At 62.8% G+C, this 55146-nt stretch carries 63 protein-coding genes (1 of these 63 only partly in view); 32 read left to right on the top strand and 31 right to left on the bottom strand.

The window, feature by feature from the left end; genetic code table 11:
* Positions 1-235: the end of an SGNH/GDSL hydrolase family protein gene (locus X738_RS47365; protein ID WP_023797064.1), read on the top strand. It extends 497 nt beyond the left edge of the window; 235 of the gene's 732 nt are visible here — the last part of the coding sequence; its start codon lies beyond the left edge, outside the window; its stop codon occupies positions 233-235.
* 41 nt (positions 236-276) lie between these two features.
* Here the strand turns inward: X738_RS47365 and X738_RS82090 are convergent, their stop codons facing one another.
* Complete coding sequence (locus X738_RS82090) at positions 277-438, bottom strand: hypothetical protein (protein WP_023797063.1); 162 nt, start codon at positions 436-438, stop codon at positions 277-279.
* A gap of 75 nt (positions 439-513) precedes the next feature.
* Positions 514-1485 carry a ring-cleaving dioxygenase gene (locus X738_RS47360; protein WP_023797062.1) on the bottom strand — a complete coding sequence of 324 codons (972 nt, stop codon included), beginning with the start codon at positions 1483-1485 and terminating at the stop codon, positions 514-516.
* A 257-nt stretch (positions 1486-1742) separates the two neighbouring features.
* Here X738_RS47360 and X738_RS82085 point away from each other — a divergent pair, with 257 nt between their 5' ends.
* The 4 genes from X738_RS82085 (at position 1743) to X738_RS47345 (ending at position 3899) form a co-directional block, all read left to right on the top strand.
* Positions 1743-1910, top strand: coding sequence for a hypothetical protein (locus X738_RS82085; RefSeq protein WP_023797061.1), 168 nt, complete (start codon positions 1743-1745; stop codon positions 1908-1910).
* A gap of 84 nt (positions 1911-1994) precedes the next feature.
* Complete coding sequence (locus X738_RS47355) at positions 1995-2597, top strand: DJ-1/PfpI family protein (protein ID WP_023797060.1); 603 nt, start codon at positions 1995-1997, stop codon at positions 2595-2597.
* 101 nt (positions 2598-2698) lie between these two features.
* Positions 2699-3109, top strand: coding sequence for a hypothetical protein (locus tag X738_RS47350; RefSeq protein ID WP_023797059.1), 411 nt, complete (start codon positions 2699-2701; stop codon positions 3107-3109).
* Between the two features lie 70 nt (positions 3110-3179).
* On the top strand, positions 3180-3899 hold the full coding sequence (locus tag X738_RS47345) for a helix-turn-helix transcriptional regulator (RefSeq protein WP_023797058.1): 720 nt from the start codon (positions 3180-3182) through the stop codon (positions 3897-3899).
* Between the two features lie 204 nt (positions 3900-4103).
* On the opposite strand, the gene X738_RS47340 is transcribed toward X738_RS47345, so the two are convergent.
* A complete protein-coding gene (locus X738_RS47340) occupies positions 4104-4802 on the bottom strand; it encodes a DUF1013 domain-containing protein (RefSeq protein ID WP_023797057.1) in 699 nt (232 codons plus the stop codon).
* 345 nt (positions 4803-5147) lie between these two features.
* Between X738_RS47340 and X738_RS47335 the strand changes: the two genes are divergently transcribed.
* The gene (locus X738_RS47335; protein WP_023797056.1) at positions 5148-5765 is read left to right on the top strand and encodes a LysE family transporter; all 618 of its coding nucleotides are present in this window, start codon (positions 5148-5150) and stop codon (positions 5763-5765) included.
* 39 nt (positions 5766-5804) lie between these two features.
* Here the strand turns inward: X738_RS47335 and X738_RS47330 are convergent, their stop codons facing one another.
* The 3 genes from X738_RS47330 to X738_RS47325 all read right to left on the bottom strand — a co-directional run bounded on the left by X738_RS47330 (position 5805) and on the right by X738_RS47325 (position 8463).
* Entirely contained in the window at positions 5805-6908 is a 1104-nt protein-coding gene (locus tag X738_RS47330; protein ID WP_023797055.1) for a helix-turn-helix transcriptional regulator, read from the bottom strand.
* 268 nt (positions 6909-7176) lie between these two features.
* Entirely contained in the window at positions 7177-7317 is a 141-nt protein-coding gene (locus X738_RS81980) for a DUF1127 domain-containing protein (RefSeq protein WP_023797054.1), read from the bottom strand.
* A gap of 132 nt (positions 7318-7449) precedes the next feature.
* Complete coding sequence (locus X738_RS47325; RefSeq protein ID WP_031254085.1) at positions 7450-8463, bottom strand: NAD(P)H-quinone oxidoreductase; 1014 nt, start codon at positions 8461-8463, stop codon at positions 7450-7452.
* A 194-nt stretch (positions 8464-8657) separates the two neighbouring features.
* On the opposite strand from X738_RS47325, the gene X738_RS47320 reads away from it, so the two are divergent.
* From X738_RS47320 to X738_RS47310, 3 genes are all read left to right on the top strand, one after another.
* Positions 8658-8852 carry a DUF1192 domain-containing protein gene (locus X738_RS47320; protein ID WP_023797052.1) on the top strand — a complete coding sequence of 65 codons (195 nt, stop codon included), beginning with the start codon at positions 8658-8660 and terminating at the stop codon, positions 8850-8852.
* An 84-nt stretch (positions 8853-8936) separates the two neighbouring features.
* The gene (locus tag X738_RS47315) at positions 8937-10184 is read left to right on the top strand and encodes an MFS transporter (protein ID WP_023797051.1); all 1248 of its coding nucleotides are present in this window, start codon (positions 8937-8939) and stop codon (positions 10182-10184) included.
* 31 nt (positions 10185-10215) lie between these two features.
* The gene (locus tag X738_RS47310; protein ID WP_023797050.1) at positions 10216-10503 is read left to right on the top strand and encodes an ArsR/SmtB family transcription factor; all 288 of its coding nucleotides are present in this window, start codon (positions 10216-10218) and stop codon (positions 10501-10503) included.
* Between the two features lie 106 nt (positions 10504-10609).
* Here the strand turns inward: X738_RS47310 and X738_RS47305 are convergent, their stop codons facing one another.
* The 4 genes from X738_RS47305 to X738_RS47290 form a co-directional block, all read right to left on the bottom strand.
* Positions 10610-11218, bottom strand: a complete 609-nt coding sequence (locus X738_RS47305) for a glutathione S-transferase family protein (RefSeq protein ID WP_023797049.1) — start codon at positions 11216-11218, stop codon at positions 10610-10612.
* Positions 11218-11718 (bottom strand): SRPBCC family protein, encoded by a 501-nt coding sequence (locus tag X738_RS47300; RefSeq protein WP_023797048.1) that lies wholly within the window; start codon positions 11716-11718, stop codon positions 11218-11220. Before X738_RS47300 ends, X738_RS47305 begins: the two co-directional genes overlap by 1 nt.
* A gap of 10 nt (positions 11719-11728) precedes the next feature.
* Positions 11729-12073 carry an ArsR/SmtB family transcription factor gene (locus X738_RS47295; protein WP_023797047.1) on the bottom strand — a complete coding sequence of 115 codons (345 nt, stop codon included), beginning with the start codon at positions 12071-12073 and terminating at the stop codon, positions 11729-11731.
* A gap of 314 nt (positions 12074-12387) precedes the next feature.
* Positions 12388-13254 (bottom strand): alpha/beta fold hydrolase, encoded by an 867-nt coding sequence (locus X738_RS47290; RefSeq protein ID WP_023797046.1) that lies wholly within the window; start codon positions 13252-13254, stop codon positions 12388-12390.
* 100 nt (positions 13255-13354) lie between these two features.
* Between X738_RS47290 and X738_RS47285 the strand changes: the two genes are divergently transcribed.
* The gene (locus X738_RS47285) at positions 13355-13882 is read left to right on the top strand and encodes a winged helix-turn-helix transcriptional regulator (protein WP_023797045.1); all 528 of its coding nucleotides are present in this window, start codon (positions 13355-13357) and stop codon (positions 13880-13882) included.
* 79 nt (positions 13883-13961) lie between these two features.
* Positions 13962-14195: a hypothetical protein gene (locus X738_RS47280; RefSeq protein WP_023797044.1), complete on the top strand. Its 234-nt coding sequence runs from the start codon at positions 13962-13964 to the stop codon at positions 14193-14195.
* A gap of 145 nt (positions 14196-14340) precedes the next feature.
* Here X738_RS47280 and X738_RS47275 read toward each other — a convergent pair whose 3' ends face one another.
* From X738_RS47275 to X738_RS47265, 3 genes are all read right to left on the bottom strand, one after another.
* Positions 14341-14742: a hypothetical protein gene (locus tag X738_RS47275; RefSeq protein WP_023797043.1), complete on the bottom strand. Its 402-nt coding sequence runs from the start codon at positions 14740-14742 to the stop codon at positions 14341-14343.
* 229 nt (positions 14743-14971) lie between these two features.
* On the bottom strand, positions 14972-15154 hold the full coding sequence (gene rpmF, locus X738_RS47270) for a 50S ribosomal protein L32 (protein ID WP_006203806.1): 183 nt from the start codon (positions 15152-15154) through the stop codon (positions 14972-14974).
* Positions 15155-15291: 137 nt separating this feature from the next.
* The gene (locus X738_RS47265; RefSeq protein ID WP_031254079.1) at positions 15292-16062 is read right to left on the bottom strand and encodes a biosynthetic peptidoglycan transglycosylase; all 771 of its coding nucleotides are present in this window, start codon (positions 16060-16062) and stop codon (positions 15292-15294) included.
* A 79-nt stretch (positions 16063-16141) separates the two neighbouring features.
* Here X738_RS47265 and X738_RS47260 point away from each other — a divergent pair, with 79 nt between their 5' ends.
* Positions 16142-17059, top strand: a complete 918-nt coding sequence (locus X738_RS47260) for a polyprenyl synthetase family protein (RefSeq protein WP_023797041.1) — start codon at positions 16142-16144, stop codon at positions 17057-17059.
* A gap of 25 nt (positions 17060-17084) precedes the next feature.
* On the opposite strand, the gene X738_RS47255 is transcribed toward X738_RS47260, so the two are convergent.
* The 5 genes from X738_RS47255 to X738_RS47235 form a co-directional block, all read right to left on the bottom strand.
* Positions 17085-17975, bottom strand: coding sequence for a LysR family transcriptional regulator (locus X738_RS47255; RefSeq protein ID WP_063830521.1), 891 nt, complete (start codon positions 17973-17975; stop codon positions 17085-17087).
* Between the two features lie 293 nt (positions 17976-18268).
* The gene (locus X738_RS47250) at positions 18269-18430 is read right to left on the bottom strand and encodes a hypothetical protein (RefSeq protein ID WP_023797039.1); all 162 of its coding nucleotides are present in this window, start codon (positions 18428-18430) and stop codon (positions 18269-18271) included.
* A gap of 242 nt (positions 18431-18672) precedes the next feature.
* Positions 18673-19545, bottom strand: coding sequence for a lytic transglycosylase domain-containing protein (locus tag X738_RS47245; protein ID WP_023797038.1), 873 nt, complete (start codon positions 19543-19545; stop codon positions 18673-18675).
* Between the two features lie 4 nt (positions 19546-19549).
* Positions 19550-20803 (bottom strand): flavodoxin-dependent (E)-4-hydroxy-3-methylbut-2-enyl-diphosphate synthase, encoded by a 1254-nt coding sequence (gene ispG / locus X738_RS47240; RefSeq protein ID WP_023797037.1) that lies wholly within the window; start codon positions 20801-20803, stop codon positions 19550-19552.
* Between the two features lie 359 nt (positions 20804-21162).
* The gene (locus tag X738_RS47235) at positions 21163-21348 is read right to left on the bottom strand and encodes a YdcH family protein (protein WP_023797036.1); all 186 of its coding nucleotides are present in this window, start codon (positions 21346-21348) and stop codon (positions 21163-21165) included.
* A gap of 240 nt (positions 21349-21588) precedes the next feature.
* On the opposite strand from X738_RS47235, the gene X738_RS47230 reads away from it, so the two are divergent.
* Positions 21589-21792, top strand: coding sequence for a YdcH family protein (locus X738_RS47230; RefSeq protein ID WP_023797035.1), 204 nt, complete (start codon positions 21589-21591; stop codon positions 21790-21792).
* A gap of 33 nt (positions 21793-21825) precedes the next feature.
* On the opposite strand, the gene X738_RS47225 is transcribed toward X738_RS47230, so the two are convergent.
* Entirely contained in the window at positions 21826-22629 is an 804-nt protein-coding gene (locus tag X738_RS47225; RefSeq protein WP_023797034.1) for an IclR family transcriptional regulator, read from the bottom strand.
* A gap of 123 nt (positions 22630-22752) precedes the next feature.
* On the opposite strand from X738_RS47225, the gene X738_RS47220 reads away from it, so the two are divergent.
* From X738_RS47220 to X738_RS47170, 11 genes are all read left to right on the top strand, one after another.
* Complete coding sequence (locus tag X738_RS47220; RefSeq protein ID WP_031254072.1) at positions 22753-23628, top strand: transporter substrate-binding domain-containing protein; 876 nt, start codon at positions 22753-22755, stop codon at positions 23626-23628.
* 71 nt (positions 23629-23699) lie between these two features.
* Positions 23700-24365, top strand: coding sequence for an amino acid ABC transporter permease (locus X738_RS47215; protein WP_023797032.1), 666 nt, complete (start codon positions 23700-23702; stop codon positions 24363-24365).
* A 1-nt stretch (position 24366) separates the two neighbouring features.
* Entirely contained in the window at positions 24367-25017 is a 651-nt protein-coding gene (locus tag X738_RS47210; RefSeq protein ID WP_023797031.1) for an amino acid ABC transporter permease, read from the top strand.
* Positions 25018-25021: 4 nt separating this feature from the next.
* Complete coding sequence (locus X738_RS47205) at positions 25022-25816, top strand: amino acid ABC transporter ATP-binding protein (protein ID WP_031254069.1); 795 nt, start codon at positions 25022-25024, stop codon at positions 25814-25816.
* A 36-nt stretch (positions 25817-25852) separates the two neighbouring features.
* Positions 25853-26314 (top strand): RidA family protein, encoded by a 462-nt coding sequence (locus tag X738_RS47200; RefSeq protein ID WP_023797029.1) that lies wholly within the window; start codon positions 25853-25855, stop codon positions 26312-26314.
* A gap of 24 nt (positions 26315-26338) precedes the next feature.
* Positions 26339-27544 carry an aminotransferase class V-fold PLP-dependent enzyme gene (locus X738_RS47195; RefSeq protein WP_031254066.1) on the top strand — a complete coding sequence of 402 codons (1206 nt, stop codon included), beginning with the start codon at positions 26339-26341 and terminating at the stop codon, positions 27542-27544.
* 104 nt (positions 27545-27648) lie between these two features.
* On the top strand, positions 27649-28146 hold the full coding sequence (gene purE, locus X738_RS47190) for a 5-(carboxyamino)imidazole ribonucleotide mutase (RefSeq protein ID WP_023797027.1): 498 nt from the start codon (positions 27649-27651) through the stop codon (positions 28144-28146).
* Positions 28143-29219 (top strand): 5-(carboxyamino)imidazole ribonucleotide synthase, encoded by a 1077-nt coding sequence (locus tag X738_RS47185; RefSeq protein WP_023797026.1) that lies wholly within the window; start codon positions 28143-28145, stop codon positions 29217-29219. The genes purE and X738_RS47185 overlap by 4 nt, the downstream gene beginning before the upstream one ends.
* Before the next feature lie 178 nt (positions 29220-29397).
* Positions 29398-29523 carry a type B 50S ribosomal protein L36 gene (gene ykgO / locus X738_RS47180; protein WP_006327841.1) on the top strand — a complete coding sequence of 42 codons (126 nt, stop codon included), beginning with the start codon at positions 29398-29400 and terminating at the stop codon, positions 29521-29523.
* A 219-nt stretch (positions 29524-29742) separates the two neighbouring features.
* On the top strand, positions 29743-30327 hold the full coding sequence (locus X738_RS47175) for a tetratricopeptide repeat protein (protein WP_023797025.1): 585 nt from the start codon (positions 29743-29745) through the stop codon (positions 30325-30327).
* Between the two features lie 87 nt (positions 30328-30414).
* Complete coding sequence (locus tag X738_RS47170) at positions 30415-31482, top strand: alpha/beta fold hydrolase (protein WP_023797024.1); 1068 nt, start codon at positions 30415-30417, stop codon at positions 31480-31482.
* Positions 31483-31515: 33 nt separating this feature from the next.
* Here X738_RS47170 and pyk read toward each other — a convergent pair whose 3' ends face one another.
* Both pyk and X738_RS47160 read right to left on the bottom strand, forming a co-directional pair.
* A complete protein-coding gene (gene pyk / locus X738_RS47165) occupies positions 31516-32952 on the bottom strand; it encodes a pyruvate kinase (protein ID WP_023797023.1) in 1437 nt (478 codons plus the stop codon).
* Positions 32949-33437 carry a DUF1036 domain-containing protein gene (locus tag X738_RS47160; protein WP_023797022.1) on the bottom strand — a complete coding sequence of 163 codons (489 nt, stop codon included), beginning with the start codon at positions 33435-33437 and terminating at the stop codon, positions 32949-32951. Before X738_RS47160 ends, pyk begins: the two co-directional genes overlap by 4 nt.
* 245 nt (positions 33438-33682) lie before the next feature.
* Between X738_RS47160 and X738_RS47155 the strand changes: the two genes are divergently transcribed.
* From X738_RS47155 to X738_RS47145, 3 genes are all read left to right on the top strand, one after another.
* Positions 33683-34480 (top strand): N-formylglutamate amidohydrolase, encoded by a 798-nt coding sequence (locus X738_RS47155; RefSeq protein WP_023797021.1) that lies wholly within the window; start codon positions 33683-33685, stop codon positions 34478-34480.
* Positions 34481-34505: 25 nt separating this feature from the next.
* A complete protein-coding gene (locus tag X738_RS47150) occupies positions 34506-34814 on the top strand; it encodes a DUF1244 domain-containing protein (protein WP_023797020.1) in 309 nt (102 codons plus the stop codon).
* Positions 34815-35008: 194 nt separating this feature from the next.
* A complete protein-coding gene (locus X738_RS47145; RefSeq protein WP_023797019.1) occupies positions 35009-36205 on the top strand; it encodes an MFS transporter in 1197 nt (398 codons plus the stop codon).
* Between the two features lie 152 nt (positions 36206-36357).
* Here X738_RS47145 and X738_RS81975 read toward each other — a convergent pair whose 3' ends face one another.
* The 6 genes from X738_RS81975 to X738_RS47115 form a co-directional block, all read right to left on the bottom strand.
* Positions 36358-36516, bottom strand: a complete 159-nt coding sequence (locus X738_RS81975; protein ID WP_023797018.1) for a DUF3309 family protein — start codon at positions 36514-36516, stop codon at positions 36358-36360.
* Between the two features lie 107 nt (positions 36517-36623).
* Complete coding sequence (locus tag X738_RS47135) at positions 36624-39800, bottom strand: efflux RND transporter permease subunit (protein WP_023797017.1); 3177 nt, start codon at positions 39798-39800, stop codon at positions 36624-36626.
* A gap of 2 nt (positions 39801-39802) precedes the next feature.
* Entirely contained in the window at positions 39803-40981 is a 1179-nt protein-coding gene (locus X738_RS47130; protein WP_023797016.1) for an efflux RND transporter periplasmic adaptor subunit, read from the bottom strand.
* Positions 40982-41101: 120 nt separating this feature from the next.
* Positions 41102-41377, bottom strand: coding sequence for a hypothetical protein (locus X738_RS47125; protein WP_023797015.1), 276 nt, complete (start codon positions 41375-41377; stop codon positions 41102-41104).
* The gene (locus X738_RS47120) at positions 41374-43644 is read right to left on the bottom strand and encodes a xanthine dehydrogenase family protein molybdopterin-binding subunit (protein ID WP_023797014.1); all 2271 of its coding nucleotides are present in this window, start codon (positions 43642-43644) and stop codon (positions 41374-41376) included. Before X738_RS47120 ends, X738_RS47125 begins: the two co-directional genes overlap by 4 nt.
* Before the next feature lie 2 nt (positions 43645-43646).
* Entirely contained in the window at positions 43647-44108 is a 462-nt protein-coding gene (locus X738_RS47115; RefSeq protein WP_023797013.1) for a (2Fe-2S)-binding protein, read from the bottom strand.
* Between the two features lie 117 nt (positions 44109-44225).
* Between X738_RS47115 and X738_RS47110 the strand changes: the two genes are divergently transcribed.
* Positions 44226-44822 carry a TetR/AcrR family transcriptional regulator gene (locus X738_RS47110; RefSeq protein WP_023797012.1) on the top strand — a complete coding sequence of 199 codons (597 nt, stop codon included), beginning with the start codon at positions 44226-44228 and terminating at the stop codon, positions 44820-44822.
* Between the two features lie 13 nt (positions 44823-44835).
* On the opposite strand, the gene X738_RS47105 is transcribed toward X738_RS47110, so the two are convergent.
* The 3 genes from X738_RS47105 to X738_RS47095 form a co-directional block, all read right to left on the bottom strand.
* Positions 44836-45966: a patatin-like phospholipase family protein gene (locus tag X738_RS47105; RefSeq protein WP_023797011.1), complete on the bottom strand. Its 1131-nt coding sequence runs from the start codon at positions 45964-45966 to the stop codon at positions 44836-44838.
* A 35-nt stretch (positions 45967-46001) separates the two neighbouring features.
* Positions 46002-46799 carry a 3-hydroxybutyrate dehydrogenase gene (locus X738_RS47100; protein ID WP_031254060.1) on the bottom strand — a complete coding sequence of 266 codons (798 nt, stop codon included), beginning with the start codon at positions 46797-46799 and terminating at the stop codon, positions 46002-46004.
* Positions 46800-46973: 174 nt separating this feature from the next.
* On the bottom strand, positions 46974-47663 hold the full coding sequence (locus tag X738_RS47095) for a TetR/AcrR family transcriptional regulator (protein WP_023797009.1): 690 nt from the start codon (positions 47661-47663) through the stop codon (positions 46974-46976).
* A 100-nt stretch (positions 47664-47763) separates the two neighbouring features.
* Here X738_RS47095 and X738_RS47090 point away from each other — a divergent pair, with 100 nt between their 5' ends.
* Positions 47764-48210 carry a hypothetical protein gene (locus X738_RS47090; RefSeq protein WP_031254057.1) on the top strand — a complete coding sequence of 149 codons (447 nt, stop codon included), beginning with the start codon at positions 47764-47766 and terminating at the stop codon, positions 48208-48210.
* A gap of 93 nt (positions 48211-48303) precedes the next feature.
* Here X738_RS47090 and phaR read toward each other — a convergent pair whose 3' ends face one another.
* Positions 48304-48927 (bottom strand): polyhydroxyalkanoate synthesis repressor PhaR, encoded by a 624-nt coding sequence (gene phaR, locus X738_RS47085; RefSeq protein ID WP_023797007.1) that lies wholly within the window; start codon positions 48925-48927, stop codon positions 48304-48306.
* 312 nt (positions 48928-49239) lie between these two features.
* On the opposite strand from phaR, the gene X738_RS47080 reads away from it, so the two are divergent.
* The 3 genes from X738_RS47080 to X738_RS47070 form a co-directional block, all read left to right on the top strand.
* Entirely contained in the window at positions 49240-50418 is a 1179-nt protein-coding gene (locus tag X738_RS47080; protein WP_023797006.1) for an acetyl-CoA C-acetyltransferase, read from the top strand.
* A 123-nt stretch (positions 50419-50541) separates the two neighbouring features.
* A complete protein-coding gene (phbB, locus tag X738_RS47075) occupies positions 50542-51267 on the top strand; it encodes an acetoacetyl-CoA reductase (RefSeq protein WP_023797005.1) in 726 nt (241 codons plus the stop codon).
* 777 nt (positions 51268-52044) lie between these two features.
* A partial coding sequence (locus X738_RS47070; protein ID WP_023797004.1) for a helicase-related protein occupies positions 52045-55146 on the top strand: 3102 nt, incomplete at its 3' end.

The raw sequence follows: 55146 nt of genomic DNA, 5'->3' as shown, positions 1-55146 counted from the left end.
ACCGGCAATGCCGCCGCTGCTCGGAAAAATCCTGGAGATCCGCGCCGCCGAGATGAACCGGATGGGCGAGCGCCTTTGCCTCGAACGCGGCGCTGTGCCGGCGCCGCGCCTGCCGATCACCGATGCCGAAGCCGGTTTTGCCTCCGACGGATTTCATGCCTCGGAAGCCGGCTACCGGGCCTGGGCGGAACATCTGGTCGATTTGGTGCTGGCCAACGAACCACGCCTCGCGTAGCGGCCTGCCAGCGCTACGTCCCCAGCCCTACATCCCAATCCCTACGTCCAATGGCCCAGCGCCGCTGTTATCGAAATCGCCGCCATCGCCAATACCGCCAGCTTCCAAAAATCGCTGCGCCGCTTCAGCCCCGGCCAGCCGAGCGGCTTGATCAGCTGAATGACCATCATGGCGACGATAACGAGCGCAAGAAGTTTCGACATGCCGCTTTTGATCAGCGTTGCGGGCGGCTGTCAAAGTGCTCCGCTCGCACCAGAACGCCATAACGCTGAGAGGTTCTATGCCAGCGGCTTGAGGCCGGCCTCGATCGCAGCCCGTTTCGGTTCGAGGAACGGTGGCAAGGCCAGCCTTTCGCCCAGCGTTTCCAGCGGCTCGTCGGCCGTGAACCCTGGGCCGTCGGTGGCAATCTCGAACAAGATGCCGTTTGGTTCGCGGAAATAGAGCGAGCGGAAGTAGTATCGCTCGACCTCACCGCTTGACGACAGGCGGAACTCGGCCAGCCGCGCCGTCCATTGATGCAATATCTCCTGGTCCGGCGCCCTGAATGCCACGTGGTGGACCGCACCGGCGCCCTGCCGTGCCGGCGCAAGGCCCGGCTGCACGGCGACATGAAGCTCCGCCGCCGGGCCGCCTTCTCCCATCTCGAAGACGTGAACCTGGCCCTGGCCATCCGGCGAGGCATAGTTTCTCGCCTTGCGCATGTTCATCACCTTGGTCAGCAGGGTTTCAGTGTTGGTGATGTTGGGAACGCTGATGACGATAGGCCCGAGCCCGCGTATCTGGTGCTCGATGGGGACCGGGCTTTGATCCCAGGGGTGACTGTCGCCCTTGCCGCCATCGCTGACGAGACGCAGGCGCTGGCCTTCCGGGTCTTCGAAGTCCAGCGACGGGTAGCCGCCGATATCGCCGATCTCTCCCGTCGCGACGGTCTCTTCCGTCGCGAGGGGCTCGCCGGACAAGTGCTGCTTCCACCAGACAAGGCTTTCAGGGCTGGCGACCCTCAGGCTGGTCCGCACGATGCTGTTGGTGCCGCGCCGCTCGCGTCCGACCGGCCAATCGAAGAAGGTAAGATCGGTGCCAGGCGTCGCCTCGGCGTCGGCATAAAAAAGGTGATAGGCCGACGTGTCGTCCTGATTGACCGTCTTCTTGACCAGTCGCAGGCCCAGGGTCCTGGTGTAGAAACGAAGGTTTCCGGGTGCATTGGCCGTGATTGCGGTCAGATGGTGAATTCCTGTCAGTTGCAGGCTCATTGTCATCTCCCTGATCTCTGGAAAATTTTTCTCCTTCGATATCAGAACCCTGGCCCTGTCGCTGCTGCCGATTCCGATGGTCCGTCGTTGGCAGATGAAAGACTTGATCCCGGCGACCAGAAAGCCTGCTTCACTCGGGCAAACGGATCAGAACCGGCAAAACCTGGCACGCTCACCAAAGACCGCTCAGCCTCCTGACAGACTGCTGTCAGGAGGGCTGTGCGATAGTGTCTCCATCGAAAGAGAGGAGACCAGCCATGAACGGTTTTACCATTCTGCGTAGCGTTCAGCACTATGTCGGCAAGATTCGGACGATGCGCAACGAGATCCGCACCCGGCGTTTCATGAACGGGTTGCCGCAGAGCATCCGCAAGGACATCGGTTGGCCGGATAATTATGATTGCCGCCACCGCCGCGGCCATTGAGGCGATTTTTTCGCAGCAGCGGTTGCATGCGGACGCCACGCGCCCAGATAAACAGGTCCGGCGGACCGAAAGACGGAGCAGCAAATGTCCGAACAGAAAACTATCGGCGTTCTTTTCATCGATCGCTTCGCCGACTGGGAATACGGGCTGCTGGCGGCTTCGGCGGTCGAATGGTTCGGCGCACGCGCGGTTTCGCTGGCGCCGAACGGCAAACCGGTGACTTCGGCCAGCGGATTTATGCTGACGCCCGACCGCTCCACCGCGGTTGATGAAAACACCGATCTCGACGCCGTAGCGGTCATCGGCTCCGACCAGTGGGTCGATGCTCCGCCTGACGTCTCCGCACTGCTGACAGCGGTCGCAGCGCGCGGCGGTGTGGTCGGCGGCATCTGCGCGGGCACGCTGGCACTGGCGCGTGCCGGCCTGTTCGGCAACGCCAAACACACCAGCAATGGTCGTGACTGGATCAACGAAAAGGAACCGGGCTATCCGGGCGCTCAGAACTATCAGGACGTGCCCCATGCCGTCGCTGACGGTCGCATCGTGTCCGCGCCGGGTTCGGCTCCCGGCACCTTCGCTCTTGCCTATTTGAAGACGCTCTATCCCCAGAGAAGCAGCGATCTCGCTGAGATGCGCACGCTGTTCGCCAAGGAGTATGCAGAAGGGGAATATGCTGAAGCCTCCTGACAGTATGGTGTCAGGAGCGGCGTGCAATAATTCGAAAGTACCAGGAAGCAGACATGGCCTTCATCCCTGCAAAAGCTTCGGGCCCTTCGTCTAGGTGACGCATGGTAAAGAGCTGGAACGACAGGCTGAACACGCCGGGCATCAACGGTATCAAGCCGACGCCGCGGACTGTTGGCGACGTCGTCGAGGGCCAGCCGATGCTGGTGCCGACGGCTCGGCAGGTCGATGATTTCATTCGCTCCATTCCAGAGGGCGTGGCCATGGATATCCGCGCGTTGCGCGCCGCGCTCGCCATTGAGCATGGCGCCGAAGTGACATGTCCGGTCACCATCGGCTATCATCTGCGCACTGTCGCCGAGGCCGCGAACGAGGATTTGGAACGTGGCATGACGCTGAGCGACATCACACCGTTCTGGCGGGTGCTGGATGCAAAGACGCCGACAACAGGGAAGTTGTCTTTCGGCGCGGCATTCGTCGCCGCGCAGCGCAAGCGCGAAGGGCTTGAGCCATAATGCATCGCCCGAAAGTTGGAACCGGTTTGGGGACAACGACAGGCTAAAAACAACATCGAGGGACCGTACGATGCGCCGCGCCGACAGGCTCTTCCAGATCGTGCAGCATCTGCGCGGTGGCCGCCTGGTCACCGCCCAGAAGCTGGGCACGTGGCTCGAGGTTTCCGAGCGAACCATCTACCGCGACATCGCCGACCTGCAGTCGACGGGCGTGCCGATCGACGGCGAGGCCGGCGTCGGCTACATGATGAGGGAGGGTTTCGACCTTCCGCCGCTGATGTTCACGCGTGACGAGATCGTCGCTCTGGTCGCCGGCGCCCGCATGGTGCGCGCATTTGGCGGCGCTGCCATGGCGCGGGCCGCCGACGAGGCGCTGGTCAAGATCGGCGCCGTGCTGCCCGATGCCGAAAAGGACCGCATCGCCCGCACCGAGATCCACACGCCGATGTGGGTGGTGAGCGACGCCGCCCGCGAAGCCATCGACCTGATCGAGCGCGCGGTGGAGAAACGCCAGGTGCTGACCATCGACTACTCCGACGAAGCAGGCCGCAGCACCGTGCGCGACATCAGGCCATTGGGCCTGTGGTTCTGGGGCAAGGTGTGGACGCTGGTCGCCTGGTGCGAGATGCGCGACGACTTTCGCGCTTTCCGCATCGACCGCATTGCTTCAGTGGTGATAGCCGGCCGCGTCTTCAAGCCGGAGCGCGGCAAGCAGCTCGCCGATTTTTACCGTGCGGTGGAGCGCAGCGAGGACTACGGCATGGCGCCGGACCGGGCCGCGCGAACCTAGGCGCGGCGCCTCTTCCTTCTCCCCTTGTGGGAGAAGGTGGCCGCCCACGGGTCTTGCCTCCGGCAAGCCCGAGGACAGGCTCCGCGGCCGGATGAGGGGGTGTTCCAGGGAACGCCGACGCCTCATTTCTTCCAACACCCCTCTTCCGTCTCAGCGCTGCGCGCCGATCCACCTTCTCCCACAAGGGGAGAAGGAAGAGGCGCCTCAGCCCTCCTCGTCGTCCTTGTCCTCGTCCTTCGACTTCAGCGCCGAGAGCTTGGCGAAGACGGCGTTGGCGTCGAGTTCCGCATCCTCGTCCCTTGGCTTCTCCGGCGCCGGCACGAGGCGCTCGGTCAATGCCGCCGGCAGCAGCGTGTCGCCGGCCGGCTGTGCCTGTTCGCGGCCACGCGAGGCGCGGTTGACTTCCATGTCGAGGTCGATCTGCGAGGCGAGCCCCAGCGTCACCGGATCCATCGGCTGCAGGTTGGCTGAGTTCCAGTGCTTTCTGTCGCGGATCTGGTCGATCGTCGACTTGGTGGTGCCGACGAGGCGCGCGATCTGCGCGTCCTTCAACTCGGGATGGTTACGCACCAGCCAGAGGATGGCGTTGGGCCGGTCCTGGCGCTTCGACAGCGGCGTGTAGCGCGGACCCTTGCGCTTGGATTCCGGCACCCGCACCTTGGGGTCTGACAGCTTCAGCCGATGGTTCGGATCCTTCTCGGCGCGTGCGATCTCGTCGCGGCTCAGCTGGCCGGTCATGATCGGGTCCATGCCCTTGATGCCTTGCGCCGATTCGCCGTCGGCGATCGCCTTCACCTCGAGCGGATGCAGTCCGCAGAACTGCGCGATCTGCTCGAAGGACAGCGCGGTGTTGTCGACCAGCCAGACGGCGGTCGCCTTGGGCATCAGCAGCGTATTGGCCATTGCAAATATCCTTCTCGTTCGCCCGCGTTCCCGCGCGGGCGGTGGTTTTAGAGCCACCAAAATGGGAAAATCGCGGTTTATATAGCCGCTCCGTTGCCGTTCCGCAACGTTTTTGGAAGGTAGTCGCGAGATGGGGGGAGATATCGAACCTGTCAAGGCAGCCTTATCGGCGTCAGCATCGCGCCTTCGGTGAGCCGCTCAGCGGCCGCGGCCGCTAGCCCGGCAACAAAACGTCCTTCTGTCGGCATTTGCCGACTGTTAGTGGGAACATGTTTCATCCACATTTCGCTTCGGTAGCGGCGAGCTGCTTTGGGAGGGCAAGCCGCCGCCGATGTGGGCTAATCGATGTTGGAAACCGGGCACGCTGTCGCGGCGGGGTTGTTTCCGTTCGCCATTTCCTATGCGCTTCTGGCAATGCTGCCGGGCGCCAATTTTGCTGTCGTCGCGCAGGCCGGGCTAACTGCTTCGCGTGCCACAGCACTTTCGGCCGCCGCCGGCATTGCCCTAGGCGCGAGTTCGCTGGCGATGGTCGTCGCGACGGGCGCTGCAGCGTTGCCGCCGGGGGGCATTGCGCACCAGATAGCCGCCAGCCTTTACGGCGCAATGCTGGTCTTCATCGGCTGGAATTCGATGCGGCGGGCGCTGTCGATCACGATCGGCGCCGACGAGCCGAAGCCGCTTCCCATCGTTCGGTACTTCCGGCTGGGGTTCGTCACGGCGGCGGCAAATCCGGCCACCGCATTGTTTTTTGCATCCTCTGCGCTGAGCTTGAATACGCGCGGGCCAATCCAGATATCCGTGATAGCGCTGGTTTTTGCCATTGCAATCGCCTGGTTTGGCCTTGTCGGCCTGGCTATTTCCCAGCCAGCCATGCGCGAATTCTACAACCGTTTCCGCAAGCACGTGGACATCGTGCTGGGAGGCGCCTTGATAGCGATTGGTTTTGCCGCGCTTGGCCATTGAAGCAACAAATAGGCGGTCTTCCACCGATTTGGCCGATCGTCATCTGCGATTGAGCGGTTCTGTGCTCTTGAGCAAGGCGACGAGTTGGCTTTGCTGACTTGTCCCGGTCTTGGCGAAAATCCGTTCGAGATAGGTCCGGCCGGTCTTCACGGTGATCTTCAAGTCGGATGCCGCATCTTTCAAGGGTCGTCCCTGCGAAAGCGCGGCGGCCAGACGAGCCTCGGAGGGCGTCAGGTCGAACAGGCCCGCGAGGAGGGTTGGTGAAGGCACGACGGAACTGGCACTTACCGCCGTCGCCGCAACCAGGATGTCCGCGCCGGAGAAAATATCATGTGCGGCGCGGCGCAGCGGCAAAAGATGGATGACCAGAGCCGGCCGGCTTTCGTTCGCAGCAACAGGAATGGATCGGATCGCGAAATCGTTGCGGTTCTCGAGAATGGCCCGCTGGAAAAGCGCATTGGCGGAGGCATTGGCGATCGCCATGCCGCCATAGGCGGTTGGCAGAAACATCTCGGTCATTTCTTCCAGCAGGCTGTTGGCCGTCAGCACGCGTCCCGATGCAGCCATGACCGCGGCCGGCAGCCCGATGGTCTCGAGTGCCGAGACGGTCGCCCTGGCCTGTTCCAACCCCAATCGCGCCGAGACCATGCCGGCCCGCGCGAAATGCGGGCGAAGCTGGTCCAGCCGATCGACCGACGCCCGATCGTAGGTGCCATCCTTCATCCACCGTTGAAAGACGAAAGTGACGAGCTCGCCACTCGGCATGGCGACTGCCGAACAAACATGTGCGCCGATACCGGCCGCTCTCAGCTGTATCCGTACCGGATCACGTTCGACCTCTTCGGCTGTCAGGAAATCTTCGACCTGAACGAAGCTCGCCGGCTGCATGCTGCACATACGCTGTACCGCGTCAGAGAATTTCCAGCCGTCGCTGGCGACAAATTCATCAAACACGGATCGCAGCGAGTTGCCGTGAACCGGAGAAACGTCACTCAATCTGCCGCGAACCGGAGATTCGGCACTGAACAGGAAGATGGCGCCGGTGGCCGAACCTGAAAGACTGCCGGCAGCTTCGAGCGCATCCCCCCAAAGTTCCGGCACGAAAGCCGCCTCGTAGATCTTGTCCGTCAGATCGTCGAACATGGGCGCAAGCCTGTTTCAGAGTCAGCACGCTACTGGCCCGGATCAGCGCCCGCTGCCGCTGACCTAGTCCCGCGCGATCAAAATGCCAACGCTGAAACCGGAGTCAACCGCAGATTGCGGTCGAGTTGTATTCGGTTCTCGATAGTGGCCATCATAGCAGCCGCCGCTGTAGCCTCGGACTTAAAAACGACAAAACCCGCCAGACTGGGTCCAGCGGGCTCGGAACCGGCGGCGGGAAACCCGCCTGCCTCGGCTCTTGCTTGGCGGATCAAAGCGTCTTGCGGGCGATCCTCTCGATGTCACCACGGTTGATGCCGAGGTCGTTTAGCTCGCGGGCGTTCAGGCGGTTCAGTTCGCGCACGGTTTCATTGTACATGCGCCAGTTACGGAAAGCACGGATCGGGTTCATGGTAGTCCTCCATCGTTTCGATGCCGCTCAAATAGGCACCGTTGATGAAAAGTTGAACAGACGCTTTTGCATGGCGGCAATGCGTTTGTTGCATTGCGCAATTAAGGTTTTGTTCAGCTTGCTTGCCGACCGTCAGCCGACATCGAGCACGATCTTGCCGATGTGGTCGCCGTCCTCCATCCGCTCATGCGCCCGCCACGCTTCCCTGAGCGGAAAGATCATGTCCATGACCGGTGCTACCTTGCGGGTGCCGAGCAGCGGCCACACCTGCGCCTCCAGCGCTGCGGCGATCGCCGCCTTGAATTTGACGGTGCGCGGCCGCAGCATCGAGCCGGTGTGGGTGAGCCGCTTGGCCATCATCTTCGAGAAGTCGGTGCTTGCCACCGCCCCGCTCTGCGTGGCGATCTGGACGATGCGGCCTTCCACCGCCGCGGCCTCGTAGTTTCGCACCACATAGTCGCCGCCGACCATGTCGAGGATGACGTTGGCGCCCTTGCCGCCGGTCGCGTCCTTGACCGCCGCGACGAAGTCCTCCTCGCGGTAGTTGATCGCCCGGTCGGCGCCGAGCTTCAGACAGACGTCACACTTCTCCTGGCTGCCGGCAGTGGTAATGACATGAGCGCCGAAGGCCGAGGCGAGCTGGATCGCCGTGGTGCCGATCCCGGACGAGCCGCCATGCACGAGCAGCGTCTCGCCGCTCTTTAGAGCGCCGCGTTCGAAGACATTATGCCAGACGGTGAAGTAGTTTTCCGGTACCGCCGCCGCTTCGGTGTGGGTAAAGCCGGCCGGCAGCGGCAGCACGCTGCCGGCATGGACCTTGACGTATTCGGCATAGCCGCCGCCGGGCGTCAGCGCGCAGACCCGGTCGCCGACGCGCCAGCGCGATATCTCGTCGCCAAGAGCGGCAACTTCGCCTGACGCTTCGAGGCCCGGCAGGTCCGACGCACCAGGCGGCGGCGGGTAGACGCCCTTGCGTTGCTGCACATCCGGCCGGTTGATACCGGCGGCGCGCACCCGGATCAGGATTTCGCCAGGTCCGGGCACGGGCACGTCGCGCGTTTCCGGTTTCAGAACCCGCGGTCCGCCGGGTTCTGAGATCGCGATGGCCGTCATCTTCGCCGGAATCTTGTCCTGTCCACTCGCCATGAATTTTTCCCGTCTCGCTTCGCCAGCTTCTTGCCGACTTGCCGGTTTTATTGCCGACTGTTTGCATCCATGCCCTTGCCCTATGTATGCTGATTGCCAAATCAGGCAAATGGCCACTGCAGCGCCGGGCGTGCGATTGGACGCGCCAAGGACGCTGTAGCCGTTTAATTTTGACGCATGAGCGAGGAGCGACGATGGCGATCTTCGACGACGAACCCAAAAAGAAAGCGCGCCCGCATGAGATCGGGCAGGATCTGTCGCTGCTTTCCGTCGATGAACTGTCCGAGCGGATCGGCATCTTGCGCGACGAGATCGCCCGGCTCGAAGCCGAACTCAAGACTAAGAGCACCACCAAATCAGCGGCCGAGGCGCTGTTTCGCCGCGGATAGTTTCCAGAGCCGAAGCGCCCGCCGCCGAAAAGCTCGAATGCGACTGTCTTCAGACCCTCCCCAAATTCCAGCCGGATCAGCTAAATGTTTGCAAGCTACCGACCGATCCTTTCGCTGCTTCGCGGCACCGCTTTCCTGCTTGCGGCAACCGGACTGCACGGGCTGTTGTTGCCGCTGCGCGGCCAGTTGGAGGGTTTCTCGACCGCATCGCTCGGCCTGATGGGCACGGCCTGGGCCGGCGGCTTCGTCACCGGCTGCTTCTTTGCGCCGCGCCTGGTGCGCCGCGCCGGTCACGTACGCGCTTTTGGCGCCTTTGCGGCATCGGGAGCCATCGTCGCACTGCTCACCGGCCTGATCATCGACGAATATATCTGGATCCTGCTGCGCGCCTTCACCGGCTTCACCATGGCCGGCGCCTTCATGATCATCGAAAGCTGGCTCAACGAGAAGTCCACCAACGAGAACCGCGGCGCCGTCTTCGGCCTTTACATGATGGTCACCTATGCCTCGATCATGGGCGGCCAGATGATCGTTGCCGGCGGTGATGTGAAGTCGGCCTCGCTGTTCATGATCACCGGTATCCTGTTCTGCCTGTCGCTCATTCCGACCGCAGTGTCGACGGCTTCGCATCCCAAGCCGCTGCAGGACGTCTCGCTCGACGTCAAGGGGCTCTATGTCAATTCGCCGGTGTCGGCGATCGCCTGCGTTCTGATCGGCGTCGCCAACGGCGCCTGGGGCACGCTTGGCGCCGTCTATGGCGCCCGCATCGGCATTTCCACGGCGGAGATCGCGCTGATGATGAGCCTGGTGGTCGTCGCCGGCGCCGCCATGCAACTTCCGGCCGGGCGTCTCTCCGACAAGACTGACCGCCGCTTTGTGCTGGCGGGCCTGGCATTCGGCGCGGCGCTGTTCGCCATCGCGCTGTTCCTGTTCGAGCCGCGCTCCGGCGTCTTCGTCATCGTCTGCACCGCTGCCTACGGGGCCTTTGCCTACACGCTTTATTCGATCGCCGTGGCCCATGCCAACGACCACGCCCGGGCGGAGGATTTTGTCAAAGTGTCCGGCGGCTTGCTGCTGCTCTATGGTTTCGGCACGATGATCGGGCCGCTGCTGGCCGCCGGCCTGATGGGCTGGATGCGTCCGGAAAGCCTGTTCCTTGCAACGGCACTCGCGCATCTTTGCCTGGCAGGCTATACGCTGCTGCGCATCAGCCGGCGCGCACCGGTGCCAATCGAAGACCGCGACGCCTTCAAGACGCAACCGGCCGAGCGCTCGATCACGCCGGAAGCCTTGCGGCTCGATCCGCGCAGAAAGCCTGAAACCAACGGTTGAGATTTGGAAAACTTTGCCTCACAAATAAGCCATGATGTTTTCCGACGCCTTCATGGCGATTGCCGATCCCAACCGGCGCTATCTCTTGGAAGAGCTTCGGCGCGGCCCGAAGACCGTCAACGAACTGGCCGCCGGGTTGCCGGTCTCGCGCCCAGCGGTTTCGCAGCATCTGAAAGTGCTGCTCGACGCCGGGCTGGTCAACGCCAAGCCGGAAGGGACAAGGCGCGTCTATACGGTCAGCAGTGCCGGCTTCCTGAAGCTCAACATCTGGCTCGACCAGTTCTGGGAAGCCGAGCAGCTTAGCTCGCCCGGAAGCTGAGCTGCGCCGTCGCATCTTTGCCAGTAGACAGGCATGGCGAAGCTCCTCTGGATCCAGGTGCTGGCGCTGAGCCTCACATCTCATTGAAACAATGTCAGACACCGGCCTAAGCGTTCCAGCTTGGACGTTTCTGAACGCGGTCGAGCCAATGATGGACATTGACGAGCGAGTCCGGGATGTCGGCTCCGAAGAAGGCGCCAAGCCACGCTGCGACGCCGGCGGTGATGTCGGCGACGGAGTACTGGTCGCCCGCGATGAACGGGCGGCCATCGGCGATCTCGCGGTCAAGCCACGCCCACTTTGCCGGAACGGCTTCGCGCTGGGTTTCGGCGAAAGCCGGGAACTGCACAAGCCGCTCCGCAAACATGGGATCGGAATGCAGCGCAATGCTGCCGATCGCTCCGAAGATCTCGATCTCGGCGCGGCGGTTCCACATCTCGACCTTGCCTTGGCTGACCGCGTCCGAGCCGAACAGTGCCGGCGTTGGATGAAGCGCCTCCAGATAGCGGCAGATGGCGATGCTTTCGGTGATCACCGTCCCGTCATCGAGCACGAGCACGGGAATCTGGCCGAGTGAGTTGAGCTCAAGGAATTGCGGGGTTTTGTGCTCGCCTTTTGTCAGATCGACATCAACCCGAGGAACGTCGATGCCTTTCTCAGCCATGAAGATGCGGACGCGGTAGGAATTCGGACCGATGCCGCAGTAGAGTTTCATCATATCCTCCCGATTCTGCTGGTCTTTGGCTCAGGCTGGGGCACTCGCGCGCATTCCACCCGCAGGTTGTCGAGCATCTGGCTCCAGCCAGCCTGATGGTTTTTGGGCTGATCATGGCCGTCAAGAAAGGCGCCTTGCTCGGTCATCAGCAGCCGGCAGCCTGTGCCTTCTGGACTGAATTCAACCGTCAGCAGGCCGACAAACAATCGCTGGCCGCTGCTGATCATGCCTCCAGCCGAGACGATGCGCTGGTCGCGCACGATGTCGAGGTAGCGCGTCTCGTTCACATAACTCTCGCCATCCTTGGGTCCGAAACGGCTGAGCGCAATGCCGCCCACTTGGAACTCGAAGCATTCAATGCTGCTTTCCCAACCCTCGCCGGGCGAGCCCCAGCGCTGCAATGCGGCGGGATCGGACCAAGCGGCGAACACCCTCGCCGGCGAAGCGTCGTAGCTGCGTTCGAGCACTATGGTCGAATGGATGACGGAGCGTTCGCTCATGTTGGCCTCCTCAATTTCCTTCGGTTTCGTCTTTGGTTTCTGCAAGAAAGCCGCCGAGCCGGTCGAGCCGCTGTTCCCAACCCAGGCGCCGTTCGTTGATCCAGTGTTCGGCGGTCCTCAGCGCCCTCGGCTCGAGCTGGCAGGTGCGCACCCGGCCGAGCTTTTCGGTGCGGACGAGACCGCTCGCCTCGAGCACGTTCAGGTGCTGGACGACCGCCGACAGCGACATCGCCAGCGGCTCGGCCAACTGGCTGACCGATGCGGGGCCGCACGACAGCCGCTCCACCATGTGCCGCCGCGCCGGGTCGGCGAGCGCCTGGAACATCAGGTCGAGCTGGGCGGTATCGTGCAGCATCGGGCTTAACCGTTGTTGTAGGGAAAGTTTCAAATAGGGCTGCGCTTCCTCGATCACTCGGGCGACAGACGGCCGCAGCAGCAGCCGGTCGTGGTAGCGCGCGACTGTTCATTGCCGACAGATGTGAACGGCGTTCCGTTTTCATAGTGCGATCAGCGGCTTCCAGCAGAAGGAGGCGAGCGGATGGAGATGCTTCGTCAAGGACACTGCTTTGCTCGTTCCCTTGCTGGTTCGCCGCTGCATGGTTTACGGAGCTAAACACTGAAGCGATTACTTAACTATTGCCAATAGTGTGTCAAGGTCCAGCTCCGCGCTTACCTGGCTTGGCTATGGGCGACGATGGCATCAACGATCGCGGCCCAATCGTCGGGATGGAGTTCGTGGCCGCCGCCTTCAATGCGGACAAGCCTCGCGCCGGCAACTGCTTCGGCCAGAGCGGCGCCATGCTCGACCGGAAAGATCGGATCCGCGGTGCCGTGGATGACGACGAGCGGAACCTTCAAGTCGTGCAGGCGACCCTTGCAATCCTCGCTGCCCCGATCCTCGCCGCCCCGATCTTCACCGCTCTCAAGCATGAAATGATTGGTCGCGCTTAGAAAACCGCCGGACCGGTCGTAGTCCTGTTCGACGAAGGCCCTCGTCCGCTTCCCGTCGAATGGATGCGCGGTGCCGGCGATCGCGTGCGCGTCCTTGACGATGTAGTCGACCACCTGGGCTCGGTCCGACCAGTCGACCTTCGCGCCTTCGGCCGAATGCTCCATATAGGCTTCGCTCGTCCCTGGCAGGTGCGAGGTGTCGATCCCGATTGGCGAAGTGCTGATCGCCGTTAGCGAGATGATCCGCGACGGATATTTCAACGCCACGAGTTGCGCGATCATGCCGCCCATCGACATGCCGACGACATGCGCTTTCGCGATGCCATGATTGTCGAGGACGCGAATGGCGTCGTCCACCATGTCGTCGAAAGTGTAAGGCGGTTCGCCCGGCGCATATTTGGTGGAACGGCCGGTATCGCGATTGTCATAGCGGATCACGAACAGGCCCTTGCCGGCCAGTTTCCGGCAGAACGCCTCAGGCCACCAAAGCATCGAAGCCATCGCGCCCATAATCAGCAGCATCGGCGGATGCGCGGGATCGCCAAACGTCTGCGACACGATTTCGGGTTCCGCTGCCTTGGTCATGGTCGCCGGCTCCTCTCTGCAAAACCGATTGCATTTCGCAATCAGTTGCACGATAATAAAACTGATATGATAATGCAACCAGTTTCTGTCGGAGATTCGCATGAGCATCGATCATCGTTCTGGGTGCCCGATCAACCTGTCGCTTGAGGTGTTCGGCGACCGGTGGAGCCTGATCATCCTCCGCGACATGATTTTCGGCGGCAAACGCCACTTTCGCGACTTGCTCAACGGGTCATTGGAACGCATCGCTTCCAACATCCTCGCCGATCGGCTGAAGCGACTGATGGAACTCGGCATGCTGACCAGGGCTGACGATCCCACCCACAAGCAGAAGGCGATCTACAGCCTGACCGAAATGGCGATAACGCTGGTGCCGATCCTGGGGCATCTCGGCGCCTGGGGTCGCGTCTGGCTGCCGGTCAGCGAGGAGCTCTCGATCCGCGCCGAGCTTCTGGAAAAGGGCGGCCCGCCGATGTGGGAAAAGTTCATGGACGAACTGCGCCACGAACATCTGGGCACGCCTTCCGACACGCCGCCGGATGCCACCGTGCGTGCGACGTTGCAGGCCGGATACGAGGCGGTTGTCGCCCGAAAGGCGGCGGGCGCCGGGTGCGATGCCGGCGCCTGACCAACTTATTTCCCCCATCGCAGGGCGGCTCTGCTATTAAAGCCGTTGAAAGCTATAATTTACGGGATTGGAAAAGCCCTTGGTTGAGAACTCTAAGGATACTGCCCGCGCGCGGGCCGATTTGCGTTTCAAGAAGCAGGAAGAGGCAGCCACGGTTCGTCAGAAGGCGATGGCGGAATATGTCGCCGAGAGCGATGCCCGCCAGATAAAGACCAACAAGCTGAGGGCGCTCCGCCTTGCCAAGGAAGCGGAAGACCTCGCCAATGCGCCGGCTGCTCCGGTGAAGAAGCCGACACGCGCCAAGAAAAAATAGCGGTCCGGCGTGTCGGGCGGGCCTGTCCTGCCGTCGGCAGGTGATGACAACGAGGCGGCTGCTTCACCGCCTTTTATGCATGTCGTTACAGCAAAACCGCTGCGCACCCTCGTTCAAGCCCGAGGCATGCTTTGCGCGACATGCATTAGCTCATGGTTATGTCGCGGCTGGCTGCTCGCATCGATACTGAGAAGCCGGCCAGGACATCGACCAGTGCGATGACCATCAAAATGAAGAAAACCGAGTGCGCCGCGCCCTTCACCAGCAGGAACTCGACCAGGAACGCCACGAAGACGAAGGTCGACAACAGGTGGTCCATGATCGAGGCGCTCGTCGTGCGCGTCGATTTCAAGATTTCGACGAAGAAGAGAAGCAGCCCGATCAGCACGATCAGATCGCCGAGCGTCATCGAGAACACTCCGCCCGACATCATGCGGATCGATAACATTTGGATTGCCCAAGGATCGTCGCCGCCGCCGAATATTCCCAGAAGCCCAAGATTATAGAGGACGAAGGGTACAATCAGCAGCGGGATGGCACCGAACATCAGAAGGCTCCGGTTGGACAGCCTTCTCTAGTAGGCGCTCGGCGTTCGCCGTCAAGAATTTTCGCACGCGACCGCGAACACGGACAAAGACCGTGCGTAATAACAGTACCAGCCGGTACGGCTGCTGGCATGTCTGAAATGATCCGGTGGGCGATCATCCGCGCCATACGCAAAAAGACCGGCGCGGTGGCCGGTCCTTCGGGATTCGCAAAAACCGTCGAAAGCGTTCTCAGCTTTCCTTCGGCTCCAGAACCTGGCGACCGCGATACATGCCGGTCTTCAGGTCAATATGGTGCGGGCGGCGCATCTCGCCGGAATTCTTGTCCTCGACATAGGTCGGGGCCTTCAGCGCATCGGCCGAGCGGCGCATGCCGCGCTTCGACGGGGAGGTTTTTCGTTTCGGTACGGCCATGGATATGCTCCACTACATGGTCAAAATGCCCCGGCTGCCCTCGTGAAAGGGCCGCGTCAGGGCCGGAATCTGAGAAAGTCGGGTGCCTATACACGCCCTGCGCCGTTTTGGCCAGCGCCGTCGCGAATTTTTTTAAGCTATCGCAGACAGCCGACATAGGCGCCGGACCGACCGGCGCGCCGCTCGATCAGAGAGGCCAGCCGTCTCAGCCCCGGCCCGGGCTTCGCCGGGTTGCGGGCGATCGGGTTCGGCAGGGTGACGGCAAGCAGCGCCGCCTGGCGACGCGACAATCGTTTTGCCGAAACCCCGAAATGATGCTGGGCGGCGGCCTCGATGCCATAGATGCCCGGCCCCCATTCGGCGATATTGAGATAGATTTCCATGATGCGCCGTTTCGACATCACCATGTCGACATAGACAGCCAGCGGCAGCTCGACGACTTTCCGGACCGAGCCCAGCGGCCGCGACCACAGATAGAGGTTCTTGACGCTCTGCATGGTGATGGTCGAGGCGCCGCGCGTCATCTCGCCGGCCAGCGCGTCGTCGACGACGCCCCTCAACTCGCCAAGGTCGATGCCGCGATGGAAACAGAACTGCCCGTCCTCCGACATGATGACCGAATGCGCCAACGCCGGCGCCACATCGTCGATCGAGACCCAGCGCCGGTCATAGCCGGAAAACGTCGCCAGATCCTTCAGCATCAGTGTCGATACCGGATGCACGAACGGCGGCAGGTACAGAAAGGTCAACACCAGCGGCATCAGCGCCAGCACCACGGCGATGGTGATACCGCGCCGGACCCAGTGCCGAGGCCAGCGTTTGAGACCGATGCGATTGCCGCGTTTCGGCCTCACCATGTCCAGCCCTTCGGTTTCGTGATCGACGATCGGTTCCGCCAAGCCGCTCAATCCATGCTGCTCCCTGCCCCCGGCATAATGGCGCTTGGCTTCTTGCGCAACGTCTGAGTGTCGGCTACCCGTCCCCGGCATGGCGAAAGACGATCAAATACCGTTCGAGGCAGCGCTTCTCGCACGCACAGGGCCGATCGAGGCGCTGCTCAGGCGGTTGCTCGATGACCGCCCGCTTTCAGGCGAGATCGCGCGGCCGCAGCGTCTGATGGAGGCGATGCGCCACGGCGTGCTGAATGGCGGCAAGCGCCTGCGCCCTTTCCTGGTCATGGAAAGCGCCGCGCTGTTTTCCGCCGACGGCGAGGCGGCGCTGCGCGTGGCGGCGGCGCTCGAATGCGTGCATTGCTATTCGCTGATCCATGACGATCTGCCGGCCATGGACGACGACGATCTGCGCCGAGGCCAGCCGACCGTTCACAAGGCCTTCGATGAGGCGACCGCCATCCTCGCCGGCGACGCCTTGCTAGCGCTCGCCTTCGACATCATTGCCGACGAAGCGACAATGCTGCCGGCCGAACGGCGGGCGGCGCTGGTGCTGGCGCTGGCCCGCGCCGCCGGAGCCGGCGGCATGGTCGGCGGCCAGATGCTCGATCTCGAAGCCGAGCGTAACCGGCCGGAGGAAGCCGGCATCATCCGGCTTCAGGCGATGAAGACCGGCGCGTTGATCCGCTTCGCCTGCGAAGCGGGCGCAATTGTTGCCGGCGCGCCGGCGGCCGACCGTGAAAGACTGGTGGAATTCGGCTCGGCGATCGGGCTTGCCTTTCAACTTGCCGACGACCTGCTCGATCTGACGGCGGATGCGCGCCAGATGGGCAAGGCGACCGGCAAGGACGCAGCCGCCGGCAAGGCGACGCTGGTGGCGCTGCACGGCGCCAACTGGGCGCGGGACCAGCTTCAAGGCCTCGTCGACCAGGCCCACGCCTCGCTTTGTCCCTATGGCGAAGACGCCGTGCTTCTGAAGCAAGCAGCGGAATTCGTGGCGGCCCGCAACAGCTGACGCTGTTCCAAGCTGTACTCCCGCCCTATGGCGCGCCGTGCAGCCAAGGAGGGTTGGCGAACTGTTCGGCCAGGAAATCCACGAACACGCGCACGCGCGGCGACAGAATTCGGCCAGGCGGATAGACAGCGCAGATTGGCGCTCCGTCAGGATGATTGTATCCGGTGAGCAGCGCGGTCAGTCTGCCTGCCTCGATATCCGGCCCGACCAAGATCTCGGACATGCGGATGATGCCTATACCGGCGAGCGCCAGCCGGCGTAGCGCTTCGGTGCTGTTGGCCTCTATCGGGCTGCGGATACGCATGCTTTGCAGACCGTCCGGGCCATCGAACTCCCAGATATTGAGACCGCCGCGTGCTGTGACGCCAAGACAGATATGACCTTGAAGGTCGTCTGGCGTTGTCGGCATGCCATGTCTTTCGAGATATCGAGGTGATGCGCAAATGACACGGCGATTGGGCGCCAGCCGCCGCACCACCAGCCTGGAATCGTTGTGTGCGGCAACGCGCACGGCGACGTCCGTCGCCTCAGCCAACAGGTCGACAATCGCATCTGCGAACATCAGCTCGAGCTCGACGGCCGGGTAGCGATCGATGAAGGCCGGCAACATCGGCACGATCAAGCGATGGCCGAAGGCGCTCGGAAGACTGACGCGCAGCCGGCCGCGCGGTTCTGCTCCGGGTTGAACCGCGATTTCAGCCTCTTTGATGTCGTTCAGGATGCGGCGAGCGCTCTCGGCATAGGTGCTGCCTTCCGCCGTCAAGCTGATGCGCCGCGTCGAGCGCTGCAGCAAGCGCACGCCAAGGCGGGACTCAAGCCGACCGATGATTTTGCTGACGGCCGAAGGTGTCATCCGCAGCCGGCGTGCCGCTGCCGAGAAGTCGCCTTCCTCGACAACTGCCAGGAACACACCCATCGTCTCTTGCCGGTCGATGATATCTATTCCAATTCGTCACAGATGAACGGAAACTATCACCGATTATCGGCAGATGCGAACCATAATATGTTTTCCTCTTCAGCATGCAAAATGCTGGAGAGGAGGTGCCATGGGTGCAGAACACGTAAACCTGCGAGATGCTCACGACGTGCATCGGTGGGCACGTCGTCAGCGCAGCGCCGCAATTGGGCGGTGGTGTCTTTGGCTTATCCGTACGCTCAATCGGTCACGTCAAGGAATGGGAAAACGCTCAAGGCGAAGCAACGTCCGGGCTAGCGCAGCCGGCCGATCGGAATGATTTCTGGCGATGTTGGAGCGTATGGCTCGCCACGCCAGTTGCCGAGCCATTCTTCGACGACCAGCCCGGTCTGGTCCAGCATCGGCGCAAGGCTTTCCTTTGTCGGCACGGCGATTTTCGATTCGGCGCTGAGCACGCGTCCGCTGCCGGGCATTTCGTAACGGGTGGAGTAAGTGACGACACCGGTAGCGGGATTGTGGCGGAGATCGTTCGAAGTCCACGCCGCCTTCGTTCTCCCATATCATAGAACTGGACGAGGCCGGATCGTTGTAGAGACGGTCGGTCATGGTAAGCCTATAGCTGAAGCCGTGGACCAGCAGAATTCGTGGAATAAAAGCGCAGCTTCGATGGTTTGTCGGGAAAATCAGTCGGCACCCATCACCGATTCCGCACCACAATGCATGCACCGCCGACGCTTTGCAGTTTCCGGCAGATGTTGTCGGCCTTGGCTTTGGAGTCGGCGCCGATGCGGACAGCATAGATCCCGCGCCTGCCGATCGGCGAGCGCACCCGGCTGACCACCGGATCATGGCCCTTAAGCAAGGCCGGAAACCGGCGCTTCACGCCAGTCCATTGATTGAGCGCCGCGGCGCGGCGGAAATTGCCGGCCACCTGCACGCCCCACGGCTTGACGTTGATCGACGCCATGGCCACGGTTTGGGACTTGATGACCGGCAGCCTGCGGCAGGCGACCGCGAAGCTCGCTTTCTTGTCGAGCGGCTGGATGCTGCCGGCATAGGCGGTTTCGGTGAACCTGTCGGCCGGCTCGCCCATGATGTCCAAAACGTAGTTTTCAGTCTCCATCGGCAGGAAGCCGCCGGAACTCAGCCAGCGCGATACCCGGTTTTCACCGGCATTGTAGGCGGCGGCGGCCAGGCCCAGATTGCCGAAGCCGGTCTTCATTTCGGCGAGATATTTTGCCGAGGCCGGGATGGCCTGCTCGATATCGAAAGAATTGGCGAGACCGCGTATCTTGGCGGTGCCCGGCATGAACTGGGCAATGCCTTCGGCGCCGACCGGACTGACCGCATTGGGATCGAAGCGGCTTTCCTTCCAGATCAGCCGGGCAAAGAAATCCTTGGGCAGGCCGTTTTGATCGGCATGCGCCTCGATCAGGTTGCAAACCCGGTCGAGCAGCCGCTGCTTGGCGGGGCGCGGCGGATCGGCGTGGGCGGTGGTCGCCCAGCCCAGCCCACCAAGCAAAACCAATCCACCAAGCAAGACCGGCGTCGCCCAGGGGAAGCGCCGCATCGACCTACTCCGCCGCAGCCTTGCCAGGTTGCCCAAACCGCTGCTCGATATAGTCGGCGACCATTTTCTCGAAGTCGGCGGCGATCGAAGGGCCGCGCAGCGTCGCCGCCTTGCTGCCGTCGACGAATACCGGCGCCGTCGGCGTCTCGCCGGTGCCGGGCAGCGAAATGCCGATATCGGCATGTTTGGATTCACCCGGACCGTTGACGATGCAGCCCATCACCGCGACTTTGAGGTTTTCGACGCCGGGGTATTTTTCACGCCACACCGGCATGTTCTTGCGCAGATCCGCCTGGATGTTCTGCGCGAGTTCCTGGAACACGGTAGAGGTGGTGCGGCCGCAGCCGGGGCAGGCGGCGACGATCGGCACGAACTGCCGAAACCCCATGGTCTGCAGGAGTTCCTGCGACACTTGCACCTCGCGGGTGCGGTCGCCGTTCGGCTCCGGCGTCAGCGAGATGCGGATCGTGTCGCCGATGCCTTGCTGGAGCAGAATGCCCATCGCCGCGGACGAGGCGACGATGCCTTTCGAACCCATGCCGGCCTCTGTGAGGCCGAGATGCAGCGCGTGGTTGGAGCGGGTGGCAAGCTCGGTGTAGACCGCGATCAGATCCTGCACGCCGCTGACCTTGGCCGACAGGATGATCTTCTCGCGGCCAAGGCCGATCTCCTCGGCCATGTCGGCCGAAAGGATCGCCGACTGCACGATCGCCTCGCGCGTTACCTCCTGCGCGGTCAGCGGAAAGCCCTGGCGCTGGTTGTCGTCCATCAGCCTGGTCAAAAGCTCCTGGTCGAGCGACCCCCAATTGACGCCGATGCGCACCGGCTTGTCGTGCCTGATCGCCATCTCGACGATAGCTGCGAACTGCCGGTCCTTCTTGTCCTTGAATCCGACATTGCCGGGATTGATGCGGTATTTGGCCAGCGCCTCGGCGCAAGCCGGGTGGTCGGCGAGCAGCTTGTGGCCGATATAGTGGAAATCGCCGACCAGCGGCACATTGATGCCGAGCCGTTCGAGCCGCTCGCGGATGGCGGGCACGGCGGCGGCACTCTCGTCGCGGTCGACGGTGATGCGCACGATCTCGGAGCCGGCGCGATGCAGCGCGGCAACTTGAGCGACTGTCTGGTCGACATCGGCGGTGTCGGTGTTGGTCATCGACTGAACGACGACAGGGGCGCCCCCGCCGACCATCACGCCGCCGACGTCGACACCGACAGACGTGCGGCGCGAGAAGGGTGAAGAAAAATATCCGGTCATGGCCGGCTGCCCTTTGTTAGCGCCGAATTCCGGAATCGGTTTCCGGAAACAATCTGCGCAAAAATCAAAATACAGCGTCCATTGCGCGTCCGAAAGGAGGCGCGGCGCTATAGAAGGTCCCGGCATGAGGTGGAGGAGCAAAGATGGCTTGTCAATGGCGATAGGCAGGGAAACCTGTCAAATCGAACCGCCGGACAAACACGGAAACGCTCCGGCGGCATTGGTTGCCACCGGAGAAGATGGTCGGGCAAAGCGCGCACTGTTCCCTGCATGACCCCAAAACCGAAAGGATTTTCGGAAAGGACCATGCGCCGAAATCAGAAGCACGACAGCGCCCTTTGCGCGTCCGTAGATGAGCGTCAGTGCGTGGTGGGTTTCGGCTTCGCCTTCAATTTCTCAATCTCGTCCTTGAGCGCCAGCTTGCGCCGCTTGAGATTCACGATTTCGAGGTCGTCGACCGATGGATGGTTCATCGCATCATCGATTTCGCGTTCGATGTCGCCGTGTTTCCGCTGCAGCTCATCAAGATGGGATGCAAGAGACATGATTGGTTCTCCCTTTCATGGTTTCCTCGATTGCAGCCGTCAAGGCGCGTCCCACCGCAATTTCGCTTCTGTGACGGCATAATGACAGTGTGCCACTATCGGGCACCGATGTCGAATGCTGCGTGGTAGCATTCCACGACAATACGAAATGTGGTATTGGCTGCGCGCCGGTGCAAGATACCTCCGGCCTCGCCCAATCAGGCCCATTTTTGGGCGCCGCAGACGTGCAGACGGTAAATAATGTCCGAACAGGAACAGGCCGATATCCGCCTCGAATATTCTCGGCTGAAGCAGGAACACGCCGATTTCGACGCGGCGATCAACGCGATGATCGCCATGGGCTGCGACCCTCTGCAGATCCAGCGCATGAAGAAGAAAAAGCTCTTCCTGAAAGACCGGCTGATGGCGCTGGAAGACCGGATCATCCCCGACATCATCGCGTGAGCGAATCCCACTTACGGTCGCGACAAATCCTGCTCATCCCGTGATCGAAAGCCTCGCGGCGCGTTCGCGCAGCAGGGCGATGAGATCGCCGGTCTTTTCCTCGGAAGTGTCGATGGGAACCACCAGGCATATCGTCGCCTCGACCTTGCCGGCAGCTGAAAAGACCGGCGCGGCAAGGCACTTTGTATAGGCGTCGACAAGACCGGAAGTCACACAGTAGCCGGCAGCCCCGGCCGTAGCGATATCTTCTATGAAGTCGTACAGCAGCAATCTGCGGCCATCCGGCAGGACGAGATCGTCTTCGGACACCATGTCTTCGATCACAGCCCGTTCGAAACCGGCGAGAAGCAACCGCCCGGAAGCGGTCCAGGGAAGCGGTATCTGCAGACCCGTGGCCGAACTGATCCGGAACGGCCTGGTGCCCGGGCTTGAATGGACAATCGTGTAGCGGCCGCTTTGCAGCATGCACAATTCGGAGGTCTCGCCTGTCTCGCGCGAAAGATCGTCGACTTCCTGACGCCCTCTCCTGAGCAGGTCGTTGCCGCGCACATAGTCCATTCCGTAGAGATAAAGCTTCTTCCCGAAATAGACGCGATTGCCGTCGCCGGCCATTTCCAGCAGGCCCGCATCCACGAGCGAGCGCACAAGCGTGTAGATCGTCGAGCGCGGCGCATTCACTCCCTTGGCGAGATCGCCAATCCCGATCGCTCGCTGGTTCGCATGAAGAAACTCCAGGATATGGAGCACGCGGTTGAGACCCTTCTCGCGGGAGCCCGCAATCCTGTCTTCGTCCGGACCAGCGTCCGGCCGAACTGCCAAGCCATTGCCATCTTGCATTGCTGATTCCTGGTGTTAGTATCTGTCTCGTACAGGATACATGTGTCTTTTGTAAGAGACAATCCAGCAGATTACCGATGCATGTATCGGCAAAGGGGAACACAACACGAAAAGGAGGTCGCCGTGAACGACACATCCAAAAGACGTGATTTTCTGAAACTGGCCGGGCTTGCAACGGCCGGAGTGGTGGGCGCAGCGACAACAGTCGATGTTCAAAAGGCGGCGGCGCAGGCGGCACCGGACAGCCTGCTGCGCACCGTTCTCGATCGCGGCAAGGTGATCGTCGGCACCGGCAGCACCAACGCGCCCTGGCACTTTGAAAACGATGCCGGCGAACTGGTCGGCATGGACATCACCATGGGGCGCATTCTTGCCAAGGGACTTTTCGACGATACGACCAAGGTCGAGTTCGTCATGCAGGATCCGGCCCAGCGCATTCCGAACGTGACCACCAACAAGGTCGACATTTCGATCCAGTTCATGACCATGACCGCCCAGCGCTCGCAGCTGATCCACTTCTCCCGGCCCTATTACGTCGAAGGCATCGCCTTGCTGACCCTTCCGAACGCCGAAAACAAGACCTTCGACAAGCTGCTTGCCGGCGGTTCGGCGACGCGGGTTTCCATCCTGCAGAATGTCGATGCCGAGGCAAATGTGCACATCGTCCTGCCGGAGTCGCAGGTGATGCAGATAGACACGCAGGCCAACGTGCTGCAGGCACTGGAATCGAAACGCGTCGACGCCGCCGCCGTCGATCTGTCGACGGTTCGATGGCTCGCCTCGCGCAATCCGGACAAATACTTCGATGCCGGCAAGAGCTGGTTCTCGATGCTTTACGGCGCCGCGCTTCGGCAAGGCGACCCCGACTGGCTGACCTTCGTCAACACGACCTTCACCACCGCCATGTTCGGCCATGAGACGGCGCTCTACGACGCTGCATTCAAGGACTATTTCGGACAGGAGCCGCCGGCGCGCCATCCCGGCTTCCCGGTCATCTGATGCAAGGAGGCGGAAGGGCCGCGCCCGTCCGCCTGCTTATCGTCGACAGCCCTCGATTATGACAGGGACACATGGGCTATACCCTGAACTTCAACCTGATCTGGCGGCATTTCGACAAGCTTTGGGGCGGGCTGCTGCTTAGCCTCGAGCTGGCCGTGATCTCCATCGCGATCGGCATCCTCATCGGACTGCTTCTGGCGGTCTGGTACGTGTCGGCCGGGCGTGCGGTGCGGACCGTCATCGCCGCCTATGTCGAGTTCATCCGCAACGTGCCGCTGATCCTGCTCGTCTATCTCGTCTTCTACGGCCTGCCGACGGTGGTCGACATCGCCTACAGCGCGCAGACCTCGTTCATTGCCACGCTGTCGCTCTATAGCGGCGCTTATCTGGTCGAGGTGTTCCGCTCGGGGCTCGAAGCGGTTCCGCGCGGACAGCTCGACGCCGGCAAGGCGATCGGCCTGACGCCATGGCAAAGGCTGGTCCATGTGCGCCTGCCGACGATGCTGCGCATAACGCTGCCCGCGCTTTCCAACACGTTCCTGTCGCTGTTCAAGGACACGTCGGTTGCGTCGGTCATTTCGGTGCCCGAACTCACCTACGGCGCCCAGTGGATCAACTTCAACACCTTCCGCATCGTCGAGGTCTACCTTGTGGTGACGGCGATGTATCTCTTGACGGGCTACGCGCTTCTTTTTGCACTTCGGCTTGTCGAGCGCCGGTTCAGGGCGGCGCACTAGGATGCTTGGCCAGATCGCCTATGCCTTGCCCTTCCTGGCTCAGGGTTTTGCCGTGACGCTATGGGTGTCGCTGCTGGTCGTGGTGTTGTCGCTCGTCGCCGGCGTGATGATGGGCGTCGGCCTTGTCTATGGCCCGGCTCCGCTGCGCTGGGCAGTGCGCATTTTCAGCGACACCATTCGCGGCATTCCGGTCCTGGTGCTCATCTTCTTCGTCTATTACGGCCTGCCTGCCGTCGGCCTCCATCTGGAATCCTTCTGGGCAGCCGTGCTGGCGCTCACCCTGTTCAAGACGGCGCAGGTCATCGAGTATCTGCGCGGCGCGGTCGGTTCCATACCGAAGGGGCAGTCCGAAGCGGCGATGGCGATCGGGCTGACCTTTCGCCAGCGACTGGCCTATGTCATCTTCCCGCAAGCGTTCAGGCGTTTCCTGCCGCCATGGATCAATGGCGTCACCGACGCGGTGAAGGGCAGCGCGCTGGTCTCGCTGCTCGGCATCACCGACCTGATGCACGCCATCAACCAGGTCATCGGCCGCACCTACGAAGCGATGCCGCTCTACATCCTAGGTACGGTCATCTACTTCGCCGTCAATTACGCGCTCTCCCTGGCCAGCCGACGGTTGGAGCGGCGTTTCTCCTTCATCCGGGAATAGCAAGATGCCCATCGCCACGCCCGCCAATCCGGCGCTTCTCGATGTCTCCGAGGTTTCCAAGTCCTTTGGATCCGTCGCGGTCCTGCGCTCCGTCAGCCTGCAGGTGACGCGCGGGGAGGTGGTGACTGTCATCGGGCCTTCCGGCAGCGGCAAGACCACGCTGCTGCGCTGCGTCAACTTCCTGGAGAGCTACGACAGCGGCTCCATCCGCATCGACGGCAAGGAGGTCGGCTTCCGCGACACGGGAACACGCCAGCGCCGCAGCGAGCGCGACCTGGCGAAGATGCGGGCCGAAACCGGGATGGTGTTCCAGAGTTTCAATCTGTTTCCGCATCTGACGGCGGCCGGTAACATCATGCTTGGCCTGCGCAAGGTGCGCGGCAAGAGCAGTACCGAGGCCCGCGCCATTGCCGAGCACTGGCTCGGCCGGGTCGGCCTTGCCCACAAGGCCGACAGCCTGCCGGCCGAGCTTTCCGGCGGGCAGCAGCAGCGTGTCGGCATCGCCCGCGCGGTGGCGATGGAGCCAAAAATCCTGCTTCTCGACGAGATAACCTCCGCGCTCGACCCGGAACTCGTCGGCGAGGTGCTCGAGGTCGTGCGCAGCCTGGCCGAGGACGGCATGACGATGGTGATGGTCACGCACGAGATGGCCTTTGCCCGCGATGCCTCGAGCCGCATCATCTTCATGGCAGATGGCGGCGTCAGCGCCGCAGGCCCGCCCGCCGAGATTCTGGGCGCGGAGATCGACAATGAGCGTCTCCGCAGTTTCCTGGCGCGGTTTCGTGCCTCGCATTTCTGACATCGGACGGCGAAAGCTGTCGCAAGGAGCCTTTTCATGACGCCTTACATCCGGCTCGCCGAATTGGGCCTGACGCTGCCCGAGCCGCCGACGCCGATCGCCAACTTCGTCACGCACGCCGAAAGCGGACGGCTGATCTTCCTCTCCGGCCAAGGGCCATTGCGCGCCGACGGCACGCTTTGCACCGGCAAGGTCGGCGAGGATGTCACGGTTGAAGAGGCCTATAAGCATGCCCGTCTTACCGGTCTGAACCTGCTCGCCGTCATGCACGCTGCGGCAGGCGACCTCAGCCGCATCGTGCGCGTCGTCAAGCTGCTTGGCTTCGTCAACGCGATCCCGACCTTCAGCGACCATCCGAAGGTGGTGAATGGCTGTTCCGATCTTTTCGCCGCTGTCTTTGATAGTATCGGCGGGCACGCCCGTTCGGCGATCGGTGTCGGCTCCCTGCCCGGCAACATCACCGTGGAAATCGAGGCGGTCGTCGAGATCGCCGCCTAAAGTCTACCAATGGGACCTCCAGAGATGAAAACCTATTCCGCAAACGGCTCCAACACGACAATCCGCGAACGGCTCGGCCTTCGCCCGATCATCAATGTCTCTGGCACGATGACGGCGCTCGGCGCCTCGATCATCGTCCCGGAAGCGATCGCCGCTATGTCGGAAATCGCCTCGCAGTGGGTGGAGATGGACGATCTGCAGCGCGCTGCAAGCACGGTTGTCGCGCGCCTCACCGGCGGTGAGGCCGGCTTCATCACGGCGTGCTGCGCCAGCGGCATCACCATGGCCATTGCCGGCACGATGACCGGCACCAACCTTCTGGCGATCGAGCGGCTGCCGGACGACACCGAAGGCCTCAAGTCCGAGGTCATCGTCCAACTCGGCCACATCGTCAATTACGGCGCGCCGATCGACCAGTCGATCCGGCTCGCCGGGGCAAGGACCGTACCGGCCGGTACGGTCAGCGTGACTCAGGATTATCATGTGCGCGAGGCGATCCGCGACCGCACCGCAGCAGGCCTCTATGTCGTTGCCCATCACACGGTGCAATACGGCATGCTCTCGCTCGAGGAGTTCTGCGAGATCTGCCACGCCAAAGGCGTCCCGGTGATCGTCGACGCCGCCTCCGAATACGATTTGCGCGGCTTTCTCGCGCGCGGCGCCGACATCGTCGTCTATAGCGGACACAAATTCCTCTCGGGACCGACAAGCGGCATCGTCACCGGGCGCAAGGATCTGGTGCGCGCCGCCTATCTGCAGGTCCGTGGCGTTGCGCGGGCGATGAAGGTCGGCAAGGAAAGCATCGCCGGCACCATGGCCGCACTGGAGGCTTGGGAGCGGCGCGATCATGCTGGCATCCGCAAGCGGGAAGAAGCGGCGCTCGATCTGTGGAAGGACGCATTGCAGGGCCTGCCGGGCATCGCCGCGCATGTCATTCCCGATCCGACCGGTAATCCGCTCGACCGCCTGCAGGTGTTTGTTACGGCTGAGAGCAGGTTCACCGCCGCCGGCCTTGCGTCGGCGCTGGCGGCCGGTTCGCCTCCCATTATAGTGCGCAACCACGAAGTCGAGCGCGGGCATTTCTTCCTCGATCCATGCAATCTTCATCCCGGCGAGGCGGAAATCGTCGCCGAACGCCTGCGGGCCGTGTTGAGCGCGGCCGAGCGTCCGGCGGATGCGATGAAGGCAGCCCGCAAGGATAGCGCCGGCGCCTTGCGCTGGCCGGATTAGGTAATGATGGCGCCTCGCGCCAGAACGCTTGCGCAGAGGCAGCGCATCCTTGCCGTCGAACCCGAATTCCGCTAAGGCGCGCCTTTGCCGCCGGGAGCACAAGCTTGGACGATCACCGCGCCGACGTCGCCATCATCATGGGCAGCCAGTCCGACTGGGCGACGATGCGCCACTCCGCCGAAACGCTGGAGGCGCTGGGCATCCCGCACAAGCGGCTGATCGTCTCGGCTCATCGCACCCCCGACCGGCTCTATGACTTCGCCAAGGGCGCCAAGGCGGCCGGCTTTCGGGTGATCATCGCCGGCGCCGGCGGCGCGGCACACCTGCCCGGCATGACGGCGGCGATGACGCCGCTCCCGGTTTTTGGCGTGCCGGTGGAATCGAAGGCGCTTTCCGGACAGGACTCGCTGCTCTCCATCGTGCAGATGCCGGCCGGCATTCCGGTCGGCACGCTGGCCATCGGCAAGGCGGGCGCCACCAATGCCGCCCTTCTGGCTGCGGCCGTGCTGGCGCTGACCGACGAAAAGCTCGCCGCCCGGCTCGATGCCTGGCGCGCCGCCCAGACCGCCAAGGTCGCCGCCGAGCCCACGGACACGCCATGAGCCTGGCCGCCGGATCGACCATCGGCATCATCGGTGGCGGCCAGCTCGGCCGCATGCTGGCGATGGCCGCGGCGCGCCTCGGCTACCGCACGGTCGTGCTGGAGCCGCAGCCGGATTGTCCGGCGGCACAGGTCGCCAACCGCCAGATCACTGCCGCTTATGACGACACGGCCGCGCTCGCCGAACTGGCTGCAGTCAGCGCCGTCGTCACCTACGAGTTCGAGAACGTTCCAGTCATGGCCGCCAGCGCGCTTGCCGTCACGGTGCCCGTCTACCCGCCGGCGCGCGCGCTGGAAGTAGCGCAGGACCGGGTGGCGGAGAAGAAATTCCTCAACGGCATCGGCATTCCCACCGCTGATTTCTGCCCCGTCGACAATGACGACGAATTGACGGCGGCGCTGAAAAAGTTCGACGGCAGCGGCATATTGAAGACGCGACGCATGGGCTATGACGGCAAGGGCCAGCGCGTGTTCCGCAATATGGAAACAGGGGGCTTTGCCGGCACCTGCGAGGCAATGGGCAACGTGCCGCTGGTCCTCGAATCCTTCGTCGCCTTCGAACGCGAGATTTCGGTGATCGCGGCGCGCGGCATGGACGGTTCGCTCGCCGCCTACGATCCGGCAGAAAACATCCACCGCAGCGGCATCCTGCACAGCTCGACCCTGCCGGCCAGGATAGGGTCCGAAACCGCCGCTGCAGCGCAGGCGGCGGCAGCAGAAATACTCGCCGCGCTCGACTATGTCGGCGTCATCGGCATCGAGTTCTTTGTCCTTGCCGACGGCGCGCTGCTGGCCAATGAGATCGCGCCGCGTGTTCACAATTCCGGCCACTGGACGGAAGCCGCCTGCCTCGTCTCGCAGTTCGAGCAGCACATTCGCGCCGTCGCCGGCCTGCCGTTGGGAAACCCCGGCCGCCATTTTGACTGCGTCATGGAAAACCTGATCGGCGACGATATCCTGCGCGTCCCGGCCCTGCTCGTGGAGCCCGATCTGATGCTGCATCTCTATGGCAAGGCCGAGGCACGTCCCGGCCGCAAGATGGGCCATTTTACGCGAATGAGCCGCCACCGTTGAGGCTATTGGACGGCGCCGCTCCAATGCCGTCGATAGGGCAGAAACTCAAACTCCGCCACATGCTTGGTTGACACGGGCAAGGCTCCTCGTTTATGAGCCACGCACAAGTTGAGAGGCGCGCTTTCCGAGCGCGCCTTAATAATTCGGCCCAAGCGGGCCCAGACCGACGGGCAAGACCATGAAGATCAAGAATTCGCTCAAGGCGCTCAAGGCGCGTCACCGCGACAACCAGCTGGTTCGCCGCAAGGGCCGCGTGTACATCATCAACAAGACCGCTCCGCGCTACAAGGCGCGCCAGGGCTGAGCCTTTTCGCGTTGGGGGCGCCTGCCTCCGCGCCTGCATGATGTACCGCATCGATCCAAAAATCGGAATCGATTTTCGGAAAGCACGATGCCAGGAATTCAAAATGCTGGAACGGCCTTTACGCGTCCAAAAGGACGCGTGGCGCTCTAATACCGGCCTGCCGGCCCTTTCACGCTAAATTCAGTTTGACGATCCGCTGTCCGGGGTTAGATTCCGGTCATGCGGATTCATTTTGCATTCTTCGCGGCGCTTTTTCTTTTCGGTGTCGCCCCGCTTCCGGCTCAAGCGGAAGACCCGGTCACCCCTCCGGTTGCCACGACCAGGGAGGAAAGGCTCGACCAGCTGTTTGTCGACCTGAAGCGCGAGCTCAATGAAAAAGCCGCCGAGCGCATCGCGGCGCGCATCTCGCACGAGTGGTCGCAATCCGGCAGCGCCTCGATCGACCTGATGATGCAATGGTCGCAAAAGGCGGCCGAAGACAAGAAGTTCGACGTGGCGCTCGACTTCCTCGACCAGGTGGTGACGTTGCAACCGGCCTATGCCGAAGGCTGGAACCGGCGCGCCACCGTGCATTTCATGATGAATAACTTTGGGAAATCGATGGCGGACATCGACCGCACGCTGCAGCTCGAGCCGCGCCATTTCGGCGCGCTGTCCGGCCTGGCGCAGATCATGGCGGTAACCGGCCACAAGCAGTCGGCGCTGGAAGCCTGGCAGCGCGTGCTCAGCATCTATCCGATGATGCGCAGCGCCCAGGATCAGGTCGGCACGCTTTCGGAAGAACTTGCCGGCGAAGGGATCTGAATTCCCAGTTGGCGGACAATTCCACTTAAGTGAAAGTCTTTTTAGCTAGACTGTGAACTAATTTCGCTCCGGTCCGTACCTCTCTCCATGAACCCGATCTACCCCGCGCTCGCCTTCCTCCTGGCGCTTGTGTTCACCCTTGCAGGTGTCACCCGCGCCGGTTCATGGCTGATCGAGCGCCGCAATCCGCCGAGCGGCGACTTCGCGGATATAAACGGTGCCCGCATCCACTACGTTCACGTTCCGGCGCGGGAAAACGCCGAACTGCCGCCGATTGTCTTTATCCACGGCGCCAGTGCCAATCTCAGGGATCAGATGCTGCCGTTGAGGCCCTTGCTGGAAGGCCGTGCCGAGATGCTGTTCTTCGACCGCCCGGGTGCAGGCTGGTCGGCGCGCGGCCCCGGCAACAACGAGACCCCATCGGCGCAGGCCAGCACCATCGCAGCGCTGATGGACCATCTCGGCATCAGGAAAGCCATCATCGCCGGCCATTCCTTCGGCGGCTCGGTGACCACCGCCTTCGGCCGCGAGCATCCCGACAAGACGCTCGGCCTGGTGTTCATGGCGCCTGCCACCCATCCCTGGCCGGGCGGCGCGACCGCCTGGTACTACAATTTGACGACCATTCCGATCGTCGGCCGGCTTTTTTCCGAAACGCTGACCTATCCGTCGGGAACGCTGCAGATGAATGCCGCCACCGCCTGCGTCTTTGCCCCCAACAAGGTGCCGGACTTCTATGTCGCCGAGGTCGCGATCCCGCTGGTGCTTCGGCCGAACGCCTTTCGTGCCAACGCCACCGATGTCGCCGGGCTTTATCGCTACACGCTCGATGCCGCACCGCACTACCGCGATATCAAGGCGCCGACTGTGGTCATCTCGGGCGACCGCGACAAGGTGGTCTATGCAACGATCCATTCGGTCGGCCTCGTCCGCGATATCGCCGGGGCCGAACTGGTCTGGGTCCGCAATCTCGGCCACAAGCCAGACTGGATAGCACCCGATCTCGTTGTCGGCGCGATCGAAAAGGTCGCCGGCAGGGACGTGGACCTCCAGGCAATGGCGAAGGCCGTGGAAATCAGGATTGCCGGCGACACCTACGGTGCCGGCAAATGCGCCGACATCAAAGCCCCGGAAGCCGAACTCGCGCCAATTTAGAGCAACCGAAATCACTCGAAGCGACGGCCAAGCCTAGCGGCGGGCCTGCACGTCCGATCCGACATAGGCGATGCGCAGCATGTTGGTGGAGCCGGGCGTTCTCAACGGCACGCCGGCGGTGATGATGACCCGGTCGCCGGGCTTGCCGAACCCCTCGTCCAAAGCGATGCGGCAGGCGCGGTCGACCATGTCGTCTAGGTCGATGGCGTCGGGCGAGACGACGCAATGCGTGCCCCACAAAAGCGATAGCCGCCGCGCCGTGTTGACGATCGGCGACAGGGCGACGATCGGCACCTGTGGCCGCTCGCGCGCGGCGCGCAGGCCGGTCGTGCCGGACGCCGTATAGCTGATGATCGCCGACAGTTTCAGCGTCTCGGCGATTTCGCGGGCGGCAAGCGAAATGGCGTCGGCGCCGGTCGCTTCCGGCTCCGAGCGCTGCGCATTGATGATGCCGGCATAGGTCGGGTCGGTTTCGACCTTGCTGGCGATGCGGTTCATCATCGCCACCGCCTCGACCGGGTAGGCGCCGGCCGCGGATTCGGCCGAGAGCATGATGGCGTCGGCGCCTTCGAACACGGCGATCGAGACGTCCGACACCTCGGCGCGGGTCGGCACCGGCGCGGTGATCATCGATTCCAGCATCTGCGTGGCGATCACCACCGGCTTGCCGGCGCGGCGCGCGGCGCGGGTGATCTGCTTCTGGATGCCGGGCACGGCTTCGAGCGGCATTTCGACGCCGAGATCGCCGCGGGCAACCATCAGTGCGTCCGAAAGTTCGATGATCTCGGCCAGCCTGGCGACGGCTTGCGGCTTTTCGATCTTGGCCATGATCAGCGCCCGGCCGCGCGCGATCTTGCGCGCTTCCGCCAAATCCTCCGGCCGCTGCACGAACGACAGCGCCACCCAGTCGACGCCGGTGGCCAGCACAGCATCGAGATCGCTGCGGTCCTTTTCGGTCAGCGCGCCGACCGGCAGGTCGGTGTCGGGCAGGCTGACGCCCTTCTTGTCGGAGATACTGGTGCCGGCGACGACGGTGCAGACGATCGCCTGTCCGTCGCTCTCCACCGCCTTCAGCTCGAGCTTGCCGTCGTCGATCAAAAGACGGTGACCGGCCTCGACCGATCTCAGGATTTCCGGATGGGGCAGATAGACCCTGGTCGAGTTGCCGGGCTCGGGATTGTCGTCGAGCGTGAAGGTCTGGCCGAGTGTCAGCGTCTCCTTGCCGTTGGCAAACTTGCCGACCCGAAGCTTGGGTCCCTGCAGGTCGGCGAGAATGCCGATCGGCCGGCCGACCGCTTTCTCGACGGTGCGGATGCGACCGACAAGTGTGCGCATCAATTCATGATCGGTGTGGCTCATATTGATGCGAAACACGTCGGCGCCGGCTTCGAAAAGCTTCTTCAGCATGTCCTCGGAGGAGGAGGCCGGACCGATGGTGGCGAGTATCTTGACCTTGCGGCTGCGTCTCATTGACTGTTTGTTCCCGGAGCGGCTGGAACGCCCCCCGTTGCGGGGTCATCGGTCAGCTGGACCATCCAGCTTGCCTGCTCGCCCGTGTCATATTCCTGGAATCCGGCGCGCTGGAAGCCCCGGGCGACGCAATCGCTAACGCCGGCGATCTTGAACTCTTTTTCGGCCACGCACATGTTGATCGGACCATCCCAGCGCCCGCCGCGCTCGGCGTCTTCTGCATAAAGATAGTAAAATCTTGATGACAGCGGGCCCTCGATCAGCGTCTTGCAGCTCGAACCCTCGATGTGCCACCAGCCTTCGGTGATCCAGCCGGCCTTGGCGCGATAGCCGATGCCGACGCCGACCAGGTTCTGCGTGGCGTTGCAGACACGGAAATCGGCGCGCGCCGGCGAGGCAGCCACCATCGCGGCGAGGCCAACGGCGAAGGTCAGGAACGGCATGGCGAAGGCATAGCGCACACGCGGCCTGCCGGCGGAACCCATCCTGAAACCTCTCAAGAACCACATTTGCATCTCTCAACGCCCCTTTTCGGAAAAGTCCGGGCGCATGTCAACGCGCCCTTCCGCTCAATTCCAATCGATTTAGAAAGGCTTCGGCGCACGGTCAGTCGCCTTCTGCCAGATTTCCGCAGAAACCGTGGCCAAACGACGGCATTGCGTAATCGTCCCCTTCGTGGAATGAGGATACCATCCTCCCCCGAAGCCAGCGAACAGACCATTTCCCGCCGATGACCCGATCCACAGTTTTCGCGCCTTTCGACGTCGTCGAAGGCGATCGCAAGCGAGGCATCGTGCTCCTGGCCGATCACGCCCGTCGCGACCTGCCGGAAGAGTATGGCAGCCTCGGCCTGCCGGCGGCGGAATTCGACCGCCATATCGCTTACGACATCGGTGTCGAGACGGTGACGCGCGAACTGGCCGCTTTGCTCGGCGTGCCGGCGGTACTCGCCAATTTTTCGCGGCTTCTGATCGATCCCAATCGCGGCGAAGACGATCCGACATTGATCCGCCAACTCTATGACGGCACCGTCATTTCGGGGAATTATCCACTTACCTTGAAAGAACGTGAAAGGCGGCTCGACCGCTTCTATCGACCGTATCACGATGCGGTCGGAGCCATGATCGCCTCGGTGGCGCAGGCTTGCGCAAACGCCCCCTTTATCCTTTCGGTGCATTCCTTCACCCCGTTCATGCAGGGATTCGTGCGCCCTTGGCATGTTGGCATCTTGTGGGATCGCGACGACCGGGTGGCGCGACCGCTGATCGACATGCTCGCCGAGGACAAAAGCCTTGTCGTCGGCGACAATGAGCCCTACGACGGCGCGCTGCGCGGCGACACCATGTTCAGACATGCCATCGTCAACGGCTTTGCCCATGCGCTGATCGAAATCCGTCAGGACCTGATCGCCGATCGGCAGGATGCGGTCGCCTGGGCCGAACGGCTGGCGCCGATCGTTGACGCGATCAATCGCCGTCCCGATATACATTGGGTCAAACGATTCGGCTCGCGCACCGGGCCGCTCTAAGGAGGCCCAAGGAGGCCCAGAACACATGACCGAACTCAGCGACGAGCAGAAACGCGATTTCGAAGCCGCCGCCTTCCGCCGACTGGTCGCGCATCTGCGCGAACGCACGGACGTACAGAACATCGACCTGATGAACCTCGCCGGCTTCTGCCGCAATTGCCTCTCCAACTGGTATCGCGATGCCGCGGAGGCCGAGGGTGTCGATCTCAGCAAGGACCAGTCGCGCGAGATCATCTACGGCATGCCCTATGCCGAATGGCAGGCGCTCAACCAGACCGACGCCTCCAATGCCAAGAAGGCCGAGTTCGAGGCAAGACGCCCCAGGGATCACTGAGACCACGATCCCGAAAGTGGAAACCGGTTTTCGGATAAGATCGTGGTCGAACAAAGCCCGACCAGATCGGCTTCATCAACCTGGGTGCAAGCGAGCCGTTTGGCCCAAGCACTTTTCAAGAACGAGCGCTTGACTGAGGATTGAATCGATCTAATTTGCGGCGCGAAACTATTTTTCGCATCGGATTCTACACGATGGACACGCTAAACCGCATGCAGGCTGCCATTCGTGGACGATGGGCGGTGGCTGCCATCTTCCTGGCCAATGGCTTTCTGACCGGCGCCTGGGCGCCGCAGATCCCGGTGGTGCTGACCCGGCTGGATATCAGCAAGTTCACGCTTGGCCTGCTGATCCTGCTGTTCGGCGCCGGCGCGGTCACAGCGATGACCTGGTGCGGCCACCTGATCTCCAGGCATGGGTCGCGCACCGTGCTGCGCTGGTTCGGTCTCATCGGCAGCTCCGGCCTGCTGGTTGTGGCGCTGGCTCCCAACGTGCCGCTGGCGGCCATCGCCATGTTCATCTTTGGCGGTTCGATCGGCGGCATGGATGTCGCCATGAACGCCAATGCGGTGACGGTGGAACGGCGCTTGTCCCGGGCCATCATGTCGTCCTCGCACGGCTTCTGGAGTCTAGGCGGTTTCGCCGGCGGCGCTCTCGGTGGCCTCGCCATACAGAATTACGGTCATCTCGCCCATGCGGCGGTGGTGACGGCGCTCGCTTTTGCCGTGATTGCAGTGGCAGTCCGCTACCTGATCGCCGAGGACAAGCCAGTCCAAGCATCCTCGGGGGTAATCGGGCATCGCAAGTTCGCGCTGCCTGGAAATCCGCTGGTCTATCTGGTCGGGCTGATGGCGCTGATGACGATGATCTCCGAGGGTGCGGTGCTCGACTGGGCAGCGCTTTACCTGCAACAGGAACTCGGCACCGACCTCGCCGTAGCTGGTTTGGCCTACGCCGCTTTTTCCGGCGTCATGGCAGTCATGCGCTTCGTTGGCGACGGCGTCCGCAACCGTTTCGGCGCCGTGACGACGCTGCGCGTTTCGGCGCTTGTCGCCGCTGCCGGCATGCTGGTGGCGGGTCTGGCGCCCTCGCCCTGGCTCGCCATCTCAGCTTTTGCCTTTTGCGGCTTCGGCATCGCCAATATGGTGCCGATTCTGTTTTCGGCCGGCGGCAACCAGGAAGGCATGTCGTCCGGCACCGGCATGAGCGTCGTCACCACAATGGGCTATTCCGGCATTCTGGTGGCGCCGTCGGCAATCGGCTTCATCGCCGAGCATTCAAGCTTCGGTCCGATCTTTGTCGCTTTGTCGGGACTGCTGGTCGTCGTATTCTTGATGGCCGGGCTCGCTCACCGCGCCGAATTCGCGCCTGACGCGGCCCCGGCCGAATAGCGCTTCAACGCCTCGTAGAGGAAATCCGCAGCACGGCGAATGCGCACGCTGGTGCGCACGTTGCGATGCATGGCGAGCAAATCAAACGCTACAGCGCTGCGAGTCCTGGAGGACGAGCAGCGCTGCAGGTTCCGCGCGCACCAATCTCCGGGTTAAATCCTGCCCATCAGCAGCAAAATCAGCAGCACGACCAGGATGACCCCGACGATGCCGGAGGGGCCATAACCCCAGGAACGCGAATGAGGCCATGCCGGTATCGCGCCGATCAGGATGAGGATCAGAATGATGACGAGAATGGTGCTGAGCGTCATGAGAAACTCCCCGCTTTGAGGCATTCCATGACAGGACAATGCAAAAGGCCGCTGGGTTGTTCCCGGCGGCCTTTTCTACCCTGGGGCTGAAATGTGAAGCGAGCGACCTATTCGGCGGCCCTCGGGAAGTCGATCGCCGGCTCGTTGAGCAAGCCGGGCCTGGCGGAGGCCTCCATAGTCGCATCGGCTGGCGTTCCGCGCCGGAACAGCCGACGGAAGAATGCATAGAAGCGGCTGTTCTTGCTGCGCGTGAACACCATCAGCATCGACGGCGTCACCACCAGCGTCAGCAAGGTGGCGAAGGACAGGCCAAAGACGATTGCCGACGACAGAGAAATCCACCATTGCGTCGACGGCGCGTTGATCGTCGTCTCGTGATGGAAGATTTCAAGACCGAGGCCGAAGGCGATCGGCAGCACGCCGAGGATCGCCGACACCGCCGTCAGCACGACCGGGCGGGCACGTTCGCGGCAGGTCTGCAAAACCGCGTCCATCTTGTCCCAGCCTTCTTCGCGCAGCCGGTCATAGGTGTCGATCAGCACGATGTTGTTGTTCACCACCACGCCGGCCAGCGCGATGACGCCGATGCCCGACATGACGATGCCGAACGCCTCTCCGGTCAACAGCAATCCCAGGAACACGCCGACCGTCGCCATGACCACGCAGGACAGCACCAGCCAAACGCTGGTGAACTTGTTGAACTGCATCAGCAGCACCAGGAAGATCAGGAAGATCGCGGCGCCGAAGGCTTTGCTGAGGAAAGCGCTGGCCTCGGCGCTGTCCTCGTTCGAGCCGGCAAGCTTCCAGCGTATGCCGCTGCCGAGATCCATCTCGGCGACCGCCTGGGTGACCTGCTGCTGGACGGAAGCGACCTGCTCGCCGGCGGCGACATTGGCCTGGACGACCACGGTGCGCGCGCCGTCGATGCGGTTGAGGATGCCGACGGTCGGCTCGGGCTTGCGCGCGACGAAATTCGAGATCGGCACCGACCCTTGCGACGTCTGCACCCTGAGGTCGTCGAGCGTCGACAGCGTGCGCCGGTCCTCGGGCAGGCGCAGCCTGATGTCGACGGCGTCGTCAGCACCGGCCGGCCGGTATTCGCTGAGCTTCAGCCCGTTCGTCACCAGTTGCACCACCGTTCCGACCGAGGTCGGGCTGATGCCGTATTGTGCCGCCTTGGCGCGGTCGACGTCGAGCGCCCAGTCGACGCCCGGCGGCGGCAGGCCGTCGGAAATATCGATGACACCAGGGACCTTGGCAATGCGCGCGGCGACGGCGCGCGCCTTGTCGTCGAGGCCTTGCGGGTCGACGGCCGAAAGCCTGATCTGGATCGGCTTGCCGGTGGGCGGGCCGGCCTCGGGCACGCGAACCTCGACGTCGACACCGGGAATGCCGGCCATGACGCCGCGCAGTTCGTCCAGGATGGCGTTCGCCGATTTGCGCTCGCGCCAGTCGACGAACTCGTACTGGATGACGCCGACCACGTCTTCAGGAATGTCCTGGCCGCCGCCTTGCGTCTTGCCGACTCGGGTATAGACCGATTTCACCCCTGGCCAGCCGAGAAGCCGGTTTTCCGCGGTCGTCGTGGCGGCATCCATTTCGGCGAGCGAAAGATTGCCGCGGGCGTGCACATAAAGCAGGCCGTAGTCGGGCTCGACATTCGGGAAGAACTCGACGCCGGCGCCGTATTTCGAATAGGCAAAGCCAACACCGAACAAAAGCACGACGGTGAGCAGAATGACGGTGATGGGAAAGCGAACCGCCTGCTTGACCACCGCCATGTACCAGCCGTCGCGGTTGTCGTTCTCGTGATGCGGCGGCGCCTTGGCGAACAAGGCGCCCAGCGCCGGTGCAAAGACCAGTGCGTAAAGCATCGAGGCCGAGAGTGTGACGATCAGCGTGATCGGCATGTATTTCATGAAGTCGCCGATGATGCCCGGCCAGAACAGCAGCGGCGAGAAGGCGGCGATGCGCGTCATCGTCGCCGCGATGACCGGACCGGCCATGCGCTTGGCGGCAAGCGCGAAGGCCTCTGCCTTCGGCATGCCTTCGCTCATCCGCCGCTCGGCGAATTCGGTGACGATGATGGCGTCGTCGACGAGCATGCCGACCGCCAGGATGAGGCTGAACAGCACGATCATGTTGATCGTGTAGCCCATCATCGCCAACAGCAGGATGCCGATCAGGAACGACGATGGAATGGCGAGGCCAATCAGCAGCGAGGCACGGCCAGACAGCGCGTAGAGAATGACGATGAACACCAGGATCACGGCGATCATGACGTGGTTCTGCAGATCGCCGAGCAACTGGTTGACGAAGACCGATTTGTCCTGCGTGTAGGTGACGTGCATGCCTTCCGGCATAGTCTTTATGAAGGCATCGGACACCGCCGTGACCTGGGCGATCGTGTCGATCAGGTTGGAGCCGATGCGCTTCTTCACCTCGATGGCGATCGCCGGCTTGCCGTCGAGACGGGTCACCGTCTCGGCGTCCTTGAAGGTGGAGCGGACGGTGGCGATATCCTTGGCCTGCACCACGGCATTGGGGCCGGCGACGATCGGCAGCGCCGCCACGTCCTGCGGCGTTTCAATCAGCGACGGCACCTTGACCGCGTATTTGCCCTCGGACCCTTCGATGTTGCCGGCGGCGACAAGACTGTTGGAATCGCCAACCGCTCCGATCAGCTGCTCGAGCTGCAGCCCGTAGGAAGACAGTTTCATCGGATCGATGACGACTTCGACGAGATCGTCGCGGGCGCCCTGCAGCGAGCCCTCCAGCACGCCAGGCACTTCCTCGATGCGGTCGCGCAACTCGCGCGCCGCCGTCGTCAGCACGCGCTCGGGCACCTCGCCCGACAGCGTCACGACAAGGACGGGGAACTCGGAGACGTTGACTTCGGAGACGACAGGCTCCTCGGCCGCCTGCGGAAGGTCGGCCTTGCCATCCTGAACCTTGCTGCGCGTGTCCTGCAACGCCGTCGCCAGATCCGTCTGCGGGTGGAATTCGACCAGCACATAACCGCCGCCCTGGAAGGCGGCCGAACGCATCTCCTTGAGACCTTTGAGGCTTTTCAGCTTGGCTTCCATCGGCCGCAGCAGGAGGCGTTCCGAATCCTCAGGCGAGATGCCCTGATAGATCAGGCTGACATACATCATCGGAATCGGAACGTCGGGTTCCGCTTCCTTCGGCGTCGACTGATAGGCGACCGCACCGGCAAGGATGAGGAACACCAGCACCGAAATGGTCAGCCTGGCATTGCTGATTGCGAGTTTGACGATATCCATGATTACTGCGTCCCGGCCGTCGCTTCGCCCAGCAGCTTCTGAATGGTCGCCTGGTCGGCCTCGACCGGCTTGACCACTTCGCCTTCCTTCACCAGTTCCTGGCCGGCGACGATGATGCGCGCATCGGCAGGGATGCCGCCGAGCACCAGGCCGGTTGGCGTATCGTCGACCAGATCGATCGGGAAGAACACGACTTTGTTATCCTTGTCGACGGCGCGGATGCCGAGATCGCCCTTGTCGCCGAGCGTGACCACGGAGCGCGGCAGCATGACTGCGTCGGTCGGCTGCGCGCTCAACGCGATCTCGGCGGTCATCCCGGCCGGAATGGTGCCCTCGGGGTTGGGGATTGCGATCTCGACCCGGAAGGTGCGGGTGGCGGACGAGGCGTCGCGGCTGATATAGCGCACGGTGCCCTCGACATTCTGGCCGCTGACCAACCGTACCTTCGCCTTGTCGCCGATCTTCAGATAGCCGAGATCACGCTCGCTGACCTCGCCGCGGGCTATCACCGGGTCGAGGCTCAGAATGGTTGCCACCTCGCCGCCCTGCATCACGGAACTGCCAAGCTCCACCGGCACCCGGTCGATGACGCCGTCAAACGGAGCCCTCACCTCATTGCGATCAAGCTGGGCTTGCATCGCTTCCAGCATCGACTGCGCTAAGGTCAGGGTGGAGCGAGCGTTGTCGAGCTGCAGCTTGGGCAGATTGCCGGTTTTCGCCAGCCGCGAGGCCGCATCGAGTTCGGCCTGACGCTGCGCGACAAGCTGCTTGGCGTTGCTGAGCGCCGAAAGCTTTTCCTCGGTGGCAAGCATCAGCACGAGGTCGCCCGTCTTGACGTGCTGTCCTTGCTTGACCGGCAGCTTGTCGATGATGCCGTCGACCCGGGTCGCCAGCACCGCGCGCTTGTCGGCTTCGGTCAGTCCGGAAATGCGGATGGCGCGCGCATAGGTACGCCTGGGCGGGGTTAAGATCGCGACGGTGCGCAACGGCGCCTTGGGCTGCTCTGCCTCAGCGGGCTTGGCCTTGCCGGCGTCAGGCGCCTTTGGCTGCTCGACCTCCCCCGCTTTGGGTTTGTCGGCGGCCGCGCTGCCGACGGACGAGAACTCGCCCGTCGCCATCCAGGCAGCGAATCCGACAAGCACAACAATGGCTGCAAGCTTGTGAAACCTGTACTTCGGCATCGTCATTTTTCCAGTGCGCGGGATTCGGCCAGGCCGCGTCTTGTAACTCGGGCGCGTCGCCGATATGGGTGCGCGCAAGGCCGTGTTCAACTTGCCGTGATCGGCGAACGAGCTTCTACATCAAAGTTGCACCGCAATATAGTCAGAAATGTTGATGGGTAATACTTCGATGGGCAGGGTGCGGCCGCCGTGAAGCGCGCCGGACCAGCGCGGCCTTTTATCTGCGACATAACACTCGGCGCAGCGCGGATGCGAAAGCAACCGCCAGACCGCGTCCCTCGGGCAAGTCTTGGCTGCATCGACCATCATCGGTGCCGTGCCCGGCTTGCCAGTGCCGTTGGTAGGCGCCAGCAAAACAGCATGGCAGCAGCTGTCAGCATGATGGGAATATTTCATGCAAAGGTCACCTCCTTCGACAAGGGCAGTGTCCGGATGCGCTTGCCCGTCAGTGCGAAGATGGCGTTGGCGAGTGCCGGTGCCGCCGGCGGCGTGCCGACTTCGCCAACGCCGCCCATCTTGTGAAAATTCTCCAGGATGGCGACTTCGAACGCCGGACACTGGGAGATGCGCATGGCGTCGTAGTCATGAAAATTCGACTGCTCGACCATGCCGTCGGCGAAAGTAATCTCCTGACCCATCGCTGCCGACAGGCCGTAGATGGCGGCGGAGATGAGTTGCGCCTCGATGATATCAGGATCGAGCGCGGTGCCGACATCGGCGGCGATCCACATCTTCTCGATGCGGATCCCGGACGGCGTGTCGGCGACCTGGACGATCTCGCCGACCCAACTGCCGAAGGACAGCGTGAACGCCATGCCCTTGGCCTTGCCGGCGGGCAGCGCCTCGCCCCACTTCGCCATTTCGGCGACCTTCTCGACCACCTTCACCGCTGCCGGATAGGCAGCCATCAGCGTCTTGCGCAGTTCGACCGGATCGGTTTTCCCGGCGGTGGCGATCTCGTCCATGAAGCCCTCATGAAAGAAGCCGTTGATCGAGCAGCCGACCGATCGCCAGAAGCCGACCGGGATGGAGGCGGGCGCAGCAATGCCGCTGACCCGGTAATTCGGGATGGTGTAGGGCTGGTCGAAGGCCCCATCGACAATGGACTTGTCGGGGCCAAGCGGCGGGATCGAGGGAAACAGCCGGCGCAAGGTGCTGGCTATCGGCGATGGCGAGGCGATTGTCATGTCGACGGCGACCGGTATGCCGTCGTTGCCAAGCCGCGCCTGGAATTTGCCGACCGAAGCCGGCCGGTAGGCGTCGTGGCGCATGTCCTCCTCGCGCGTCCAAATCACCTTGATGGGCCGGCCTGCCGTTTCTTTCGCCATCAGCGCGGCACAGAGCGCATAATCCACCTCGATACGTCGGCCGAAGCCGCCGCCCATGAAGGTGGTGTGGACGCTGACCTTGTCCTGCTCAATGCCGACAGCATTGGCGCAAAGCTGCCGCACCAAGGTCGGCGCCTGGTTGCCGCACCAGATGTCGAGGACGCCGTCCTTCAGCCGCGCCGTGGCGTTCATCGGCTCCATCGTCGCATGTGCCAGATAAGGCACCGCATAGTCGGCCTCGACGATCCTTTCGCGCAGCGCGTCGGCGAAAGCGGTATCGACATCGCCATCATCGCGCATCACCGACCCTTTGGTGCCGAGCGCCTGCTTCAGCACCTCGGAAATGCCGGCGCTGTCCAGCGGATATTCGGGATCGGCCCATTCGGCGTCGATCGCCTCCGCCGCCTTGAACGCCGCCCAGGTGTTTTCGGCGATGATGCCGAAGCCGTGGCCGTAATTCGTGTCGATCGGCACGATCTTGATCACGCCAGGCATTTTCTCGGCGTTGGAGAAATCCGCCTTGACCGGCTTGGCCCAGAAGCGCGGGCTCATCTTGACCGTGCCGTACAGCATCTCCGGCAGCGTCACGTCGATGCCGATCGGCGCCCCGGTGACCTTGGCCAGCATGTCGATGCGTCTTTGCGGTTTGCCGAGCAGTTTCCAGTCGGCTTTGTCTTTGAGCCTGATTTCCGCGGGCGGCGCCATCGTCCCAGCGGTCGCAGCGACCGCGCCATAGGTCAGCGACTTGCCCGATGCCTTGTGCAGGATCGAGCCGTTGGCCGTTTCCAGATCGGCGGCAGCTATACCGAGCTTTTGCGCGGCCGCTGCAATCAGCATCTGCCGCGCGGCGGCGCCTGCCTGCCGCATCTTGCCGAAACCATCGAGCGTCGATGTCGAACCGCCGGTGCCTTGCAGAGCGAGGAATTTTCCGGCCACGCCCATGCCGGCGCGCACTATTTCCGCGGTCATGCTTTCATCGAAGAAGGCGAACGGACCGCCCTCTTCCAGGATCGCCGCATTGAAATAGGCGTAGGAGGCCGGGCCGTGCTCGACCTTGATCTGGTCGAGCCCGACATCGAGCTCTTCGGCAACCATGGCAGCAAGCGTCGTCGATATGCCTTGGCCCATCTCGGCGCGCGGCGCGACGATGGTGATGGTGTTGTCGGCGCCGATTTTCACATAGGGGTTGAAGGTCGCTTCATCAGCCGCGAGGTCGCCTTCCAGCGGATTCGGAAAAGGCTTGCGATAGTAGTAATAGCCGACGGCGACGCCGCCCGCGATGGCAGCGGTGCCGATGAGAAACGTGCGGCGGGCGATCTTTCCGACACTGGCCATGGTCAGATCCCCGCCGTCTTGAGCACGACCGCCCGTTTGATCGCCGCACGGATCTTCGGGTAGGTGCCGCAGCGGCAGAGATTGCCGCCCATGGCATCGTCGATATCGGCATCGGTCGGATCGTCAACCTGGTCGAGCAGCGCCACCGCGCTCATGATCTGGCCGGCTTGGCAGTAGCCGCACTGGGCGACCTGCTCTTCCAGCCATGCCTGCTGTACCGGATGCAATCTGCCTTCGGTGCCGATGCCTTCGATCGTGGTGACCGCGCCGGTGACCTCACCGACCGGCAATGAACAGGAGCGCACCGGCTGGCCGTCGACATGCACCGTGCAGGCGCCGCAGGCGGCGATGCCGCAGCCGAACTTCGGCCCGGTCTTGCCCATGAGATCGCGCAGCGCCCACAGCAGCGGCATTTCGGGATCGGCATTGACGTCGAATGCCTGCCCGTCGACGGTGAGGCGCATGGGGATACCCTTTGTTGTCGTCCACAGCCCGGGCAGGCCGGTCGGCCATTCGCCCTTATACATCTTGACAAATTACGTCATTTTGTCAATAGAGCTTTTGCAGGATAAAGTCGCGCCATGATCGAGATCGAGGACATCGCCACCGACCCCAAGCGCGCCCGCATTCTGGACAGCGCGATGAAGGTGTTTCTGGCCTATGGTTTCGCCCGCACCACCATGGACGACATTGCGCGTGCCGCCGACATGTCGCGGCCGGCGCTTTATCTCCAGTTCAAGAACAAGACCGATATTTATCGCGCCATTGCGTTGATGCTGCTCTCCCGCTCGCTCGAGCAGGCGAAAACGGCACTCGCCGGCGAAGAACCATTTGCCGAGCGCACGATGCGGGCCATCGACGAAGCGCTGATCTCGATGACGCGCACCGTCCACGCCTCGCCGCATGGCGCCGAACTCCTTGACATGAAATCGAGTCTCGCCGACCTGATCGGCTGCTGGCGCAGCCGGTTTGCCGAGCATATTGCCGCAGCGATCCAGAGCGAAGCCGGACGCAATGGCGTCGATCTCACCGCCAAGGGCTTGTCGGCAAAATTGCTGGCCGACATGCTGCTCGACGGGCTGGAAGGCATGAAGATGCGCATCAGCGATCCGGACGAGCAGCGGCGGGCTGCGGCCGCGCTGATCAAGGTGATTGATCTAGCCTTGCAAAAAAACTGACAAACAAAACGACTCAGGCTCGGCGACGCGCTGCCTCGGGCTTCTTGCGTGCTGCAAGGAACTCCTTGACCCGCCGGCCCGGTGCCGGACCACGCATCGGCTTGAAGCCGTCGTCGAGCTCGCCTGAGAGGTCAAGCGTCGGCTGCTTGCCGACGGCGTCGTAATTCTCCTCCAGCCAGTCGCTGGCGGCAGTGCGGCCAAGGTCGCGCAGATAGTTCAGAAACGCCCATTCGGCATTGACCTTGGACGATGCCGACAGGTCCTTGAATGCCTCGTCGGCATCGATGCGGTGCATGCGGATGTCGCGGTATTCGCCATGCGGCAGCCGGCCGGCGGCAATCAGCTCCTTGATGAAGGCGATCGAGCGGAATTCGCGCAAGAGTCCGGCGTTGAAGGTGATCTCGTCGATGCGATTCTGGATTTCGTTGGCGCTCTTCGGCGTCCCCTCGCGGACCACCGGATTGATCTGCACCAAAAGCACGTCCTCGGTGGCAGTCGTCTTGAAGAACGGGAACAGCGCCGGATTGCCGCCATAGCCGCCATCCCAGTAGGGCACGCCCTTGATCTCGACGGCGCGGAACAGCTGCGGCAGGCAAGCCGACGCCATCACCGTGTCAAGATCGATCTCGCCATCGGAAAAGACGCGTAACTGCCCGGTCTCGACATTGGTCGCGGAGATGAACAGCTCCATCGATTTGCAGGCGCGCACATTGCCGAAATCGATCTCCTGTTCGATCACGTCGCGCAGCGGGTTGAGGCCGAGCGGGTTGGCGACATAGGGCGAAAACACCCGCGACATCGTGTCGAAAAACAGATAGCCCGGCGTGTTCTCGATCGACCAGTTGCCCCAGGCGACGTCCCACGGCATGCGCTGCACCGGGCTGAACCGGCCCTTCCGCGCCACCGCGCGCCAGAAATCGTCGAGCTTCTGCCGCGCGCCCTCGACGCCGCCGCGGACGAAGCCGTCGGCCAGCGCCACCGCGTTCATGGCGCCGGCGCTGGTGCCCGAAACCGCCGCGATGTCGAGCCGTCCGTCCTCCAGCAGCTGGTCGAGCACGCCCCAGGAAAAGGCGCCGTGCGAGCCGCCGCCCTGCAGCGCGACGTTGATCTTCTTGGGCTCCTCCGCCTTGCCGTTTGTCGTCATGGCGTTGTCCTTGATCTAGAGAGCCATTGGATGGATCACTGCGCGGTCCAGCCGCCGTCGACCGAGATTTGCGTGCCGTTGATCTGCGCTGCCGCATCCGAGCACAGGAACACCGCGGCAGCGGCAACTTGCTCGACCGTGACGAATTCCTTGGTCGGCTGTCTGTCGAGCATGACCTCTTGGACCACCGTGTCGCGGTCCATCTTGTTCGCCTTCATCTGGTCGGGGATCTGCGCCTCGACCAGCGGCGTCAGCACATAGCCGGGACAGATGGCGTTGCAGGTGATCTTGTCGCGCGCCAGTTCCAAAGCGACCGTCTTGGTCAGTCCCATGATGCCGTGCTTGGCCGCAACATAGGCCGATTTGAACGGCGAGGCGACCAGCCCATGGGCCGAGGCGATGTTGACGATCCTGCCGCCGCCGGCTTCTCTCATCAGCGGGATGGCGGCGGCGATGGTGTGAAAGGCCGACGACAAATTGATGGCGATGATGGCGTCCCACTTCTCGACGGGAAATTCTTCCACTGGCGCGACATGCTGGATGCCGGCATTGTTGACCAGGATGTCGACCGAGCCGAAGCTCTCGGCTGCCTTTGCGACCAGCGCCCGGCATTCGGCCGGCTTCGACATATCTGCCTTGATGTAGACAGTCTTCACGCCGTGATGCCTGGCGATCGCATCGGTGACGGCCTGGTCGTCGGCCGTGTCTGAAAAGGAATTGACGACAATGTTGCAGCCATCGGCCGCGAGCGCATGGGCGATTGCCAGGCCGATGCCCGAGGTGGAACCGGTGACGATGGCAGTTTTTCTGCTGGGCAAGGCGAAATCCTTCATTACGGCGCTAACGGACCATATTGCAGTGCAGCATAAATGTCTGGTGTGGCGCAAAAATAGCGGCACTCAGTGGCGATGACATGAAATTTTTGTCATGAAAGAGGACACCCTCACTCGAAGCTGTGCGCCTGACACTAGTGCGAAGACAGGTTTTGCAGTGCGAAGACAGTTTTGTCAGCGATCCCCGGAAGTCACTTCAGGGCGCTCGTGAGATTGCGTTTCGGGATTTGTCATCTGGCTGATGAAAAGACGCAGAGCTTTCCGTACGGCGAGCGATGGCGGCTCGGACGGATGCCACTCCGGGAAATGACCATCGATCGCCATGCGTGCCAGGCCGTAGACAAATGCGCGGGCGGCAAGCACCAGATGATCGAAGTCGGTGTCCGGGACAAGCCGACCTTGTTGTTGCGCTTGGGTCAGCAGGGCGATCATTTTCCGGCGAACGGCTTCATTCTGATCACGAAGACTGTCCGACGCGTCGAAATCGATCAGCGTCCGAGAACTGATGATCTGGAAATGCGTGGGATTGCTGATCGCCCACTCCAGATAGCCTTGCCCGATCGCTTCGAAGGCCACAATGGGATCTGCGCTGCCGACTTTGGACTGTGCATCGGCAACGGCCTCGGTCAGCCGGTTCATCGCCTGTTCGGCGACGGCGGTCAGCAGTGCTGATTTCGAGCGGAAATGCCGGAATGGCGCGCCGGGCGAAACGCCGGCACGTTTTGCCGCCTCGCGCACCGAGACATGCTCTGCTCCGCGCTCTTCTATGATCTCTACGGTGGCAGCGATCAAGGCCTCGACCAGATTTCCGTGATGATAGCGCTTGGGGTTGGCGGCTTCGCCGTAATCCGTGGGGCTGGTCATGCCTGCCAATAGCACGACGCCGATATGTAATCACTGATTATTTTCTTGCGTCCAGGCGTTTCATATGTAATCAGTGATTACAACATCAATGGAGGTTACCATGCTTCGCATCATCGCAACGACTGCCCTTGCTTTCTGTTTACTGTCGCTCGGGTCTGCCCAGGCCGAAGATCGGCCAACCCTGCAAATCGTCTGGCCGGCGGCCGGTTCGGTCATCGAACTCGGCAATGACCCAGAGAAGGCGATAGGCGTCGTCGTCAGCAGCAACTTCACGCTTCTGCCAGCGGGTGAATGCGACGGCGTCAGCCAATGCGGCCATTTGCATATGAAGATCGATCCCGCCGGAGATACCTGCAACATCCCCGGCAAGCCGTACAACAGCATGAACAGCGACTTTGGCGGCGATCTTGTCAAGGCTCGTTTCGGCCATTGCCCGGATGCCGCCGGCAAGCATGTGATCGGCGTCCTACTTGCCGATGATCATCACAAGCCCATTCTCGTCGACGGCAAACCCGTTACGGCTCTGGTGACGGTGACAACGAAATAGCGCGGGTCGGGCGGCACTCAGCCTCATTCGAGCGGAGATTTCTGATACGGCCTGCTGATGAGAGATTTCGGCCGGGCTTGGTCTGGCCGGCGATCACGACATCGTGTCGAGCTTGCGCTGCATGGCGGCGATCTGTTCCTTCAGTTCCTGAAGGTCGTCGGGCTTTTCCGACGTCTCTTTCCTGGCCGGCTCCGCCGGCGCTGCGGAAGTGCCATTCGAGCCTGCGGGTGGGCCAGCGGGTGGGAATGGCGTGAACAGGCGCATGGCGTTCTGGAACATTTCCATATTGCGGCGCGTCTGCTCTTCCAGCGCCTTGATCGGCGTGGTGATCTTCATCATGTCCAGCGGCGACTTGCCCAACGCACCCTTCATCTGCTCGCGGAAGCGTTCCTGCTCCTTTGAGAAGGCGATCATCGACTGTTCGAGGAAGCTCGGCACGATCATCTGCATCTGGTCGCCGTAAAAAGCGATCAACTGGCGCAGAAACGGAATCGGCAGCATGTTCTGCCCTTCCTTGTTCTCCAGTTCAAAGATGATCTGGGTCAGCACCGGATGGGTGATGTCGTCGCCGGTCTTGGCGTCCTGGACGGTGAACTCCACGCCCTTCTTGACCATTTCGGCAAGGTCCTCGAGCGTCACATAGGTGCTGGTGCCGGTGTTGTAGAGGCGGCGATTGGCATATTTCTTGATGATAATCGGTTCGTCTTTCGCGGCCATCAGCATCCTCCCGGGACACCGGCGCACTTGAGGTAAGCTGCCGGTAACGATTGCGCCTTTTCAAGGATATGCGCAAAAGCGTCACAATTCCAAGCGGTTTGTGCAGTGCGGCATCAATTAATGCTGCACGGCGGGCTAAAAATGCTGCGCAGCAATGGGCCGGCTGTATCCACCACGATGCGCAACCTGCTTGCGGCGCATGGCCGGTATGCCCATTTCCGGTTTGACTTGGATGATTGAAAGGGCAAGAAAAGCCCTGACCATACAAACTGCGATACCAAAACCTCGATACCTCGAAGTGTGGAGAAGAACATGTCCGCTGCCATCGTTGTCGCCAGTGCGGCGCGCACGCCCGTCGGTTCCTTCAACGGCGCCTTCGCCGCCACGCCGGCGCATGAGCTTGGTGCCGTCGTCATCAAGGAGTTGCTGTCCCGTGCCGGTGTCGAGCCGGCGGAAGTCGACGAGGTCATCCTCGGCCAGGTGCTGACCGCGGCTCAGGGCCAGAACCCCGCCCGCCAGGCATCTATCGAAGCCGGCCTGCCAAAGGAAACCACCGCCTGGGGCCTCAACCAGGTTTGCGGCTCAGGTCTGCGCGCTATTGCTCTCGGTATGCAGCAGATCGCGACAGGCGATGCCAAGGTGATCGTCGCCGGCGGGCAGGAATCGATGTCGCTGGCCCCGCACGCTCAACACCTACGTGCCGGCGTCAAGATGGGCGACTACAAGATGATCGACATCATGATCAAGGATGGGCTGTGGGATGCCTTCAATGGCTACCACATGGGCAACACGGCCGAAAACGTCGCTCGCCAGTTCCAGATTACCCGCGAGGACCAGGACCAGCTCGCATTGGCCTCCCAGAACAAGGCAGAGGCCGCGCAGAAGGCCGGCAAATTCAAGGACGAGATCGTGGCCTTCACCGTCAAGGGCAAGAAGGGCGACACCATTGTCGACCAGGACGAATATATCCGCCACGGCGCCACGATGGAGGCCATGACCAAGCTGAGACCGGCCTTCGACAAGGACGGCACGGTGACCGCCGCCAATGCCTCCGGCATCAATGACGGCGCCGCCGCCGTGCTGCTGATGACCGAAGCCGAAGCCGCAAAGCGCGGCATCACGCCGCTGGCGCGCATCGTGTCCTGGGCGACCGCGGGTGTCGATCCGCAGATCATGGGCACCGGGCCCATTCCCGCCTCGCGCAAGGCGCTGGCCAAGGCCGGCTGGTCGGTCGGCGATCTCGACCTGGTCGAGGCCAACGAAGCCTTCGCCGCCCAGGCCTGCGCCGTCAACAAGGACATGGGCTGGGATCCGTCGATCGTCAATGTCAATGGCGGCGCCATCGCCATCGGCCACCCGATCGGCGCCTCCGGCGCCCGCATCTTCAACACGCTAGTTTACGAGATGCGCCGCAGAAGTGCCAGGAAAGGTCTCGCCACGCTGTGCATCGGCGGCGGCATGGGGGTCGCCATGTGCGTGGAAGCGCTGTGAAGTCATCTGCAAAGCGCCGTGAGGACGGAGCGAGCAAGCCGTGAAACAGTCGGTGGCGAACAGGCTCCGCCGTTAGAGCGTTCCCCTTTCGCCGCCCGCCGATCGAGAAAAAGGGAGGATATTATGACAAAGGTAGCACTCGTCACCGGTGGGTCGCGCGGTATTGGCGCCGCGATTTCGATCGGCCTGAAAAACGCCGGCTATCAGGTCGCCGCGAACTACGCCGGCAATGACGAAGCGGCGCAGAAATTCAACGTGATGACCGGCATTCCGGTCTACAAATGGTCGGTCGCCGACTACGATGCCTGCGCCGCCGGCATCCAGCAGGTCGAGGCCGATCTCGGCCCGGTTTCCGTTCTGGTCAACAATGCCGGCATCACCCGCGACGCCATGTTCCACAAGATGACGCGCGAGCAATGGAAAGAGGTCGTCGACACCAATCTTTCCGGCGCATTCAACATGACGCACCCGCTGTGGGTCGGCATGCGCGACCGCAAGTTCGGCCGCGTCATCACCATCTCCTCGATCAATGGCCAGAAAGGCCAGACCGGCCAGGTCAATTATTCGGCGTCGAAGGCCGGCGATATCGGCTTCACCAAGGCACTCGCCCAGGAAGGGGCGCGGGTCGGCATCACCGTCAATGTCATCTGCCCCGGCTACATCGCCACCGAGATGGTCAGGGCGATGGACGAGAAGGTGCTCAATGAGCGCGTCATCCCGCAGATCCCGGTCGGCCGCCTCGGCGAGCCGGAAGAGATCGCACGCTGCGTCGTCTTCCTGGCTTCCGACGATGCCGGTTTCATCACCGGCTCGACCATATCAGCCAATGGCGGCCAGTATATCACCTGAGGCGTCATGTCACCTGAGGCGTCGGCCTGTTGCCGGGGACTGTTGCAGCCCGCTGCGGCAGCGCTATGCCATGGGAGAGGCTTGAACCAGGCCGTTTTGCATTGCTGGCAGCCTGGTCAGCGACTGCGCCGACCGATGGGCGTGACGCCGATTTGTGCCGAAGCGGCACGCAAAGGTTAACGGCGGCCGTGCGGCCTGTGCAAAACCCTGTTCCCCGCCTGTGGATAACAGGTGGAATACCTGTTCACGATACTACATATGGGGGTGAACAAACCGGGAAACATGCTCCGGCGCCGATTCGTCGCCGTTTCGTTCCGGCTTTGAGCGCAGAGTTAAACGACAAAGGCTGAAAAACATCCCCAAATGGTTAAGGCGCGTTAGGAAAGATTAATTATTTCAAAATGTTGGATGACGCCGGCCGACCTGCGTCGATCGTTCAGCGGCAAAGGTTAACGGCGACGTCAGCCCTGCATGAAACGGGCCAGTTCGGCGATTCAGCATGTGGTGAGACTCGCAGGCGAGAAATCCAGATGTAGCCGTGAACAAACCCTGAATCTGCGCGAGTCAGCGATTCGTAGCCGATTCGTTCCAGACTCGTTCCAACTGTTAAATCGGAACGGCGGAACGGCATTTCGACGCCGACGGAAGGCTTCGAGCTGCCATCGGAATATTCTGCTTTCGCTTCACGCCCAAAATCCCTATGTGTCGGCTGTCACCCGCGCCACCACGGGGCGCGCTCCCGACAACGCGAGGCAGAGAGCCTTAAGTTCCAGGTCGATGAACATCCAGCCGAAACACACTGAGCCACTGATCCTGTCAGGCCGCGACGTGACCGCTGTGCTCGGGCCGACCAACACCGGCAAGACCCATCTCGCCATCGAGCGCATGGTGGCGCATGAAAGCGGCATTATCGGCCTGCCGCTCAGGCTGCTCGCCCGCGAGGTCTATTCACGCGTCTGCGAGAAGGTCGGCGCTCACAAGGTGGCGCTCATCACCGGTGAGGAGAAGATCCAGCCCGATGGCGCCAGATATTCGGTCTGTACCGTCGAAGCCATGCCGCGCGAGACTGACGCCGCTTTCGTCGCCGTCGACGAGGTCCAGCTGGCCGGCGATCTCGAGCGCGGCCACATCTTCACCGACCGCATCCTGCATCTGCGCGGCCGCCAGGAGACGCTGCTGCTCGGCGCAGCGACCATGCACGGCATCCTCCAGCGTCTGCTGAAGGGGGTGTCGGTGGTGACGCGGCCACGGCTGTCGCATCTCGCCTATGCCGGCTCCAAGAAGCTGACCCGCCTGCCGCGACGTACGGCGATCGTCGCCTTCTCCGCCGACGAGGTCTATGCCATCGCCGAACTGATCCGCCGCCAGCAGGGCGGTGCGGCAGTCGTGCTCGGCGCGCTATCGCCGCGCACCCGCAACGCGCAGGTGGAGCTGTTCCAGTCGGGTGATGTCGATTATCTGATTGCCACCGATGCGATCGGCATGGGCCTCAACCTCGATCTCGATCACGTCGCCTTCGCCCAGAACCGCAAGTTCGACGGCTACCAGTATCGCAACCTGACGGCGGCCGAGCTCGGCCAGATCGCCGGCCGCGCCGGCCGCCACTTGCGCGACGGAACTTTTGGCGTCACCGGCCAGGTCGATCCACTGGACGAGGAACTGGTCAAGAAGATCGAAGCGCATGATTTCGACCCGGTGAAGGTGCTGCAATGGCGCACCGCGCGTTTCGATTTCGCCAACCTCGACGCGCTGAAGCGCTCGATCGAGACCAACGCGCCGGTTGAAGGCCTGACGCGCGCGCTGCCGGCGGTCGATGCGCAGGCGCTCGAACATCTGTCCCGCGACGAGGACATCCGGACGCTTGCCACCGACGCCAGGCGCGTGGCGCTGTTGTGGGAGGCCTGCGCCCTTCCCGATTACAGGAAGATCGCCCCGGCTCAGCATGCCGACCTGATCGCCTCGATCTACATGGACCTTGCCAGGCATGGCCATGTCGATGAGAATTACATGGCCGAGCAGGTGCGCCGCGCCGACACCACCGAGGGCGACATCGACACGCTGTCGCACCGGATCGCCCAGATCCGCACCTGGACTTTCGTTTCCAACCGGCCCGGCTGGCTGGCCGATCAGGCACACTGGCAGGAAAAGACGCGCGAAATCGAAGACAGATTGTCGGATGCGCTGCATGAGCGGTTGACGAAACGCTTCGTAGACCGCAGGACTTCCGTCCTCATGCGGCGCCTTAGAGAAAATACCATGCCTGAAGCCGAAATCAGTCCAACCGGAACCGTCCTCGTCGAAGGCCATCATGTCGGCGAGTTGCAGGGGTTCCGCTTCACCGCGGACCAAAGCGCCGGCGGCGAGGACGCCAAGGCGGTGCGCACAGCAGCCCAGAAGGCGCTTGCAGCCGAATTCGAGGCGCGGGCCGAACGCTTCGGCGCCTCGGCCAATGGCGACATCGCGCTCGGCTCCGATGGCACGCTGCGCTGGATCGGCGCGCCGATCGGCACGCTGGTCGCAGGCGACGAGCCGTTGAAGCCGCGCCTGGTGCTGCTGGCCGACGAGCAGCTCACCGGTCCCGCCCGCGACAAGGTCGCGGCGCGCGCCGAGCGCTTCGTCAATTTCCAGATCGAGTCGCTGCTGAAGCCGCTGGTCGACCTCAAGAACGCCGAGCAGATCACCGGCATCGGCCGCGGCATCGCCTTCCAGCTCGTCGAGAATTTCGGGCTCATCAACCGCCGCGACATCGCCGAGGAGATGAAGTCGCTCGACCAGGAGGGCCGCGCCGCCCTGCGCCGGCTCGGCGTGCGCTTCGGCGCCTACCACGTCTTCGTGCCGGCGCTGATCAAGCCGGCTCCGGCCGGACTGGTGACGCTGTTGTGGGCGCTGCAGAACGACGGCAAGGACAAGCCTGGCTTTGGCGACGTGGTTCACGCGCTGGCCTCCGGCCGCACCTCGGTGGTCATCGATCCAACCTTCGACAAGACCTTCTACAAGCTGGCCGGCTACCGCAATCTCGGCCGTCGCGCGGTGCGCGTCGACATCCTCGAACGGCTGGCCGACCTGATCCGGCCAGCAACCAACTGGAAGCCGGGCCTCGGCCAGCGCCCTGACGGCGCCTATGATGGTCAGTCCTTCATGGTGACGCCGCCGATGATGTCGATCCTCGGCGCCACGGCCGACGACATGGAAGAGATTCTGAAAGGCCTCGGCTACCGGGCCGAGCCGAAGCCGGCTGTCGAGGTGAAGGCACGGCTCGAGGCACAGGACAATGCCGCGCGCGAAGCCGCCGCGGCCAAGCAGGCGGCGGAAGAACAAGCCGAACAGGCCAAGGCAGCTGAAGCCGCGATTGCCGACGCAGCCGCCGAGGCGCCGGCCGACAGTTCTGAGCCGGATGCAGTGGCAGAAGCCACGGCGGAGGCTCTCGCGGAACCCGCTGCCGAAGCGGAACCTGTCGCAGAAGCTCAGCTGCAAACTCCGCCTGAGGTCACGGTAGAGGCACTGCCTGCAGCTGAAGCCGCAGTTCGAGAGGCAGCACCCGAAACCGCCGAGGTTGAGGTCGCACCGGCGGAGCCGGCTTCCGAAGCCTCGCCCGCAACGGCAGCAGTCTCGGCCGAACCTGCCGCGGCGGTGGAAGCCGCCATCGGCGAGGCTGCTCCAGAGGCCGAGAAAGAGGCAGAAGAACCAAAACCCATCCTGTTGTGGCGGCAGGGCCGCTTCGACCAGCGCCCACGCCACCGCCACCACGACAACCGGCCCCGTGACAGGGACAATCGCCCGCGCAGCGGACAAGCCGCGCGCGATGGCCGCAGCAACGCGCCGGCAGAGGCCGGGCAGCAGGCCGGCGCTCCAGGCGACCGGCCCGCCCGTGACGGACGC

The sequence above is a fragment of the Mesorhizobium sp. L48C026A00 genome (genome assembly GCF_000502375.1).
Taxonomy (GTDB): Bacteria; Pseudomonadota; Alphaproteobacteria; order Rhizobiales; family Rhizobiaceae; genus Mesorhizobium; species Mesorhizobium muleiense.
This window is presented reverse-complemented; position numbering and strand designations above follow the sequence as displayed.

Coding starts and splice junctions, on each gene's coding strand:
- X738_RS82090 (WP_023797063.1), bottom strand. CDS start 438: ATGTCGAAACTTCTTGCGCTCGTTATCGTCGCCATGATGGTCATTCAG.
- X738_RS47360 (WP_023797062.1), bottom strand. CDS start 1,485: ATGAGCCTGCAACTGACAGGAATTCACCATCTGACCGCAATCACGGCC.
- X738_RS82085 (WP_023797061.1), top strand. CDS start 1,743: ATGAACGGTTTTACCATTCTGCGTAGCGTTCAGCACTATGTCGGCAAG.
- X738_RS47355 (WP_023797060.1), top strand. CDS start 1,995: ATGTCCGAACAGAAAACTATCGGCGTTCTTTTCATCGATCGCTTCGCC.
- X738_RS47350 (WP_023797059.1), top strand. CDS start 2,699: ATGGTAAAGAGCTGGAACGACAGGCTGAACACGCCGGGCATCAACGGT.
- X738_RS47345 (WP_023797058.1), top strand. CDS start 3,180: ATGCGCCGCGCCGACAGGCTCTTCCAGATCGTGCAGCATCTGCGCGGT.
- X738_RS47340 (WP_023797057.1), bottom strand. CDS start 4,802: ATGGCCAATACGCTGCTGATGCCCAAGGCGACCGCCGTCTGGCTGGTC.
- X738_RS47335 (WP_023797056.1), top strand. CDS start 5,148: ATGTTGGAAACCGGGCACGCTGTCGCGGCGGGGTTGTTTCCGTTCGCC.
- X738_RS47330 (WP_023797055.1), bottom strand. CDS start 6,908: ATGTTCGACGATCTGACGGACAAGATCTACGAGGCGGCTTTCGTGCCG.
- X738_RS81980 (WP_023797054.1), bottom strand. CDS start 7,317: ATGAACCCGATCCGTGCTTTCCGTAACTGGCGCATGTACAATGAAACC.
- X738_RS47325 (WP_031254085.1), bottom strand. CDS start 8,463: ATGGCGAGTGGACAGGACAAGATTCCGGCGAAGATGACGGCCATCGCG.
- X738_RS47320 (WP_023797052.1), top strand. CDS start 8,658: ATGGCGATCTTCGACGACGAACCCAAAAAGAAAGCGCGCCCGCATGAG.
- X738_RS47315 (WP_023797051.1), top strand. CDS start 8,937: ATGTTTGCAAGCTACCGACCGATCCTTTCGCTGCTTCGCGGCACCGCT.
- X738_RS47310 (WP_023797050.1), top strand. CDS start 10,216: ATGATGTTTTCCGACGCCTTCATGGCGATTGCCGATCCCAACCGGCGC.
- X738_RS47305 (WP_023797049.1), bottom strand. CDS start 11,218: ATGAAACTCTACTGCGGCATCGGTCCGAATTCCTACCGCGTCCGCATC.
- X738_RS47300 (WP_023797048.1), bottom strand. CDS start 11,718: ATGAGCGAACGCTCCGTCATCCATTCGACCATAGTGCTCGAACGCAGC.
- X738_RS47295 (WP_023797047.1), bottom strand. CDS start 12,073: ATGCTGCACGATACCGCCCAGCTCGACCTGATGTTCCAGGCGCTCGCC.
- X738_RS47290 (WP_023797046.1), bottom strand. CDS start 13,254: ATGACCAAGGCAGCGGAACCCGAAATCGTGTCGCAGACGTTTGGCGAT.
- X738_RS47285 (WP_023797045.1), top strand. CDS start 13,355: ATGAGCATCGATCATCGTTCTGGGTGCCCGATCAACCTGTCGCTTGAG.
- X738_RS47275 (WP_023797043.1), bottom strand. CDS start 14,742: ATGTTCGGTGCCATCCCGCTGCTGATTGTACCCTTCGTCCTCTATAAT.
- rpmF (WP_006203806.1), bottom strand. CDS start 15,154: ATGGCCGTACCGAAACGAAAAACCTCCCCGTCGAAGCGCGGCATGCGC.
- X738_RS47260 (WP_023797041.1), top strand. CDS start 16,142: ATGGCGAAAGACGATCAAATACCGTTCGAGGCAGCGCTTCTCGCACGC.
- X738_RS47255 (WP_063830521.1), bottom strand. CDS start 17,975: ATGGGTGTGTTCCTGGCAGTTGTCGAGGAAGGCGACTTCTCGGCAGCG.
- X738_RS47245 (WP_023797038.1), bottom strand. CDS start 19,545: ATGCGGCGCTTCCCCTGGGCGACGCCGGTCTTGCTTGGTGGATTGGTT.
- ispG (WP_023797037.1), bottom strand. CDS start 20,803: ATGACCGGATATTTTTCTTCACCCTTCTCGCGCCGCACGTCTGTCGGT.
- X738_RS47235 (WP_023797036.1), bottom strand. CDS start 21,348: ATGTCTCTTGCATCCCATCTTGATGAGCTGCAGCGGAAACACGGCGAC.
- X738_RS47230 (WP_023797035.1), top strand. CDS start 21,589: ATGTCCGAACAGGAACAGGCCGATATCCGCCTCGAATATTCTCGGCTG.
- X738_RS47225 (WP_023797034.1), bottom strand. CDS start 22,629: ATGCAAGATGGCAATGGCTTGGCAGTTCGGCCGGACGCTGGTCCGGAC.
- X738_RS47215 (WP_023797032.1), top strand. CDS start 23,700: ATGGGCTATACCCTGAACTTCAACCTGATCTGGCGGCATTTCGACAAG.
- X738_RS47210 (WP_023797031.1), top strand. CDS start 24,367: ATGCTTGGCCAGATCGCCTATGCCTTGCCCTTCCTGGCTCAGGGTTTT.
- X738_RS47205 (WP_031254069.1), top strand. CDS start 25,022: ATGCCCATCGCCACGCCCGCCAATCCGGCGCTTCTCGATGTCTCCGAG.
- X738_RS47200 (WP_023797029.1), top strand. CDS start 25,853: ATGACGCCTTACATCCGGCTCGCCGAATTGGGCCTGACGCTGCCCGAG.
- X738_RS47195 (WP_031254066.1), top strand. CDS start 26,339: ATGAAAACCTATTCCGCAAACGGCTCCAACACGACAATCCGCGAACGG.
- X738_RS47185 (WP_023797026.1), top strand. CDS start 28,143: ATGAGCCTGGCCGCCGGATCGACCATCGGCATCATCGGTGGCGGCCAG.
- ykgO (WP_006327841.1), top strand. CDS start 29,398: ATGAAGATCAAGAATTCGCTCAAGGCGCTCAAGGCGCGTCACCGCGAC.
- X738_RS47175 (WP_023797025.1), top strand. CDS start 29,743: ATGCGGATTCATTTTGCATTCTTCGCGGCGCTTTTTCTTTTCGGTGTC.
- X738_RS47170 (WP_023797024.1), top strand. CDS start 30,415: ATGAACCCGATCTACCCCGCGCTCGCCTTCCTCCTGGCGCTTGTGTTC.
- pyk (WP_023797023.1), bottom strand. CDS start 32,952: ATGAGACGCAGCCGCAAGGTCAAGATACTCGCCACCATCGGTCCGGCC.
- X738_RS47160 (WP_023797022.1), bottom strand. CDS start 33,437: ATGGGTTCCGCCGGCAGGCCGCGTGTGCGCTATGCCTTCGCCATGCCG.
- X738_RS47155 (WP_023797021.1), top strand. CDS start 33,683: ATGACCCGATCCACAGTTTTCGCGCCTTTCGACGTCGTCGAAGGCGAT.
- X738_RS47150 (WP_023797020.1), top strand. CDS start 34,506: ATGACCGAACTCAGCGACGAGCAGAAACGCGATTTCGAAGCCGCCGCC.
- X738_RS47145 (WP_023797019.1), top strand. CDS start 35,009: ATGGACACGCTAAACCGCATGCAGGCTGCCATTCGTGGACGATGGGCG.
- X738_RS81975 (WP_023797018.1), bottom strand. CDS start 36,516: ATGACGCTCAGCACCATTCTCGTCATCATTCTGATCCTCATCCTGATC.
- X738_RS47135 (WP_023797017.1), bottom strand. CDS start 39,800: ATGGATATCGTCAAACTCGCAATCAGCAATGCCAGGCTGACCATTTCG.
- X738_RS47130 (WP_023797016.1), bottom strand. CDS start 40,981: ATGCCGAAGTACAGGTTTCACAAGCTTGCAGCCATTGTTGTGCTTGTC.
- X738_RS47125 (WP_023797015.1), bottom strand. CDS start 41,377: ATGAAATATTCCCATCATGCTGACAGCTGCTGCCATGCTGTTTTGCTG.
- X738_RS47120 (WP_023797014.1), bottom strand. CDS start 43,644: ATGGCCAGTGTCGGAAAGATCGCCCGCCGCACGTTTCTCATCGGCACC.
- X738_RS47115 (WP_023797013.1), bottom strand. CDS start 44,108: ATGCGCCTCACCGTCGACGGGCAGGCATTCGACGTCAATGCCGATCCC.
- X738_RS47110 (WP_023797012.1), top strand. CDS start 44,226: ATGATCGAGATCGAGGACATCGCCACCGACCCCAAGCGCGCCCGCATT.
- X738_RS47105 (WP_023797011.1), bottom strand. CDS start 45,966: ATGACGACAAACGGCAAGGCGGAGGAGCCCAAGAAGATCAACGTCGCG.
- X738_RS47100 (WP_031254060.1), bottom strand. CDS start 46,799: ATGAAGGATTTCGCCTTGCCCAGCAGAAAAACTGCCATCGTCACCGGT.
- X738_RS47095 (WP_023797009.1), bottom strand. CDS start 47,663: ATGACCAGCCCCACGGATTACGGCGAAGCCGCCAACCCCAAGCGCTAT.
- X738_RS47090 (WP_031254057.1), top strand. CDS start 47,764: ATGCTTCGCATCATCGCAACGACTGCCCTTGCTTTCTGTTTACTGTCG.
- phaR (WP_023797007.1), bottom strand. CDS start 48,927: ATGGCCGCGAAAGACGAACCGATTATCATCAAGAAATATGCCAATCGC.
- X738_RS47080 (WP_023797006.1), top strand. CDS start 49,240: ATGTCCGCTGCCATCGTTGTCGCCAGTGCGGCGCGCACGCCCGTCGGT.
- phbB (WP_023797005.1), top strand. CDS start 50,542: ATGACAAAGGTAGCACTCGTCACCGGTGGGTCGCGCGGTATTGGCGCC.